The sequence below is a fragment of the Variovorax sp. V35 genome (assembly GCF_041154465.1).
Lineage (GTDB): Bacteria > Pseudomonadota > Gammaproteobacteria > Burkholderiales > Burkholderiaceae_C > Variovorax > Variovorax boronicumulans.
In genome coordinates, this window is sequence record NZ_AP028666.1 from 2326866 (window position 1) to 2383907 (window position 57042).

Here is a 57042-nt window from a genome sequence, read left to right on the forward strand (position 1 = left end):
TTCAGTCAGGCCGGCGGCGCGCTGTTGTTCCACCTGCTGTCCAAGCTGTACGAGCACACCAGCGTGGTGATCACAACCAACCTGGACTTCGCCGAATGGTCGACGGTGTTCGGCGACGCCAAGATGACGACCGCGTTGCTCGACCGCCTCACGCACCACTGTCACATCGTGGAGACGGGCAACGAGAGCCATCGATTCCTGCACAGCAGCGCCACGGCGAAGAAGCGCATCAAGGCCAGGGAGCAGACCCGCAAGACAGGCGCCAAGGCCGATCCAACAGACGCCGCTGATTGACCGCCGCCGCGCGTGGCAAGGCGCTACGGGCTACGCCCTTCGCGCCTTATGAGTTCGATCACAGAAGCGAAAGGAGGTCACAGAACAAGGCAAGACATACACTTATCCACAGCCGACCATTGCTGCGTCGGCTTCCACCCCTGGCTCACGATTCAAGCGGCGCGGTGGCTCAGTTCTACTTCGGCGCGGACACACCCGCTCGAAGTGCGCCATCAGGAAGTCGATGAAGGTGCGCACCTTGGCAGAAATATGGCGTCGACTCTGAAAAGCGATGTTGATCGTGAGCCGCGGAAGATCCCAGTCGTCCAGCACCGAGATGAGCTGGCCGGCCACCAGGTCGTCGTTTGATTCCAGCAGGCCTTTCACGTGGAGGGTCTGTACTTCGTCGTTTCGGCGGAACGTGAGCTCGTTCGGGGTGTTGCTGTAGGTGTAGAGCAGGACTGGGCGGCTCGCCAACTCCTCGACGCTACGGGGTGCGCCGTGGGTGTCCAGGTAGCCGGGTGATGCCGCCAGGATGCGCCACGTGGATGCGAGCCGACGTATGGTGATGCTGGAGTCGTTCTCGAACTTGCGGGTGCGGATGGCCACGTCGATGTTGTTGTCGATCAGGTCGTAGTACCGGTTGGACACCTCGACTTGCACGTTCACGTTTGGGTAGCGGGTTGTGTACTCCTTCAGCAGCGGTGCGAAGTGATGCCGAGCCCACGAACCCGGCGTCGGGTGTCGGGCTCAATGCAGACATCCGTAGCTCTGAGCCCGACGACGGCAATCGGCCAGAACCAGTCCTTCGTCACCGAGCTCTGATTCACCGCACAGCGGACGTTCGCAGCGCCGTCGCAAGACGCTGGATGGTATTTGGCCCGCTCCTGCAGGCGCGTTCTTCAGTAGGAGCCCGGAGGCGGAATGTGCTTCAAGCGTCGGGTCGTGGTCAGGCTGATGAATCGGGCGCGCGCGACACCGAGCCGCGCGCGCCCGGCGCCGACCACGCCGCCAACGGTCGATTTGACTGCGTCCGCGGTCGGCGACTCTCCCGGGTACGAGGGTGACAGGCCGCACTTTCGCATCAGCCGGTTCACCTGATGAATGCGGGCCACCTCGCGCGTGACTGCGGTGTAGAAGGTCACCCCGATCGAGATCGACAGGCGATTGCCAGCGGTGGTTCGGTCAACCAAGGATCTCGTCATGTGGGGCGAGGTGCTCGGGAAGTACACGGCATCCCCCGGGTGTGCATCGAACTCCTGTCCGCGCGGCAGGAAGGATTCATCGAAGCGCACTTTCTTGAGCGACTGCGTGACGATGAAGTCCTCCACGGCATCGGCCGGCACGATGCTGCGATCACGGTGATCCCATACGTTGAGGAGCTTGTGCCCATGCAACTGCAGCCAGAAGTTGTTCTCGCGATCGATGTGAAAGGGCGTGACGGAAGGCGGGGCAGAGAAGAAGACGAATCCATTCACCCTGAAGATGTTCGGTTGCTCGCGCTCCACGAGGGAGCGCATGGAGTTCACCACCAGCATCAGGAGCGCTTGATAGCGGGGGATGACCTCGATGTTGTAGAAGGCAACCGACGAACCCGGCTCTTCCATGCGTTGGAAGAATTCCTCGATGCTGCGCCCGTCGGGATGCCGGTTGTCGTGCGCGAGCGAGGACGAGACCGTTCTGTCCGGACTCATGAACCTGCATTGGTCCGTCTTCGAGAGTTCAATCCCGAGCTTCACAAGTTCGGGCACTTGAAACAACGGGTGCTCGTGAAAGTTGTGGTGCATCGGCGTGATCCTCTGGGTAGAGAAGTTCCCGGGATCGTCCATCCACACACGGTATGTCGTTTCCGAGGTCCCGACAGAACTCATGCTGGTTGCGTGCATCGCACCCTCCAGATCGCTTTCGGACTCCCGCCCCCTTGAATGGGGTCGGGGTGAAGTCCGGGGGCAAAAGCAGTACTTTCAGGATCGATATTGGGGTGAAATTCTGAATACTTCCTGACTACAAAGCGACGTCTCCTTGAGACCAGCCTCAACGAAGGACGTTGGGGTCTTTGTGCTGGAGGATCAGTGAGTGCAGTCGAGCGGTTCGATCTCCATCTTGGGCACCTGAGCGAAGGTCTTGGGGGCGCACGGACCGGTGCGCGGGCCTTCGTGGTTACTGCACGGGTCCGATGCTCCCCCTGTCGAGCAGGACCGTGGCGCCCATGTCCTGCGAGTGCCGCACACCTGACCGCGGACGTTGCGCCTACTGCATTTCGCCGTCTGAACGACCTGGCTCAGAACCTTCTCCAAAACAGCGAGCGTGATGCAGCCGTGGAGGTGAGACCATCTTCGTATTGACTGCCCAGGGGAGGGTAAGGCAAGCTCAACCGAGGGGGCGTTCGCGGAGAAGACGAAGGGGAAAAATGTTGTCTGCTATTCGCTCATTGGGTGTGCGCGTCTCTTTGTGGTCGCGCGAGACTTTCGACATGCTGGTGGCACTCGCCTTTGTCGGCGCGTGGCTCGTGCTCTGGTTCGGCGAGTAGGCGAGGCGTCCTGTGACATGCCAACGTCACAGCCCCTTGACCGATGGTTCCACGATCAGCCCCGAATCTCTGCCTAGTAATCGCACCCCGGCTGGATCGCCAGGGCTGGTGTTGCCGTCAAACCGCTTTGGGGCCCATTTCGGCCGCTCCGTTTAAGTGACCGCTTTTGGGAAGGCTTGGTGTCTGCCATGGGCCCCAAGCCGTCGTCCGCGAACGTCGGCTTCGCAGAGTGGATCTGAAATTTCCAGTGCGATCTCAACAAGTTCGTGCAATTGAATCTATAGAATTTTTGGACTACGCTGGTCGCATGTTCGACGTCGTCCGTGGCGGAAACGCCTTGTATTTCCCGACATCCCGGCAACGAAAATCGGGTGGCGCATGGGAGGGGATCGTCCAAATCGTCTCGGCGGACGGGACCGAAATCCATGTGTGCGCTGCCTGTCGCGACAATGCCGACGAAGCCGCGAGGGACGCAGTTTTGGACGCGATTCTTTTGGCTTGCGACAAGCCTGCCTTCGACGACTAAGCGCCGCTTCGAGGACGTCTATCCAGAGGATCGCGCCACAATTTTTCGCTCAGCCTCACTTCGGAAGCGTTCGAGATGTGTCGCGACGCGCACCTTCATCTCACTCAAGCGCTCAGCACTCGCGGGGCCGCCATTCACCGAGGCCATGCGTGTTAGCTCGAGGATGCGATCCATGCGTGCAGTGAACTCGGGCAGCCGATCCGAGTAAATGTCCGCGAACAGATCTTCAAGCAAGAAGCGCAGCGAGGTGATGCGAGCCGATTGCTCGAAGTGCTCCTCGAAGAGGGGTTGCAAACTCGCGTCCAACAAGACCAGCACGTCTTCTCTGTCCATTTTTTCGCTCCTTGCGGGGGACGTGTTGGGGTGACCAAACTCTAGCGGTCTACCGTCGAGCTTGCACGCGGTTGAACCGTAGAAGCAACCGGGGCCAGCTCAACCAAGAGCAAAAGATAGCGCCGGCACGTCACAGCAACCAGATCTCTACGCCGTAGCAGGCCACCATGACGCCGACTGTAGTGTCAGAAATCTCGACAGGTACGCCCATGTGCATGGTGGGGTCGACGTCCTTCTCCAGGGATTGACTGAGCAATGCGACATCACGCAGATAGTCAGCGTGCAGGAGAGGACTCAGAACGAATTTTTCGGGATACGCACGCTTCGCGCGAAGGTGATCTGAAAGTTTTTCGGTCATGTCGTAGTACAGGACCAGTGGCTGTCCGGCCATGTCGAATCACCCCCTGTCGGCGCACTGAAGCTCCCAAGAAAGCGCCACGTCAGCTTCGCTGTAAATCTGCCGTGATGTTGTTGGCCTTCACGACGGCGCCCCACATCTTGTACTGGTCGCGGGTCATCGCACCGAGCTGATCGGGCGAACCGCCACCGGGCTCGTCTCCCCGATCGACGATGGTCGGAGTCATCTCAATTGCGAGCATCGACTCTTAGGAGAATGAATGCAAGGCAGACCTATCCCTACGAAGGCTTCTGCCCTGTGGCTAGGTCGCCGGCTCGCGCGGTGCGAGCCGGAAGACCCAGCGGTTCCCTTCAGGGTGCCAGCGTGAGCTTGAAGATCTGGTTGCCGTTGGAGGCGCCCACGTAGACGCTGCCGTCGCTGGCCACCGCCACGCCGATCGGGAAATTGAACGCGATCGCCGCGCCGGTGCTGTCGCGCAGCGTGCTGATCTCGCCCGCGGGCGTGACCACGCGCGCCACGCCGTCCCAGGCATGGGTCAGGAACACGTTGTCGTGCGCATCCACCGTCACGCCGTAGGAGAAGCCGAGCCGGGCCGGCGTGGCGGCCGTTCCGTCGACCACGCCGCCGTTGGCGCAATCGCCCAGCGGCGTGCTCACCGTGGCGCTGGCCACGTCGATCTTGCGCAGGCACAGGCTGTCGGTGTCCGTGTCGTACAGCGTGCGGCCGTCGCGGCTGATCGCCAGGCCCTGCGGGCGAGCGAACTGGGCGGCGGTGCCGACCCCGTCCAGGTTGGCCTGCGTGCCGTCGCCCGCGAGCGTGCTCGTGGTGCCATCGGGTGCGACCTTGCGCACGCGCTTGTTGCCCAGGTCCGCCACGAACAGGTTGCCTGCACCGTCGAGCGCGATGCTGGCAGGGTTGTCGAACATCGGCGTGGCCGGGTTGTCGGCATAGCCGGGCGTGCCACCGCCGACCCAGGTGCTGTAGGTGGTGGCGTTGGGGGCGATCTTGTTGATGCGGTGCTGGTCGCTCACGTACAGGGTGCCGTCGGCGGCCAGTGCCAGGCCATACGGCGTATTCATGGTCGACCCCGGTGTGACTTCGGCGCCGGTGCCGCTGGCCGTGTCGATGCGGTAGACCGAGCCGTTGCCGCCCATGGCCACGTAGAGGTTCGCGCCGCTGGCGTCCAGGACGAGCTGGTAGGGGCGGTTGTAGGTCACGCCGGTGGTCGCCAGCACGGTGGCGACCCAGGGCTTCACGGTCAACGTGGCGGCATGGCTGGTCACGCTGCCGTTGCCGCCCGTCACCTGCACGCGCAGCTGCTGGCCGCTGTCGGCCAACTGGCCGGCGGCGGTGGTGAAGCTGTTGCCGGTGGCGCCGGCGACATCGCTCCAGCTGGCGCCGCCATCGACGCTGCGCTGCCACTGGTAGGCGGTGGCGCGCACGGCCTGCACCTTCAGCGTGGCGGCCACGCCCTGGCCCACGGTGGTGTCCGATGGCTGCGTGGTGATGGCGGGCGTGGTGTCTTCCGGCGCGGGGGGGGGCGGCGGTGTGTCCTGGGCTGCAGGGGCCGGTGCAGGGGCGACGGCGAAGCCGGGGAAGCCACCGCCTCCGCCGCCGCCCCCACCGCAAGCCGCGAGCACGAGGTTCATCACCATCAGCGCGGCAGGTGCGCGCCATGCACGAAGAACGGGACGAGGAGTAGTCATGAGGGGCCTTCCTTTTTTCAAGTGGAGTGAGAGAGAAGGCCTCCACGGTAGGGTCGGCACTACCCGCAATCCAGTGTCGAAGGTCATCGACACCCCGCAAAAAAAAAGTGCTCAGGCGCGCATGCCGGCGTGCGTTGCATCGTGCCGGGTCAGCGATGCCAGGGCCTGCAGCAGCCTGTCGGCGGCCACGGGCTTGAGCAGCACCTGCAGCCCCGATTCGCGCATCTGCTGCTGCCGCAGCGGCGCGGTTTCGCCGGTGATCAACAGCGCCTGCAGGCCGGGGCCGAAGCGCGCGCACAGCCGCTGCGCGGCGGCCAGCCCGTCGCCGCCGTCGGCCAGTCGCACGTCGCACAGCAGCACCTCGACAGGGGCGCTTCCGTGCGCGGCCTGCGCGAGCACGGCCTCGGCTTCGGCCTCGCTGGCCACGGCGTCGATGCGCACGCCGTGGGCCTGCAGCAGCCCGGTGACGGCCTGGCGGATCGCGGCTTCGTCGTCGATGAGCAGCACGCGCTGCGGCAACGGCAAGGCAGCGTCCGGGCGCACGGCGAGCGGCGCGACGCCCGAAGCCGAGACCGCCGGCAGCACCAGGCGAAAGCGGCTGCCGTGGTCCAGGCGCGAGCGCACCTGCAGCGGGTGCGCCATCAGGCGCGAGAGCCGGTGCACGATGGACAGGCCGATGCCCAGCCCCTGCGCACGGTCGCGCCCCGGATTCCCGACCTGGTAGAACTCGTCGAAGATGCGGCCCAGGTGCTCATGCGGGATGCCGATGCCGGTGTCGCAGACGTCGATCCACACCAACGGCCCGCGTGCACGGGCGGCCACCACCACGCCGCCGCGCACCGTGTACTTGAGCGCGTTGTCCACGAGGTTGGACAGCAGCCGCTGCAGCAGCTGCGGGTCGCTGAGCACCCAGCACGGCGTGGCGCGCAATCGCAATTGCAGGTCGCGGTCGGCCGCCTGCGCCGCGAACACATTGTTGAGCGCAAGGAACAGCGGGTTGAGTTCAACAGGGCGGATCTGCGGCGACACCTCGCCGGCGTCCAGCCGCGAGATGTCGAGCAGGGTGTCCAGCGAATCGCCAAGCGTTCCGACCGCATCCATCAGCCGCGCCGCGTGGTTCCATTCGTCGCTGCCCTGGAGCTTCTTCTCGATGACGGCGCCGAACAGCGCGATGGCGTGCAGGGGCTGGCGCAGGTCGTGGCTGGCCGCGGCAAGGAAGCGCGTCTTCTCCTCGCTGGCGCGCTGGGTCGCGGCAATCTGGTGGCTCAGTTGCTCGGCCAGCGCCTCCTTCTCGAAACGCATGGTCAGCGCGGCGGTCAGCAGCCGGTGGTGCTGCAGCGCGAAGATGATCATGACGCCCATGTACAGCAGGCAGCCGGTGGCCAGGAACAGGTGCACGGTGTCGCCGCGCCAGGCCAGCGCCAGGGTCAGGCTCGCCATGCTGGGCACGATGAAGCGGGGGATGTTGCGCTTGAGAACGGCCAGCGACAGCGCACCGCCGGCGCAGCCGCCCATCATCATGACGATCACCATCACCCACAGCCCGAGGTTGCGCCCCGGCGGCACGCACAACCAGGGTGCCAGGCCCCAGACGCAGGAGCGCATGAGCACGTTGCGCGCATTGAAGCGGGCCCAGTACTCGGGGTGGGCCGCCGCATCGGGGCTGCGCTGGTAGCGCCGGTACGCGCGTCGCAGGGTCAGTGCCAGGTGCAGCGCCATCCACAGCAGCACCTGCCAGCGCCGCGTGGCCACGAACAGGCCGATGCCCAGCGTCTGCGCCGTGAGGAAGTCCGCGAGGTAGGCGGCCGGCGCGTTGGCATGCACCGTGGCCACCTGCTCGCGCAGCACGCGCTGGGCCAGCGCGGGCGGGTGCAGCTCGGTCATCGCAGGCATGCGGGCATCGCCATGTCGAAGGCCGCACCGTGCGCGGGCGTCACCTCAGGCTGCTGATGAGCTGGGCCCGCGAGCGCATGCCGAACAGCAGCAACAGGGTGGACACGTGGTTCTTGACCGTGCCCTCGGTCAGGCGCGACAACTGGGCGATCTCCTTGTTCGACTTGCCGGCCAGCAGCCAGTCGAGGATCTCGACCTGGCGCGCATTGAGCTGCGGCTGCAACTCGGCCACGGCCGCCTTCGCGTGCACGGGGGCGGGGGCGTCCGCCAGGGGCCGGGCCGGCAGGCCGACCAGGTCGTTGTCGCGCACGTAGCGCAGCACCTCGCCCAGGTGCCCGGTCTTGGGCAGGAAGGCCTGCGCGCCGAGCGCCATCGCGCCCTGCATCAGCGCATGGCTGTCCTTGCCCGAGAGCACGACCACGCGCGATGCGGGAAAGGCGCGCTTGAAGCGCACGAGGGTGTCCAGCCCCTGGGCGTCGGGCAGGTCGAGGTCGAGCAGCACCAGGAAGTGCGACGCCAGATGGAGTTCGTACAGGTGCAGTGCGTCGGCCAGCGAGCGCGCCTCGTACACCGGCACGCTGCCGGTCTCGGCCAGCAGCAGCGCCCGCAGGCCCAGGCGCACCAGCTCGTGGTCGTCGACCACCAGGATGCCCCGCGCGGGGATGGCAATGCCGGCCTCGCTGCGCAACGGCGCGGCATGCGACGGCTGTGGTGTGGCAGTGGCCATGGTCCGGGCATGGTAGTGCGGACGACTGCGAACCTGAAATGACCAAAGTCATGACGCACGTCGCATTGGCGAAGGGAAAAGACATACGCAGAAAGGCATATGCCCTCGGAGCGTCCCGTTGCGGGACGTATGAAGCAGTCGGACTGCAGCACGGCATCACTCCAGGCGGGGCCTTGAAATACCTTGTTGTCGATTCCCGGCCTGTCTGAGTCGCGGTGGTCGTATTCAATGGCTTGCTTGCCATCGCAGAGCTCTTCACATTGGTGGCGTTTTCTTCTGAGCAATGCCTTGTTCTTGTGCCTTTGAGCAGGAGCCGTTTTTTGCGGTCGGTATCTTTTCTTCTTGCCATCGGGGACTCAGGAAGCAAGTGGTGTGGAGAGCATTCCCGCTGATCAAGGTGGCCTGGTCGTATTCGCCACTTGGACCATGCGGCTTGCCTGCTGGAGGCGTTTTTCGAAGTCACGCCACCAAGCTACAGTCGGCCACAACCGGGCGGTCAACAACGTGCCTGTCACGATCAAAAGCAGAAGCCAATTCGTGATAGGGGAGCGACATCCAATGACGACTCGAAAGCCCCTCGCGAGTGCGTCAGCACGATTTCGACTCACGTTGCTACTTTGGGTGCTGGCAGCTTGTGCGCGTAGCGAAAAGCTAGGAAAGGCCTCGGAGTGTGCGGCGCTTCTGCCGAGCTCCAAGTATTACCCTGGTGGCCATGCCGGGCACTGCATGTCAGGTGCGCAAAGCAAAACGCCCCGCGTGGGGCGGGGCGTTTCGTCAGCAGGCGGGCCGTGTCAGTTGGTGGCCGGCGCCGGCTTGTTCAGGCTCAGGTTGAGGAAGCCGTTGGCGTTGGTCGCGCCCAGGCGCGACACCACGGTCAGGCCGCCGCCCAGGGGCAACTGGATCACCGGCGAGATGTCGGTGGCGCCATCGCGCTTGCGGTAGCCCGGCAGCGGCGCGTTGTAGTGCACCGTCTGCACGAGGCTGCTGTTCGTGCCCGCGTAGCGCGTCACGGTGCTGGTGCCACTGTCGACCGAGACGATGGTGTTGTAGTCCGCCGTGATGTCGGTCTCGGATTCGCCCAGGGTGTCGGCCGAGAACTGCCAGTAATGGCTGACCTGGCCCACCGTCGGCAAGCTGGAGCTGCGCTGGTTGGTGAAGAACTGGACGCTGCCGCTGTCCTTGTTGTACGCGACCAGCGTCACCACGTCGCCGAACTTGAAGGCGTAGGCGTGGTCGTTGGCCAGCCCGCCTGTGCCCGAGAAGCCACCGGCCGCGCTGTCGGCCACGAAGCCGGTGTTGGCGGGAATGTCGTTGGGCACCACCAGGGACGTGCAGCCGCCGGCGATGCTGGAGGTGATGGGACAGGCCAGGCCATCCGCGACCACGCCGCCGTTGAAGCTGACGGCGCCGTAGGCCAGCGCGAAGTAGTCCGCGTCGGTCTCGCGCTCCCAGCCCAGGCGGTTGAACACGCCGTTCAGATCGGACGCCTTCACCGCGCCGTCGCCCGTCTGCTCGGGGAAGAACAGCGTGACGGCGAAGCCTGGCGTGCCGGCGTACGTGACCGGGTCGGTGGCCAGCCCCAGGCCGTTGGGGCCGATCACCAGCTTGCTCCCGTTGAACGTGAACTCGCAGGCGCTGCCGTTCACGGGCGTCAATGTGGCGGTGGCGCCGCTGGCGTCGGTGATCTGCGCCGTGCGCGTGGTGCCGTCCGAGCCCAGCAGGCCGGCCTTGACCTGGAGCAGGCCGGTCGCGTCGGTCTTGTCGCTGGAGGTGAGGTAGCGATAGGTGCCGCTGGTCAGACTGGCGCAGGTGGCCGCCACGCCCGAATCGTCCTGGGCGGCCGGTGCGGGTGCCGGCGCGGGGGGCGCCGGGGCCGGTGCGGGTGCCGGCGCGGGGGCCGCTGTCGGGAGCGGGAAGGCGAGGCCGCCGCCTCCGCCGCCACCACCACCACAGGCAGCCAGGGTGAGCATCAGGGCCGCCGCACTGGCCAGGCGAGTCTTTTTCGGAATGTGCATTTGGGTGTCTCTTTGCTGGAATGTGTCAAAAAGGGCTACTAACCCGGCGCCGAGTTTCTCGGGGAGTGCTGCCCAGGGGCATCGCATGAAAAGGGGATAGCTCGACCACAAGGACGTGATCAGAGACATTCCTCCAACCGTTCCGCACTGGAAGATCCGGCACTAAGGTCAGCCAATGCCTGAGAGCAGAAATCGCTCTTCAGCGGCCAGTAGTTCGACGGGCTTCAGTGACCTGGACTCTTGCAATGAATGACGGGGCTGGGTTGCACCTGGTCTTCTGACGATGCGAAGCAAACTCCCGAACTAGCAGACGCTTCGCCGTCTCGAAGCACCGAGCTCGGCCATGGCGCCCCACATCTCCGTGACGACCCCAATCACCACGGCGCCGAACAACAGGTGCGGCGAGTGCAGAGGATGTCCCCCGGAATTCCGTGGTTGCCCCCACGACACGGGCTCTCTAGCATCGCGGACAATTTCTTCATTTCGGTGCGCTGCTCGACGGCCCCGTCCCCCATCCTCACCATGACCCGAATCCTCATCGTCGACGACGACTTTCAGTTGCAGCAGCGCCTGGAATGCATCGCCGAGCGGGTCTATGGACACGGTGCATGCACGATGGTGGGCTCGCTGGCGCAGGCGCGTGCAATGCTGGAGCGTCAGGACTTCGGCCTCGTGCTGCTGGACGTGGGCCTTCCCGATGGGAGTGGCATCTCCCTCGTGCCATGGATCCGGGAGCATGCGCCGCAGGCCGACGTTGTGATCGTCTCCAGCCTGGGCGACGATGCGATCGTGCTGCAGGCGATCCGTGCGGGTGCGGTCGGCTATCTGTTGAAGAACGGTGAGGACATGGAGCTGGAGCTGTCCCTTGGCAGCATGCAGCGAGGCGGTGCGCCCATCGATCCGGTCATTGCACGGCGCATTCTTCTGCAGATCAACGCAACTGGTGACGCTGCTGCACCTGCGCAACGCGCCGGCGCAGCGGCCGTAGCTGCCGCGGGCGCGAAGGAACAGAAGGAGAAGCTCACCGAGCGGGAGCTGGAGGTGCTGCGCCTGGTGGCGCAGGGGCTGGGAAACCGCGAGATTTCCGAGAGCCTCGAGGTGTCGATCAACACCATCGAGTTTCACGCCAAGAACATCTTTCGCAAGCTGGAGGTTCGCACGCGCGGCGGCGCGGTGCACAGCGCAACGCAGCAGGGATGGCTGGGCTGAACCTTTCCGTGCCGGGCGCCGGTTCCGCGCGCGGGCCGGGCGCACTGATTTTTTCCCTGCTGTTCATTCTGCTGTTCGCCGGTATCGGTCCCACGTGGGCCCAGCCGGCGGACCGTGTGTTCGACCGCATCGAGGCGGTACGTGCCGACTGGAACGCCGCCACGCCGCCGGAAGCGGGCTGGACGCCCGTGACCCTTCCCGACCTGTGGGTCAAGCGATGGCCTGACCACGAGGGTGTCGTGTGGTATCGGCTGCAGTGGCGGGAGTCCCAGGCCGTGCAGCCCGTCACGCTGATGCTGGACTCCGTAACCATGGCCGGTGCGGTGTATGTCAACGGCACTCTGATTGCGCAGGACAGGCATCTGGTGGAGCCCCTGTCGCGTTCCTGGAACCGGGCGCGGCATTGGACCCTCGCACCTCCCATCCTGCATGCAGGCCACAACGAACTGCTGGTGCGGGTGTCGGGCATGTCGGTCTACCACGGAGGGCTTGGGCAGGTGGTGGTCGGAGCCCCGGCATCGGTGCTGCCCCAATTCGAGCGTGCCGAATTCACCCGTCGCACGCTGCTGCAAGGTGGCGTGGGCGTGACGCTCGCTGCCGTGGCGGTATTCGGCATGGTCTGGCTGTTGCGCCGCTCCGAGCACCTGTACGGCTGGTTTGCGCTGTTCTCGCTGCTGCGTGTGCCCTATGGCTACAACTACATCGCGACCGAGACCTGGCCCTATCCCGACACGGCAACCTTCCAGTTCGCCAACCTGTCCTTCCTGCTGGCCAGCGCGACCTGCTTCGTGATCTTCTCGCTGCATTTCTGCCAATTGCGCTTGCCGCGCTTGGGGCGGGCGTCATGGGCGGTCAGCGCGCTGGGCGTGGCTGCGCTGGCAATCACGCCGACGCCCTGGCTCGCGCAGGTGCGCAACGGGGTTGTCATCAGCGCGGCCGCGCTGTTTCTGCTCGGCGCGACGCTGGTGCTCTGGCACGCATGGACTTCGCGCCGCACCGGTGCCGTGGCGCTGGCCGTCTGGCTGCTGCTGCCCATGGCCGTGGCCACGCACGATTGCTTGGTCTACCTGCGGGTGATTTCGACCAACACCTACTACTTTCCGGCCGTTTCCAGTTTCATGCTGCTGGGCATGGCCTTGGTGCTGGCGCTGCATCTCGTCGGCGGCATCCGTCTGGTCGAGCAGTTCAACGTGCAGTTGCATGAGCGCGTGAAGGCGGCCACGGCGCGCCTGGCCGAGGCGTTGCGCAGCCAGCATGAGGCCGAACTGGAACGCACGCGCCTGAACGAGCGCATGAGCCTGGTGCGCGATCTGCACGATGGCCTGGGCATGACCCTGAGTGGACACATCCACGCCTTGCGTGGGCGGGAGGGCGAAGCGGACAACCGCACGTTGTCGACGCTGCGGGACATCAACAACGACCTGCGCCTGCTGATCGAGGGGGCGTCCATGGACGACACGGATCGGCTCGCCGAGCGCCTGGCGCCGCTTCGGCATCGCAGCACGCGGTTGCTGGAGGCGGCTGGCATCACCTGTCGCTGGCAACTGGTCGGCATCGAGCACAGCCGGCTCGACGCGCGGCGCAGCCTCGACCTGCTGCGCTTGCTGCAGGAGGCGTTGACCAACGTGCTCCGGCACAGCCACGCCAGCGAGGTGACCGTGCGGCTTGAAGCCGTGTACGGACAGCTATCGGTGAGCGTGGCCGACAACGGCCGGGGCTTCGAGGTGCAGGCGCCGTGTGCGGGCCGCGCGCCGCCTGCCGGGCTGGGGCTGGGCAGCATGCGTGCGCGTGCCCAGCGTCTGGGCGGCACGTTGGCGATTGACGCCGGCGCGCAGGGCACCACGTTGGCGCTGCAACTCTCACTCGAACCCGCGCCTTCTTCTTCCGTCTGATCTGGCCTCGCCATCCGGGTGCTCACGGCATGGCGTCACTCCGCGGTGCGGGTTGCGCCGTGGCGCCACACAACGTGGCCGTACCGACGGAGTTCCGTAGTTCACAAACAGACACGATCTTTTTAGCCTCGTTGCCACGTGCTCGTGCGAGGGAAAAGGAGCGAGAAGACCGCGAGAAGGTCTTCGCGCAGCGACCGGTCGGGACAGCCCGTCGCCGGGCCCGGGTTTTCCGCATGGCCATCAAAAAGCACCCAGTGATCCGGTGGCAGGCCGGTCGTGGGCGGTGAACTGGCAAAAGCGTACGGCCGACCGGCAGGGACGGCATCCGCAAATCAAGTCTGACGAAGGCAACAATGAACAAGATCTACCGCGTGGTGTTCAACCAGGCCACCGGCCTGTGGCAGGTGGTGAGCGAATGCGCGCGTGCGCGCGGCAAGCGCCGCTCGCAACGCGATGCGGCAGGCACTCGCGCCGAGTCCGTGTGCGCGATGTCCCTGGCTGCGGCACTGATGGCGATGGGCGGCGCGACCGTCAGCGCGCAACCCATCGAAGCGCAGGGCGCGGTGTGGACCGGATCGAAGGGGGACGGGCCCACGACCCAGGTCCTGGCTCCGCCTGCATCGCCATGGGACCTGAGCGGCGGTGGGCTGTTTGTCGGCGTGGGCAATGCGCAGACGGGGCGCCTGTTCATTCGCGCGGGTGCGAAGGTGACGAGCGAAATCGCCCACGTGGGCTACGACGCGGGATCTACTGGCGTGGTCGAGGTCGGCGGCGCCGGCGCGCAGTGGGACACAGCCGTGGACCTGGTTGTCGGGCGCGAAGGCACCGGAACCGTGGACATCAGCAATGGCGCTGGCGTGACCAGCCTGGGCGGCCTGATCGGCCTGGGCAGTAGCGGCCATGGCACGGTCAACGTCACGGGCGATGGCTCCACGTGGACCACCACGGGGGGCACCGTCGTGGGAGGCGAGGGGAGCGGCACGCTCAACATCCGAAGTGGCGGCCATGTGTCGAGTCAGCAGGGCATCGTGGGCAACGCAAGCGGTGGCACCGGCTCGGCGACCGTCACCGGCGCGAAGTCCGTCTGGAACATCGACAACGCCATCAGTGTGGGCGATTGGGGCACCGGGACGCTGCGAGTCGAGGATGGTGCGGCCGTGTCCAGCGATGCGGCCTACCTGGGCTCGGTCGAACGAAGCTCGGGCACGGTGGTCGTCACGGACAAGGGCTCTACCTTCACCGCGAACACTGCGGTGGAGGTCGGCATCTACGGCACGGGCGAGCTGCGGATCGAGAACGGCGCCAAGGTGCTGAGTGGCGGTCCTGCCCTTGTGGGGTACGGGGCCGAAGGCGTCGGCACCGTGACGGCGATGGGTGCCGGCTCGACGTGGACGCATGGGGGCGAGCTCACGGTCGGTATCGAAGGCCAGGGAACGCTCGGCATCACGGGCGGAGCGAGCGTCTCCAACGCGGTCGGGAGCATCGGCAGCAATGCCGGAGGCAAAGGCACAGTCAACGTGGCGGGCGGGGGATCCACCTGGACCAACACCGGTGTGCTCTACGTGGGCGGTGAAGGCACGGGCACGCTTGACATCTCGGCGGGTGCGACGGTTTCCAGCGATGGCACGCAGGTCGGGCAGGCCGCGAACAGCAGCGGCACGGTGACGGTGCGCGGGCCAGGCTCCACGTGGGACATCCAGGGCATGCCCTACATCGGTGTTTCAGGCACGGGCACGGTCGAGGTCATCGAAGGCGCGTTGCTGCGCACCGAATGGGGCTATATCGGTCACAAGGCCGAAGGTGTGGGCACGGTCACCGTGAGGGGGCGGAACTCGGAATGGAGCAATGGCGGCTCCAACATCTACGTGGGCAACGCGGGCAAGGGCACGCTCAATGTTGAACAGGGGGGGCGCGTTCGGGTCGCCAATGTGAGCATCGCGGAACAGGCCAACAGCGTTGGCAATGTGCGCGTGCATGGCACCGATGCCGATGGCAACGCCTCGGAGCTGAGGCTCTACGATTTCTATGTCGGCAACTCCGGCAAGGGCACGCTGCGCATCGAAGGCGGCGGCAGCGTGCGCAGCAGCAACGGCACGGCGGGCGTAAACGCCGGCAGCGAAGGCCGGGTCACCGTGAGCGGGGCTGCGGCCAATGGACAAGTCTCCACCTGGACCACCGACAAGGGGTCGTCGCTGAGGATCGGCGACCGTGGCGTGGGGGATCTGCGCATCGAAGCGGGCGGCCAGGTCGCGAGTGATTCGGGCGTCGTGGGCCGTTCGAGCGGCGGCGTCGGCACCGTGACCGTGACGGGGGTGGGAAGCGGTGCGGCGGCGGGAACGCCTTCCGCATGGACCAGCACTGGCAAGCTGATGGTGGGGCAGGCCGGCCAGGGGACGTTGAACGTCGCGGCGGGCGGCAAGCTGAGCAGCGGCGGCGGCTCCATCGGGGAGGGCGCCACGGGCGTTGGCAGCGCGACGCTGGCCGGGAAGAACACCCTGTGGAGCAGCACCGGCGACTTCCACGTCGGCGAGAACGGACAGGGCACGCTGCGGGTGGAGAACGGGGCGGCGCTGTCCAGTGACTGGACGCGCCTGGGAGTCCAGTCCGCCAGTCAGGGGACGGCCACGGTCACGGGCGCCGGTTCATCCTGGACCAGCGCCAGTGACTTCACAGTCGGCGTGGCCGGCAAGGGCACGCTCGCCGTGCTCGACGGTGCGGCGTTGGCGGCCAACGGCTCCACCACGGCGATCGGTAGCAACCAGGGAGGCGAGGGCGTGGTTCGCGTGGCCGATGCGAAGCTGGACGCCCGGCTCCTGTATGTGGGGCAAGAGGGGACCGGCCGGCTGGACGTCGAGCACGGCGGCAAGGTCACAGCCACCATCCGTCTCGCCGCGGGGCTGAATGCGGGCTCGACCGGGGAGATTCGGGTGCAGGGTGCCGGGGCCGAGCTGGTCAGTGCAAACAACATCCTGGTCGGGTCTTCCGGCGCAGGCACGCTCATCGTCGATGCGGGTGGCACGGCCCATGCGACCTCGGAGGTGGGAATCGCCCAGGAAGCCGGCAGTGCGGGCACGGTGCACGTGCGCGGCGACGAAATCCAGGGCCGAGGCGTGCTCATCGCGGACCGGCTGGTTCGAGGCGCGGGCAGCGCCACGCTGGACCTGGACGGCGGCATCCTGCGTGCATCGGCCGATTCGACCGATTTCCTCTCGGGTTTTGACGATGTGGCCCTGGGCAGCCGGGGCGCGTACATCGACACCGCCGGCCACACGGTTGGCGTGGGTTCTGCGTTCTCGTCCCAGGCCGGCGACAGCAGCGGCCTGGTGAAGGAAGGGGCCGGCCTATTGGCGCTGCGCGGCGCGAGCACCTACGTGGGCGACACCACGATCAATGGCGGCACGCTGGGCCTGGCCGGTGGTGGCCAGCTCGCAGCCACCACCGATGTGAGACTGGCCAATGCCGGGACGCGCTTTGACATCGCAAGCGCCAATGGCAACCGCACCATCGGCGCCTTGCTCGGCGTCGCAGGCACCGAAGTCGTGCTGGGCGACAACACACTGAGCTTTGGCGATGCGGGCGACACGACGTTCGCAGGCGCCATCACCGGTCTGGGCGGCGTGGTCCGGCAGGGCAGCGGCTCGACCACGCTCACGGGCACGAACACCTACACCGGGGGGACCACGATCGACGGTGGCACGCTGCGCATCAACGGCTCGGTGGCGGGTGATGTACAGGTCAACAACGGCGGCACGCTCGCGGGTGCGGGCAGCACGCCGGGCACCGGGCACATCGGCGGCAACGTGACGGTGGGCAATGCCGATACCTCGGGCGCACGCGCCACGCTGTCGCCGGGCAACAGCCCGGGCACGCTCACCATCGGTGGCAGCCTCAGGCTCAACCCCAGCGCGACGACCGTGTTCGAGCTGGGCCAACCCGGGGTGGCCGGCGGTGCCAGCAACGACTTGCTCAACGTCGGTGGCAACCTCGCGCTGGGTGGCACCTTGCAGGCAGGCGTGGCCGCGGCAGGCTGGTATCGGCTCATCAACTACGCAGGCAGCCTGTCGGGCAGCTTTGCGCAGCAGCAGGTGAGCTCTTCGCAATCCGGCTTCAACATCGCCGCCTACAGCCTGGACACCGGCACCGCCGGCCAGGTCAACCTCGCAGTGCGGGGCGTGGGCCAGACCATCCAGTTCTGGAACGGCCCGAATCACACCGCCAACGGTACGGTGAGCGGCGGCCCGGGCATCTGGAGCGGCCTGGGCACCAACTGGGCCAACGCCACGCCGCAGGGCGGCCCGGACGGCAACAGCGCGGTGGGCTGGGGCGGCTCGGTCGGCGTGTTCGGGGGCACCGGCGGCAACGTCGCTGTTCAGGGGACACTGCTCTTCGACACCCTGCAGTTCAGTGCCAACGGCTATCACCTCCAGGCACCGGGGGGCAGTGGCTCCATGGCTATCAGTCCGGCCTCGGGCACGGCAGCAACGCTGCACACGGACGCCGGGGTCAGCGCCCGCATCAGTGCGCCCATCGTGGATGGCGCGACAGGCAACCGGCTGGTCTTGGGTGGCGCTGGCGTGCTGGCGCTGACGGGCGCCAGCACCTACACCGGCGGCACCACGCTCAACAGCGGCGCGCTGGAGGCCACAGGCAACGGTCTGGGCACGGGCACGCTCACCATCAACGGCGGCATCCTTGCGCGCACCGATGTGGGCAACCAGGTGCGGGTGAACGGGAGTTTCGGCGTGACCGGCAGCACCACGCTGTCAGGCCCCGTGGAGTTGGGCGCCGACACCCGGGTCACCGCCACGGCTGCGGCCGGGTCCACTTCGGCGACGGGCATGTTCGCTGGTCCCATCTCCGGCGCGGGCGGCCTGACCTTCGACAGTGATCTCTCAACCTCAACCCCCGGCTTGTTCTATCTCTTTGGCGCCAGCGACAACAGCTACACAGGCGTGACCACCGCACGCTCCAACGTGCGGCTGATCTTGGCGCGCCAGCCCGGGCACATCGCCGTGCCGGGCGATTTCACGATCGAGGGCACGGCCTCGGTGTCCGAGTCATATTCCGAACAGATCGCCGATTCCGCGCGGGTCACAGTCAACAGTCCCGGGGTGCTCGCGGCACCTGGTGAATTCGGCGGAACGACGCCCGTGCTGTTCGAAGGCCTGATGGTGCACCCCACGCTGGGCCTGGACGTCCTCACCGAAACCATCGGCTCGCTGCATGGCACGGGCACGGTCGGCCTTGGGTCGGGCACTTTGCGTGTCGGGTCGGGCGAGTTCGGCGGCCAGATCTCGAACGGTGGCTATGCCACGTGGTTTGCCACGGTCGGCGGTCCCGCCGCCAACGGCAAGCTGGTCAAGTACGGTCCGGGCACGCTCACACTGAGTGGGGACAACAGCTACACGGGCGGCACCACCATCGAAGGCGGCACGCTGCAGGTGGGCAATGGCGGCACCAGTGGCTCGCTCACGGGTGATGTGGCGAACAGCGGCATCCTCGCCTTCAACCGCAGCAACGCCAGCACCTTTGCCGGTGCGATCAGCGGCAGCGGCTCGGTGCAGCAATTGGGCGCTGGCCGCACAACCTTCACGGGCGCCCACACCTACACCGGCGGCACCACAGTGCAGGCGGGCACGCTGGCGCTGAGCGGCGCGGGCAGGCTCGCCGATGCCGGGACGCTGCGCCTGACGGGCAGCGGCGCGACGTTCGACCTCAGCGCTGCCGATGGTGACCGCCAGATTGGCGCACTCAGTGGCGTGGCAGGCAGCGTCGTGGCACTGGGCGCGCGCCGACTCACCGTCGACCAGAGTGGCGGCAGCAGCTTTGCAGGCAGCATCCACGGCAGCGGAGGGCTCACCAAGACCGGCGCCGGGACCTTGACCCTGGCGGGCGCCAGCGACTACAGCGGTGGCACGGCGCTCAAGCAAGGCCGCCTCAATCTCGGCCACAGCAGTGCGTTGGGCACGGGTGAACTTGCCATGGACGACGGCACCACGCTGGGCTTCAGCGCCGATGGCCTGACCCTCGCCAACGCGATCCGCATGACCGGCAACAACGACCCCGTCATCGACACCGGCAGCTTCAGCCAGACGATCTCGGGCGCCATCAGCGGCGGTGGCTTCCTGACCAAGGAGGGCACGGGCACGCTGACGCTCAGCGGCGCCAACACCTACACGGGCGCCACCGACGTGGCCCGGGGCACCCTGCGCGCGGGGGCGAGCCACACGCTCAGCGCGGCCTCGACGCACACTGTCGCCGACGGCGCCACGCTGGACCTCGCGGGCTTCAGCCAGCGCGTGGCGGGCCTGACCAACGCCGGGACCGTGAGCCTGCACGGCAGCACGCCTGGCACGGTGCTGACCGTCACTGGCCCTTGGGTCGGGCAGGGCGGCACGCTGGCCCTGGGCACGGTGCTGGGCGGCAATGGCAGCCCGAGCGACAAGGTGCTTCTCAGTGGCGCCAGCGCGGTGGCCAGCGGCACGACCAAGGTACGGATCTCCAACCTCGGCGGCCTGGGCGCACGGACCACAGGCAACGGCATCGAGGTGGTGGGCACCGAAGGTGGCGCGCGTATCGAGGGCCAGGCTTTCGCGCTGGCGGCTCCGGTGGCTGCCGGAGCCTACGAGTACCAGTTGAAGACCACGTCAAGCGGTGCCTACCTCAGCAACAGTCTTCCGGCTCCCGAACCAGTACCCCCTTCGACTGTGCCGACCGTGCCCACCTACCGCAGCGAAGTACCGCTGTACGCGGCCCTGCCCGAGCAGCTGCGCCAGGCCAATCTGGCCATGCTGGGCAGCATGCACCAGCGCATGGGCGACGACGGCGCGGGTAGTGTGCGCGGTGCCGATGCAGAACAGGGCCGGCGTCAGGCGTGGGGCCGCATCCTGACGGTGGACCGCGAAATCCAGCAGGGCGGCACGGTCAGCCCCTCCAGCAAAGGGCGTCTGACCGGCTTCCAGGCCGGCACTGACCTGTGGGCCGATCCGAACTGGCGCGCGGGCCTGTACGTGGGCCAGTTGGAGGGGGACATGCGAGTCAACGGCTTCGTGCGCGGCATTCCGGGCCTCGCGGTCGGGCGCAACGACCTGAGGAGCGAATACCTGGGTGGCTACCTCACTTACCGGACCGACAACGGTCTGTACGTGGACGGCGTGCTGCAGGCCGGCCGCCACCGCACCACGCTGGACACCCTGGAGCCATCGCTGGGCGGTGGAAGCAAGGGCAACAATCTGTTGGCTTCGATCGAAGTTGGCCAGTCCTTTGCGCTGGGCGCGGGCTGGTCGGTGGAGCCGCAACTCCAACTGGTGCACCAGCGCCTGAGCCTGAACAACAGCGCCATCGTGGGCTCGCAGGTGCAGCAGGACACGCCCGGGGGATGGGCCGTGCGCGCGGGCTTGCGTGTGAAGGGCGAGTTCGCGGTCAGCACCGGTACGTTGCAAGCCTATGCGAGGTTGAATATCTGGCACAGGGACAGCGGCACGGACCGCACGCGTTTCATCGGGCCGGCGGCTTTCGCGGACATCGTCACGCCCACGGGCGGCAGTAGCACCGAAGCCGCGGTGGGGGCCACCTGGCAGATCAGCCCGATGGTGGGGGTGTACGGCGAACTGGGTCAGATGTGGTCTTCGGACGGCAACGCCAGGGCCGAGGGCGGGCCCAATGCCAGCCTCGGAATGAAAGTTCGCTGGTAAGTCTGGAACGATTAAATGGATGAGCGCGGCCTTGCTCTACGCATGGCAAGGTGCTGAGCTCAATAGCGGGATTGAATGATCGCCGTCGGGCGAACTGAGGGCCGTGCGGGAATGACAGGTTGTGGCCATGTCCGACCTCACGGTTCGGTTGCTTGTGCTGCGGTATCGGGCCCCCCAAGAAGATGTTGGGAGCAATCGCTATTGACGTGCTGCCGTACACGTCACCAACAGTGCGGAGCCAACAAGGAGTTCTCTCTTCTCATGAAACAGCTTCGCCTTCTTTGGCGAGAAGACGTCGTCCACCACGAAGACGATGAGCACTTCGATTGCGGGATGTGGGTTCCCGCAACGCCCTGCGCCCAGAGAAAGGCCAAAATCATCTGCGAGGTTCAGAACGCGGTTTACGGCCCCGGCTCACATTGGATCGAGGAGCGAGAGCACGCCGATCAGTTTTTTGATGGTGTCGTCTTGCGAGGACACTGCGATCTGTGAGAGATGCCCTGTGAGTCGAGGGCGGCTTTGTGCCTCGGTGGCGTTCACTGAGCTATCGACAAGGTAATTAACAGTGTTGAACTGAAAGCTCTCCATTATAACTGTATATAACGCCAGGCTGTGTTTATGTCCTGCGCTACATATGGTGTTTAGACGCTCGACCAAACACCATATATAGTTGGATTTAGCACTCTATGCGGCTGAGTGCTAAATCTTGCAAGCGCCGCCACCACGAAGAAAGTCAAAAATGGCGGTCCTCGGCAGCCCAAGCTTCTACTCCCGGATTCCCGGCCCACGGGCCTCCTCTCGCTCTTCAGCCAGACTTTTCTACCTGGTTGATGCGATCGGGCGTCTTCATGAGCCGACTAGTACGCAGCTGGACGCGCTGGAGTCGTCGTACCGAAGCACCGGGGAATTTTTGGCCGAGTGCACAGAGTTCAGGGGCGAACTCCATGAAATCCACGCACATGGTTCGCGGCAACTCGGCACGCTCATCAGGCCCATGGACGAGTCCCGTGAGGGCTTCGACATTGATCTGATCGCCCGGCTTCGGAAAACGGCCATGCTCAAGTACGAAGGGCCTAACGGGCCGGTACGGCTGCTTGATGATTTGTTTGCTGCGTTGGGTCGGTATGCGACGGCACACGGCCTGCGAATACACCGTTGGGAGCGGTGCGTGACGCTGGAGTATGCCGGCGGCATGTTTGCCGACATAGCACCTGTCATCGACTCCCCGTCACTGTTCGGCATCTACGGTGACACGCTAGGCCGCATTCCGGATCGTCAGAAGCATCTCTACGACCTGACTAATCCGCGCGGGTACGCCAGAGGATTCGACAAGGCGGCGGCGATCTCGCCGACGTTCACGTCGACGCTCGATTTCGCCGAAGCCAGCATGGAGCGCCGGGCAGACGTGGCGCCCCTACCTGACTCCCAAGAAGTCTTTAACCGCCTGCTCTGTCGCCTGGTGCAATTGCTCAAACTCCACCGAAACGTGTCCTTTGGCTTGGCTGCTAGCGGCGCCAGCGATGTGGCTCCATCGTCTATCTTCATCACGACACTGGCCGCAGCTGCCTATACGGCCTTGGCACCGCGACCGCATGACAGTCCCCTGGATCTGCTGCTGGAAATCGTTGAGACCCTGCCGGACTATTTCGAACGCATGCCGCTACTGAATGGAGGCGAGCACTGGTCACTGTCCAATCCCTCGGCCCCTGGCGAGAACCTCGCCTCAGCCATGAACACCCCGGCGCGGCAGGCCGCCTTCAACTCGTGGCACTCACGCATGAAGGAGCAACTGACCGAGATCGTCGAAGCAATCGAAGCGCGTGCCGGCCTGGATGTCCTGCTGGTCAAGCTCGAGGCTGCATTTGGTAAGCGGGCTGCCCGAGCGATTCGCGACGAGGAGGCGCGTCAGCGGCAAAGCAGCATCAATATCGGCAAGGTCGCGTTGGTCTCGGCAGGGGCATCTGTTGCAACCACCGCACGCGCACATACCTTCTTCGGCGATTGATGCGCGTAGTCATACCAGCAGCAGTGCCCACGCTAGCCCAGCGCGCCCTCGAGCTTCGCGGGCTGGGGCTGCCCGGGTCTTCGGTGCGCCTGATGAGCGGAAGGGAGCTCCAGTTTCGCTTCTCCGTGACCCCAGGTCGGTTCGGGCGGGACTATGAGTGCCTACTGCGTGTGCGGCCAGACTCACGTACGCCTGACATGTTCGTCATAGCACCCAATCTCCGCAGTCTTGCTGGCAGCGACTCCATCCCGCACATTTATCGTCACGATGGCCCGGGGGTCTTGTTGTGCCTATGGTGGCCCAAGCGACGCGAGTGGGCGCCTCAGCTGAAGCTGACCGAGACCTTCATTCCTTGGACCGAGGAGTGGCTCTGGTACTTCGAAGACTGGTTGAGGACACGCAAATGGGCCGGCGGCGGCATGCATCCGGAGCCGTCGCGCAAGCGCCGGCTTTCGTGGCGGCCCCGTGTCCCGGCGACACCAGCACTAGGAGAGCGAATTGCCACGATCTATTGAAGAAGGGTTCGACGACTTCCTCGTCAAGCTGAAGGCAAAGGCCCCGGAGACCGATGCCGCAAAGCGGCACCGAGCCTCCATCGAGGCGTGCCTCATTAGTAACTTCGGGCTCCAGCGGTTCGTGCGCATGGGGTCGTTCGGCAACGGGACCAGCGTCTCTGGATTTAGCGATATCGACTACCTTGCATCGATCCCCACGGCCAAGTTGACGCAATCATCGACGTACTCGCTCTCCAAGATCCGCGATGCCCTTGATGCGAGGTTCCCGCGGACTGGCGTCAACGTGAACACGCCTGCGGTCGCAGTGCCGTTCGGAACCTACAGGTCGGAAACGACGGAGGTCGTTCCGGCCGACTATGTCGGAGAGACCAACGGGTACAAGGTCTACGAGATCGCCGATGGCGGCGGCGGCTGGATGCGCATCAGCCCTGATTCGCACAATGACTACGTCGCTCGTGTCGATCAGCGACTGGGCGGCCGCGTCAAGCCGTTGATCCGCTTTATCAAGGCCTGGAAGTTCTACCGCAAGGTCCCAATCTCGTCCTTCTACTTGGAGATGCGAGTTGCGAAGTATGCCGAGGGAGAGACGGCAATTGTCAGCGACATCGACGTGTCGCGCGTCCTGCGCAGCCTATGGGACCAGCAGTTGGCGAAGCTGCAGGACCCCACCGGCTTTTCTGGTTATGTCCCGGCCTGCAAGACTGACGTGCAACGCGAGGACGCGCTATCGAAGCTCAGTACGGCAGTCGTGCGGGCCCAAAAGGCGCGTCAGGCGTCCCGCGACGGCGACATCTCGACTGCGTTCTCTTGGTGGCGCCTTCTCTACGACGACGCCTTCCCAACCTACTATCGTTGACGGCGCCCAAGATGTCCAAATCAGACCCGATCCGTGCGAGCTACTACGACGCGGTTGAACGCGCCGACCAAGCCTCCGATGTGTTGTTCTACCTGTCAGCCATTCTGTCGATCGTTTCGCTGTTCGTCGAGAAGGCGACGCATCCGTTGGTGTACGACGTTGTCTTGACCGGCTTTGCACTTTCCGTCGTAGCGCTATTTATCATTGGCCTTGTGAGCCGCCTGTACTGGACGCCGCGCGCCGAAGACAAGCGTCGGCAGGACTTCTTCGCCAGCGCCTGTGGTGTGAGTCTCAGTCACCAGAAAACCGATGGCTATTACAACAACGATTTCACTAAGCCCATCGAGCGCATGGCGGCGCAGGTACTGGAGAATAGTCACTTCAGCAAGGCCATTGCCTTGCGGATGGCCCGCACGGAGCGCATCAAGGTGGTTGTCTATGTCGGCGTCTGGCTGATTTGCGTGCTCAATCGGCATGCAGATTTGGGCCTGGTCGTTGCAGCATCTCAAGCTGTCTTCAGCGAGCAGATCGTGTCGAAATACCTGAGGCTGGAATGGTTACGCATCCGCTTCGAGAAAACCTATGGTGAGGTCTATCGGATGTTCCAGTCCAAGCCAGCGACCCTGCGACTCAATGCGATGACGCTGGAATCGCTCGGCATGTATGAGACTGCGAAGGCCACCGCCGCGATCACGCTGTCGTCGAAGCTGTTCCACAGGCTAAATGACGAACTATCGGCGGAGTGGGAGCAGATCAAAGCCGACCTTCGTATCTAGCGGTACGTCAGGCCGGATTTGGCAACCGTTGCCAAGATTCCATTGCGCTGAAGCATTCGCTTCACCTGATCGACCGGAGTCACATGTTTCGGGCCCAATGTCACGCTCACGATCGCTGGGCCTGGCTGAGCATCCAACCGTAGCTCCCTGAAAGCCACGATCTTGTCGTCGACGGCGCGGTAACTGCAGGCGTCTTGCTCCTCGCTAGAGAGAAGCGCGAGCATCCGCCATTCACGCTCCTCATCGAATCCGTCATTTTTGAACGTGTAGATCTTTCGCGTCCATGGTCGAAGCTTATGGTTCAGCGCGGCCTTGAGTTTTTCGCTGATCGACACGTGGCCGTACTGCAGGTATCCCTGTGCTTCTTCTATTGCATTGACTAGCGTCCTGAACGTCGGCCCATATTCGTGCAACTGCTGTCCCTCGCCGTACTCGACTCGCTCCAGAGTGGCGAAGTGCGCATCTGCTTCATCTGCAACAGAAATGCGTTTAAGAAAGTCGGTCGAAAAGCCGATGGAAACCCCTCGGCTTTGAGTCGCATAACCTCGCCACTGGCTCAGGAGATCGTACGCAACCGGCAAACTCATCTTGTGTGAGTCTCTCGGGGGCCGGGCTTGGTGCCGATGAGGGGTACGTCACAAGGGTCCACCTCCTCACATCGCAGGCGAGCGACTTCAACTGCGGCCATCAATTCGCACGTCACTGCAGGGTTTGACTGCCCGCCCTTTGCAATTCGATTGATGTCTTGCAGGACGGCTTCAACAGCAGTCTCCCAAGCCGCCCAGGCCTGCTGAATCGGCTTGCTCGTCGTAACGGGGATCGTTGCCATGCAGCGATGGTGGCACTTCCTGGTCTCACGTTCTGTGCGCTACCCCACATAAGGACCGGACGCGCAGCCGCAGATCACCGTCGGCGAATGCAGTGAATCAACGCGCTGTTGCCGCAGGTCGCCAGTGATGTGGCAGGAGCTCGGCGATCTGACTATCGCGCTGCATCGGCAGTCGAGTCAGGACGTCCTTGAGATAGGCATAGGGGTCGTGTCCGCTGAGCTTGGCCGACTGGATCAAGCTCATGACTGCTGCGGCGCGTTGGCCGGCGCGCAGGCTCCCGGCGAACAGCCAGTTGCCTCTGCCCACGGCGATGGGCCGGATCTGGTTCTCTGCCCAGTTGTTGTCCGCAGGCAAGCTCCCGTCGTCCAGGTAGCGCGTCAGCGCAGCCCAGCGCTTCAGGCTGTAGTTCAGCGCTTTGGCTGTTCCTGAGCCTTCCGGAACCTTCTGCCGCTGGGCGATCATCCAGGCATGCAGCGCCTGCGCGATCGGTCGTCCCCGCGCTTGGCGGATCCGTCGCCGTTCATCAGCATGGAGGTCCCTCACCTCGCGCTCGATCTCGTAGAGCCGGGCGAAGTACTGGATGCCAGCCTCTGCGATCTGGCTCTTGTTGGCCGTGTGCAGCTCGACGAACTTGCGCCGGGCATGGGCCAGGCAGCCAGCTTCGACGACGCCCTCGGCCAGCAGGGTCTTGTAGCCCGAGTAGTCATCACACACGAGTGCACCGCGCCATTCGCCCAGGAAGTCCCGCGCATGCTGGCCAGCCCGACTGTCGGCGAAGTCGTAGACCACCGCCTTCATGCCTTCGAAGGCGCCTGGCGTGTAGGCCCACAGGTAGGCACGGTGCGTCTTGCCTGTCCCTGGCTTGAGCATGGCCACGGGGGTCTCGTCGGCGTGCAGCACGCGGTGGGTAAGGATGGCTTGCTTGAGCGCATCGACCAGCGGTTGCAGACGTACGCCACAGGCGCCGACCCACGCGCCGAGCGTCGAACGCGGGATGGCGAGGCCGGCGCGCCCGAAGATGGCTTCCTGCCGGTAAAGCGGAAGGTGGTCGGCGTACTTGGCCACCATCACCTGCGCCAGGAGGCCGGCCGTGGGGATGCCCTTGTCGATCACCTGGGCCGGCACCGGCGCCTGCATCAGCGTCTGGCACTTCGCGCAGGCCCACTTACCGCGGACATGCCGCTCAACGGTGAACACGCCGGGAACGTAGTCGAGCTTCTCGGCCACGTCTTCGCCGATGCGTTTGAGCTCGCAGCCGCACGCACAGGTGGTCGACGCGGGCTCGTGGCGGACATCGACGCGCGGCAGGTGGGCGGGCAGCGGCATGCGGCGCGGCTGCTGCTTGTCCTCCGGCTTGGCTGGTGGGGAGCGAAGCTGCTTCAGCTCTTCTTCGATGGCCGCCAGGTCAGCGTCAAGCGTCTCCTCCAGAAGACTGGCCTGCGCCGCATCGAGCTTCTCGCTGCTCTTGCCAAAGCGCAGACGCTTGTACTGTGCGAGCTCGTGGGTGAGTTGGTCGACCTTGGTGGACTTGAAGGCGATCTCGCGCGTGAGCGTCTCGATCGATTGGTCCTTGGCCTCGAGCTGGCGCTGTTGCTCGGCGAAGCCATCGATGAGCCGGAGGGTCACCTCGTACAGTTGCTCTGCACGCAGGCCCTTCAGTTGTTCGGCATCCACCATGAATACGTAGAGTGCCGCGCGATCGTGCGACTGTCATCGGCGTTTGCCGCAATTGCACGGCTGCCGCGCGATCACACCACGGTGATGATGCCTGCTGAACCTACGCGCTGCCAGGGCAGCCCAAGCACGAGCGCATCAAGCTGCTCACGCGTCATCGCCATCTGCGTGCCCAGGCTCGCGTTGGCCCATAGGAATCGACCCTGGTTCAATCGACGTGCGCACAGCCAGAGACCAATGCCATCGTGCACGAGGACCTTCATGCGGTTGGCCCGCCGGTTGGCGAACAGGTAGGCGTGGTGCGGGTGCGCGGCCCCGAAGACCTTCACGACACGCGCCAGCGCCGTCTCCGTCCCGGCTCGCATGTCGATCGGCTCGGTGGCCAGCCACACGGCGTCAATGCGGATCAACGCAGCCATTCGCGCAGCCAGGCTGCGCACGACGAAGCCGACTCCACCGGCCAGTACACGACTGCGGTGGCGCTGCCTCTCTTCAGTTCAACGCGGATGTCGCGCATGGGCACCTCGGCTTCGGGCTGCACATCGAGTGCGATGAAACCGGGCATCGGCAAGGTCGGAGCTTCGGCCGCCTTCGACGCGGCCGCCTTCCGATCGTCGGCACGCCACCGGTGCACCACGTTCGCGTTCAGGTTGTACAACCTCGCGATCGCTGCGGCAGAGGCATCCGGTTGCCGGCACGCCTCCAGGACCTCGGCCTTGAGTTGCACGCTGTGCTTGCGACGGGTGGCCCGCTTAACCACACCATCTATCGTGTCCACATCATTCATCGCGGACACGATGCCTGTCGGCTCTCACGCGATCAAGATGACTTCACTGCGCGCTTACAGGAGATCGCCCCGCTCGGATAGACAAAAGCCCAGCCCCTCGTTGGCCGCCATTACCTCATTCCAATGAGCGGTGAGGGACGCTATGACTGCTGGGGCCGTGCCGTTGGTCTGTCCTAACTTCTCCGTAAGCCGGAGTACCAATCGGCCCTCCTCGCTGTCGTTAGACATGGATAGGGCCGACAGCCTGATGCTCTTACCGGCCACGATGGCCATGAAGGTTTCGGTGCTGCAGTAATGATGCAAGGTCGCAGGTACGTGATCGGGTGCGAACTTGTCAAAAACTAGGTCTGCAGGACCGTTTGCCATCAGTTTCTCCATCCCTGGGCATCGTGATTCGGGCTGTGTTCGATCATGATAGCGGGAGCGCTGGCCCTGGATATGGGGCACGACCCCAAGCACTACTAGTACCTTGATAGGGATTTCAACCCCTGTCGCGTGTGCGGCGCCGGACCGAAAGTTAAACAGGCTGATGTCGAAGGATCAGCCAGCGACCTACAACGCGGTTGCGCGCTGGCGCGCCGCGTCAATCATGGCGGGGTAGTCCGCGCGTGAGTAGATCGGCGTTGCCCCCCGCTGTCCGACCAAGACCCGAGGTAGATCGCTCAACGTAGATACATTCGACCTTGGCTCGGGAAGCACAGCAAAGAGTACACGTCGATTCTGAATGCAGTACTCTGCCTGGGCGCGCGAGCCGCTTTTTTCCTCACCTTCGACGATCACGGACGCAGAGGCTAGACCCACCTGAATGCGGTTGCGCAGAACGAAGTACTCCGGCTTTGTCGGAGTCCCCACTGGATGCTCCGACACCCACAATCCACCGGCATCGAGAATCCGATGCGCGAGTGGGCGATTTGTCGCGGGTGAGGCCTTCTCTAGTCCATGTGCGAGCACTGCAATAGTCGGTGTTGGTCCCTTCATTGCTCCTTCGTGAGCGGCCGCGTCAATCCCCATCGCCAAGCCGCTCACGACAGACAGCCCTTCGGAAGATACATACTGCGCAATCCGCTCAGCGATGAGGATGCCGTGGGCAGTGGCTTTGCGTGTGCCAACCACAGCAATGCCAGGGGTGGCGTTCAGCGCTGCCGCGTGGCCTCTTAAGTAGATGATGAGTGGAGCATCGTTGATGCCCCGCAGCGCGGCCGGGTACACCGGCGAGCAGATGGGCACGGGCGAGATGTTCAGCTGCAACCCTTTCTCAAGAGTCCCCATCGCCTCTGACACTGAGCCGTTTACCTCCGCGCGCTCAACGCCGGCCAAATTCAAAAATGCGTCAAGATCATCAAGCCTAGTACCCTCCGTCCATGCTGCCAGAAGCAGCGTGCGAAGGTTCGATACGGTGCGCCTGCCCGAACGCAGAAGAGCGATCGTGGCTGCGCTGATTGCGATGTCAGCGTCAGTCATGCGATGTCTTGCCCAGGACGAGAGGAGTAATCTGCACAGGTTGCCGAAAGTGACTTTGAATCACGGTCATGCACCCGGCGAAAGAATTTCCGCTGGTCGTCACATCATCGATCAAGAACTTTGGCATCGGGCTTGCAAGGTCCCAGTCATATTCGAGCGAATCGAGATGCACAGCCAGCGAGCGATCGCCACCTGAGGCGAGTTTGTCGATGTTTCGCGTACGAATGAGTGCCCTGGCGACAAAGCTGAATCGCTTGTCCTTCTTTGCCACCGTCTGGGCGACGAGTTCCAGCCCCGGCGACCATTGTCCTTTCGTACTGGACGGGACCACGAGAATTTCCGCTTGCCCTTGAGCTGGCAGGCCCTTCAGGTGGGCGACGATCAGATCGGCAAAATGTGTGACTGCAGCCTGTCGCTTTTGTGTTGCGTTCTTTTCTTTGATGTCGAGGATGAAGCCCGAGTACTTGTCGAACTTGGGGTTTCGAACGCCTTGAATTCGATATGGGCGATAGACGCCCATCGACCAGCCGATGCTCGGCGGGTGCGTCGCAGTGATGGTGAATCGCTGTGCAGTAGTAGCCATGTCCTAGCTTAGCGACGCCTTCACCGGCGCCTACTTGCGTTCATTCATGAAAATTGCATGCTACCATTTTGATAGCGATATTCTAAAAAATCCGCGCGGGTTAGGAATGGCTCGAACACTCGATCGACGGGTTAATAGTCCGCCGGCACCAGGTGCCCTAAACCTCGCGTGTACCCCGGCATCCCGCAGCAAAGTCCGAGCATCCCCAGAAGGCCTTGCCAGCCGTGACACCCCGTTTCGCCACCCGCCGCACCATCGGCTTGTCACACTTTGGGCAATGGGGATTGGCGGACCCAGCCGGCGCCATCACTTGAGCGATGCCTGCCGATTCATTAGACCTTGGGGACGCAGCCATCGCGTGCAGCACAGGCGTATCGGAAAGTGATGAAATTGCTTCAGTCTTGCCACGCGCTTCGCGCAGGAGCTGCATGAGTGCCGGCCCATCGATGAGTCGGATGTTGCGGCCGCTGGCGAACGCGGTGGCCTCCTGCGTGAAGCGTCCGGAGGTCACGACGAAGCCGCCCGCTGCGCCCTGTGCGGCCATCACGCCATAGAGCTCCCGTACTGTGGAGACGCTGACTTTGAAGGCTTTCCATTGCTTGCATTGAACGAAGGACTTCTCCCCGGCCTTGGTGAGAACCAGATCCACGCCACCATCGGCGCCGCCACCACCGACCTCCTTGACCGCATACCCGCGTCGCCGGAAACCTTCACCGACCAGCAGTTCGAACTGCTGCCAGGACATGTCCTGCAGCGCGTCGGCACTGCTGCTCGCGGAGGTCGTGTCGAACAAGGCGCGCCGCCGCTGCCGACGTACCGCTGACATGACCGCGCCGAAGAGACAGATCATCGGCAGCAGATACTGACCTCCCGTGGCTAGGCCCTGCCAGATGGCCGTCGTGGCCAACTGCCCGATTTGCTGGGCGGACTGAGCCGCGGGCAGGGGACGCGTGGCCATGGCATGCAACACCCAGTAGCTGGCGAGTGCCAACACCACGCCTGCCCACCAAGGTAGCAAGGCCACCAGATCCATGAGGTCGTCGGCTATGCTGGATTTACGCCGTCTCGCCATTGATTCCCCTCCGAAACCTTCGAACATGGGTTTGAGGAACATTTTGCAACAATGTTGACGACGTTCGCCGAGCAAGGCCTTCGCTGATGCCATCGCGGAGCGCTTGGGGGCTAAGGACGGGCAAGTAACCTGACGTGGGTCGTAGCCTATTGCCAGACGAAGACCGGGGAACAAAGCGGGGAACAAACTAACAAGTGGAATCCGTCCTCCCAATAGACGCGGGCGTTCTGGTCTATCGTTCAGTAGACCCCAGCACAACGACCTAGGGCGTTCACTGAAATTCAGTGAACGCCCTTTTTCATTGGCCAGGCGGCTGTTGACTGTGCTTCGCCGTCTCACTCGGGATGTCTGCGTCTGGATGACGACCCCTGCAGTCCCGTCGATGGGGTTCACTCCACACGCTAGCTAGTCGATCGCGATCTTGTTCTTCTTCACGAGGTCTGCCCAGCGCCGCATGTCGGTGTGGATGTAGTCGGCGGTCTGCTTTGCGCTGTGGACTTCAGGAAACATGCCGACGTTCTCGAAGCCTTTCATCACCTCCGGGTCCTTCAGGGCTTGTGCCACCGCTTCGTTGAGGCGATCGCTTCGGTCTGCCGGGAGGCCCGTGCGCGCAGCCAGGACGAACCACTGACTGGCCTCGAAGTTGGCGATGCCGGCTTCCCTGAGGGTCGGCACCTCGGGCAAGGAGGCGGAGCGGGTCGCCGTGGAAACCCCGTACGCCTTGAGCTTGCCGGACTTGATGTGCGGGAGCACGGGCGTGATGCCCAGTACCGCCAGCGGGATCTGTCCACCGATCACGTCGGTCACCGCCTGGTTGCCGCCCTTGTAGGGTACATGCGTCATCGTCACGCCCGTCAGTGCCTGGATGAGTTCTCCGGTCAGGTGCTGGCCGGTGCCGTTGCCGGAGGAGCCGTAGCTGTACTTGTCCGGGTGGGCGGATGCGTCTGCGAGCAGGGCCTTGAGGTCCTTGGGCGCATCGGGCCGTGCCGGTCCTACAAGGACCGTGGAGCCTTTGGCGAGCATGGCGATGGCGCTCATCTCCTTGCCGATCTGCGGCATCGGGATGCTCGTGAGCACCGGGCCGGGAACCGTCACCAGGGTGTAGCCGTCGGCAGGCTGGGTTGCCACATACCGCAGCGCGAGCGAGCCCGTGGCACCGGGCTTGTTGTCGACCACGATGGGCTGGCCGAGCGTCGCCTCCAACTTGCGGGCGACAAGGCGCGTGACGACATCGACGCTGCCCCCCGGTGGGTAGCCGACGACCCAGGTGATCGCTCGAGAGGGGTACTTCTCTTGTGCGAGCGCCGGAGAAGACGCCAGCGCCGTGAGTGCGCAGAAGATCAGAAAGAGGCCTCGGCGGCTGCCTGGATGCTTGGACATGGGGTGAGCCTTCTGGGACGGTGGAGAGATGCGCGAGCGCGTCGGGGATTCCGCGGCCTCAGTCCGGCGCGCCCGGCGCCGTGTGAGGATGTGCTGTCGCACTCTGATGGAAGGCACGGACCATCCGCTGGATCGGCCCCAGGACCCACGTGTTGTAGACGAGCACATCCGACTCCTCCTTGGGGTCGCGCGTGATGTTGAAGAGATAGGGCGACTCGAGCTTGCCCTTGCCTTCGTTCACCTCGGGCTCCCAATAGAAATGCAGCTTCCAGTCGCGCCACTTCACCGCGCGCAACTCGTTCTTGATATGGAAGAGAAAGCCCTCGCGCAAGGACTTCTGTTCGCCGAGGAAGAAGGGCATCTGATCGATGCCATCGATCGGCCTGTCCTCGGGAATGCGGGCGCCGCCCGCGCGTGCCAGCGTGGAGAAGAGGTCGGTGACGTGCATGATCTCGTTGCTCACCCGGCCCGCGGCGATCTTGCCCGGCCAGCGCACGATGCACGGCACGCGCAGGCTGCCTTCCATGGCCGTGTGATAGGTGCCACGCCAGGGGCCGGCCGTGCCGCGGTAAGGGGCGCGGAACTCGGGGCCGTTGTCGCTCGCGAAGATGAAGAGGGTGTCTTCTGAGATGCCGAGGCGCTCGATTTCGTCGATGACCTGGCCCACGCGGTGGTCCATCTCGACCATGGAATCGGCGAAGTCGCCATGGCCGGTGCGGCCCGCGAAATCGCGGTGAGGCAGGGTGGGAAAGTGCAGGTGCGTGAGCGGTAGGTACAGAAAGAAAGGCTTCTGTGCCGCGTGGTTGCGCTGGATGAATTCCAAGGACCGGTTCGTCAGCGTCTCATCGATGCGTCGGCGCGAATCCAGGTTGTATTCCTCGACGTTCTGCGAAGGCGCACCGGCACGGCCCTGCATGATGTACGGGATGTCCACCACGCTCGGGTCGTAGCCGACACTGGCCGTGAACTGGCTCTCGTCCGTGGTGCGCGGGATGCCGTACCACTCGTCGAATCCACGGTCGCTCGGGAAGCGGCCTTGAACATCGCCCAGGTGCCATTTGCCGTAGTGCGCAGTCGCATAACCCTGTGCCGAGAGCAGCTGCGCCAGCGTGATCTCGCGGCGTGCCAGGCCCTGAGGCAGGCCGGGCGGCACCGACTGCAGGCAGCCCGTACGGATCGGATGCCGCCCGCTCATCAGCGCGGAGCGCGTCGGCACGCAGTCGCTCTCGACATTGAAGTTCTGCAGCAGAAGGCCTTGGCTGGCGAGCGCGTCGATGCGTGGCGTGGGCGCGCCCCGCAGCGCCCCGCCGCCGTAGCAGCCGAGCTCGCCCCAGCCGAGGTTGTCGGCCAGGATGAGAACGATGTTGGGTGGGTTCATGGAGGGACTCATTGCGACTGCAGTCTAGGAACGGCTAGGATTCGGGTGTTTCCATTTGGGAAGTTTTCGTTAACTTTTATTCATGTCCTTCTCGGCACGTGACCTCGACTACTTCCTGGAAGTGGCGCGCCATGGGCAACTGGCCCGTGCAGCAACCAGCCTGACGGTGACGGCCGCGGCGCTTTCCAAGGCGATCCGCCGGCTGGAGGACGAGATGGGGCTCGGTCTCTTCGAGCGCTCGGGCCATGGCATGACACTCACGCCGTTCGGCGTCGCGTTCCGCGAACGTGCGCAACGCATGAAGTCAGAGCACGACGAGGCGCTTCGTCATGCGGGCGACGTCCGCGCAGGACGTGCCGGGCTCATCCGTGTGGGCGCGACGCTGGCGGTTCTGGATGCCGTGCTTTCACCGGCGCTTGCGGCGCTGCAGCCCCGTCGCCCGGGCATGCATGTGCGCCTGGAAGTGGCGTCCTCGGACGAGTTGATCGACTGGACGCGCCAGGGCCTGCTCGATGTCGCCGTGATTCCGACCTATGAATCCATGCCGCACGGCCTGGTGCATGAGGACCTCCTGACCGATGCGCTCGTCGCCGTGGCGCGCGTGGGGCATCCGGTCTTCGCGCGTCGCCGTCTCACGATGGGCGATCTGTCGAAGTTTTCCTGGGTGCTGCCGTCCGTTCATTCGGCTGCACGCGCGAAGCTGGACGAGGTATTTCGTTCCGCCGGCGCGACGCCGCCGCAAGGCGCGATCGAGGTGCACTTCAATGCGTCCTGGTCGTTGCCGGTGCTTGCAGCGACCGATCTGATGGGCATCGTCCCGGTCTCCGTGCTCGCACTGCCCCAGGCGCGTGGCGTCAAGGTGATTCCTGTCGAGGCGCTGTCGATTCCGAGGCGCATCTCGCTTTTCTCACGTCCGAATACCTACCGCTCCCCACTCCTCGAGGAGTTCGTGCAGGCGCTCAAGGCACTGGCGCCGGCGCAGCGAAGCAGCGCGGCGCGCAAGGGCTGACGGGCGCTCGCTGAGGCCGTTTTCAGGCCGCGGTCGTCGCCTTCACCGGCCAGTCGCGCAGCTTGCCCGGGTTCAGCAAGCCCATCGGATCGAAGCGCTGCTTCACCTCGATGACTTCCGGCGGGAGCGGCCCGCCGGCCTTGCCGTCTTCCACGATGTTCACGTGCGGGTTGTTGATGTGCACCTGGTGCGCGCGGTGGATGTCGATGATCTCGTTCAGGCGATCCTCGGTGCTGAAGCGCACCAGCTGCAGCCCGCTGCAGGTCAGGAGCCCCGCCGCGTTGCGCAGGAACTCGACGTGCATCATGACCTCGCCGCCCAGCAGTTTCTCCATCTCGATGACCTGCTCGACATGCCGGCCGGGGATGAACCCGCTTTGCAGGTAGGTCAGCGTCGGGTCGATCTTCAGCGCGTGCAGCGTCGTGTGGTTCCAGGTGAACTCCATCAGCGTGCGGTTGCTCTTCTGTACTTCGGCGGCCGTCTTGCGGTAGCTCACGGTGCCACCGTGCGCCTGCACCAGCAGCATCATGGCCGGCTCGCTCTGCTCGGCCACCAGCGACAGCACGGTGTGGCAGCCCTTGGGCAGGTGCGTCGCCAGCTGCGCGAGGTGGTCGGCGATGGGCGCCGCGAAGAAGGTGACGCCGCGCTTCACGATGCCCGGCGCATGCGCGAGCTTGTCCGCGAAGTTCAGCGCGTTCTCGAAGTCGTCGAAGGTCACCAGCGTCTCGAGCCACGGATGCGCCGGCGCCAGTGCGATCTCCAGCTCCAGCACGAGGCCGTTGGTGCCCCACAGGTGGTGCATGCGCATCGCTTCGGCGCCGCGCAGTTCGACCACCTGCGGCTCGGCCTCGATGGTCATCGCGCGAATGCCCAGCACATTGCCAGGCGCGCTCAGCGGCCCGTAGTTGATCGAGCCCACGCCGCCGAAGCCGCCACCGAACAGGCCGCCCAGCGTCGCGCTGCGGTAGGTCGAGGGCACGCAGCGCATCTCCTGGCCGGTGGGTTTTGTCTGCTTCTCGAGTTCGCCCAGGCGGATGCCGGCCTGCGCGCGCGCCACGCCGGGCTGCACCCACAGGCAGGCGTTGTAGCCTGTCATGTCGAGCACCACGCCGCCGGCGAGCGGCGTGGTCTGGCCGTAGTTGCCGGTGCCGCTGCCGCGGATCGTGATGGGCACGCCGCGGCGCGCGCAGGCGCCGACCACCGCGCGGATGTCTTCTTCGGTGCGCGGGCGCACCACCACGTCGGCGCGCTTGTCCTTCAGCTGGCGCGTGAGCACCGGGCTGAACCAGGAGAAGTCCTGCGAGAGGCGCGTGACGCGGCCTTCGTCGGTGATCCAGTCGAGGTCGGGGAGTTCGAGCAGCAGTTGTTCGATGGCGGAAGCGGGAGCGTTCATGGTCGATTTCAATCCTGGGAAAGTTCGCTCGCATGCCACGAGCCCAGCGCCACCTTGGTGAGCCAGGCCATCAGCACGAAGAGCGCCACACCGGTGAGGGAGATGAGCAGCAGGGCCGCGAACATGCGCGGAATGTTCAGCTGGAAGCCCGCCTGCAGGATCTGGTAGGCCAGCCCTGCGCCCGAGCCGCCGGTGCCGGCCACGAACTCCGCCACCACCGCGCCGATCAGCGCCAGGCCGCTGGAGATGCGCAGCCCGCCGAAGAAGTACGGCAGCGCGCTCGGAATGCGCAGGCGCACCAGCTGCTGCCAGCGCGTGGCGCGGTTCAGCTTGAAGTAGCTCTGCAGGTCGGGGTCGATGCTGCGCAGGCCCAGCGTGGTGTTGCTGATGATGGGAAACAGCGCCACCAGCGCCGCGCACACCGTCATGGCCGCCACCGGGTTCTTCACCCAGATGATGATCAGCGGCGCCACGGCCACGATGGGCGTGACCTGCAGCAGCACCGCGTACGGAAAGAGGGCGGTCTCGATGCGCTTGCTCTGCACGAACAGGAACGAGATCAGCACACCCGCCACCGTGGCCAGCGCGAACGACAGCACCGTGATCTTCAGCGTGACCAGGAGCGCACTGCCCAGCGGCGCCCAGTCGGTCACCAGCGTCTGCATCATCAGCCAGGGCGAGGGCACGAGGTAGGGCGGCAGTTCCATGGCCACCACCATCCATTGCCACAGCGCGACCAGCACCACGCCGATGAGCACCGGGTAGAGCACGCGCTGCACGCGCGGCTGGCTCAGCAGGGGCGCCGCGGGTTTCGTCGCCGTCTTCATGGCGCGGCCTCCTCTTCTTCTGTGGTGCTGGCGCGCAGCAGGCTGTCCTGCAACTGCTTCGCGTGGCGCGCGAACGCGGGCGTGACCATGAAGTCGGCCTGGCGCGGGTAGGGCTCGTCGATCTGGAACTGCTCGACCACGCGACCCGGCCGCGCGGCCATCATCACCACGCGGCTGGACAGGAACACCGCCTCGTGGATCGAGTGCGTCACGAAGATCACCGTGAGCTTCTTCTTGCGCCACAGCTCGAGCAGGTCGGCGTCGAGCTTGTGGCGCGTGATCTCGTCGAGTGCGCCGAAGGGCTCGTCCATCAGCAGCAGGTCGGGCTGCGTGACCAGCCCGCGCGCGATCGATACGCGCATCTGCATGCCGCCCGACAGCGCGCGCGGCAGCGCATTGGCGAACTTCTCCAGCCCCACGAGCGCGAGCGATTCCGTCACCCGCGCATCGGCCTCCTTGCGGGGCACGCCCGCCAGGTCCAGCGGCAGCCGCACATTGGTCTGCACGCTGGCCCACGGCATCAGCGTGGGCGACTGGAACACGAACGACATCTTGTGCGGGCAGTCGTGCAACTGCGCCACGGGCTTGCGCCACACCAGCAGGCGCCCGTCGCTGGGCTCCAGCATGCCCGCCACCATCTTCAGCAGCGTGCTCTTGCCGCAGCCCGAGGGGCCGAGCAGCGTGACGAACTCGCCTTCGGCGATCGACAGGTCCACCGGCAGCAGCGCCTGCGTGCCGTTGGGGTAGGTCTTCTCGGCCGAGAGGATTTCGACGGCGGGCACGGCGGGCGCCACCGGCGGCGCGAGGGTGTGGGGTTCGATGCGGTTCATGGCGCGGCGAGGTTCAGGGCAAGACCTTGGCGTCCTTCACGAACTCGGTCGTGTAGGTCTTGGCGAGATCCACCTTGGCGGGGTCGAGCAGCTTCGCGTTCACCAGGAAGTCGTAGCTCGCCTTGGCGCGCGCGTCGGTCATCACGCCGATGCCCAGCTTGGCCGCGTCGCCGCCGGTGACCATGCCCATCTCCTTGAGCTTGGCCACGCTGTAGGCGAGCTGGTCGTCGGTCATGTTGGGGTTGTCCTTCTTGATCAGCGCGTTGGCCGGTGCCGGGTCGGCCAGGTAGCTCTTCCAGCCTTCGGCCGAGGCCTTCACGAAGGCGGCGACCTGCTTGCTGCGCTCCTTCACCGTCTTGTCCATGCACGACACGGTGACCGCGTAGGAGGGGTAGCCGTGGTCGCTGAACATCAGCACCGTGCTCTTCACGCCGGCCTTCTGGATGGCGTAGGGCTCGGAGGTCAGGTAGCCCTGCTGCGCGGTGTTCGGGTCGGCCACGAAGGGCTGGATGTTGAAGGTGTAGGGACGCGTCTGTTCGTCCTTCAGGCCGAAGCGGGCCTTGAGCCAGGGCCAGTAGCCGCGGTTGGCCTGCGCGCCGATCAGGAGCGTCTTGCCCTTGAGGTCCTCGAACTTCTTGACGTCGTCGTGCGCGATCAGCACCTGCGGGTCCTTCTGGAAGAAGGCCGCCACGTTGACCACGGGCACGCCGCCTTCGCGCACCTGCATCATCTGGATGTCGCTCGATCCCATGATGCAGTCGGCCTGTCCCGCGGCCATCATCTGCGTGATGTTGACCTGCGGGCCGCCCATGCGGATCGTCACGTCCAGGCCGTGCTTCTTGTAGATGCCCTGCGCCACCGCCTGGTAGAAGCCGCCGTGCTCGGCCTGCGCGTACCAGTTGGTCATGTAGGTGAACTTGTCCTGGGCCTGTGCGGGTGCAACGGCCGTGAGGAGCGAGAGCGCGGCGGCGCCGGCCAGGGAAAGAGCGAAGGAACGCATGGTGGGGACCTCTCGAAGGCGGGATGAAAAAGAAGAACGAAGCCGTTGCAAGGAGCGCGCCTCAGGCCGGCACGAACGACTGCTGGATGAAGCCCTGCTGGTGGCCGCGCTCCCAGGTGGCTTCCTCGCGCACGACCCAGCGCAGCGCATGAAGCTCCGTCAGCGCCTGGGCCCAGCTGTCCGAGAGCGTGTCCAGGATTTCGAGGCCCTGTTCGCGCGTGGCGCTGGTTGGGTCGCCGATCACGCCGCTGGGGCCGAAGTCGCGCGCGGTCCAGGCGCAGGCCGGGCGGCCGTCGGCCGACAGCAGCTTGATCGGGAAGGGCGGCGGAAAGTTGGCCGCCGCGCGTTCCATGTGCACGGTGTCGGGCGCCAGCGCGAGCATCAGCGCGGTCTCGGAATGGCCCGCGTGCATCGCGAGCTTCTTTTCCTGCTCGCTCACCTGCCGGCTCGCCGCGCTGGGCAGGCGCGACACGCCGTGCGGCACGATCACGAAGTCGCCGTGGCGCAGGCGCAGTTCGCGCGCCGCCATCTCCAGCACCTGCGGCTGGCCGCCGTGCCCGTTGGCGAACAGCAGCTTGCGAAAGCCCGAGCGGTACACCGATTCGCCGATCTCGATCACGGTCGACAGCAGCGTGGTGCCCGTGAGCGTCACCGTGCCGGGAAAGTGCAGGTGCTCTTCCGACTTGCCGTAGGTGATCGGCGGCAGGGCAAAGGCGCGCACCTCGGCCGGCAGTTTCTCCAGCGCCTTGCCCATCACGCCCGAGGCGATCACGCTGTCGACCGAGCACGGCAGGTGCGGGCCGTGCTGCTCGATGGCGCCGCACGGCAGCACGATGACGGTGTTCTCGCGGTCGGGCAGGGCGGCGATTTCGGTCCAGCTCAGGTAGGGCAGGAAGCGGTGGGGCGGGATGTAGCCGTGGAGCATGGGGGTCCTTGTTTGTTCTTTATTCAGGGAAGAAAGGCGATGCGTCGCCGTGCGTCACGCGGCCGTCGCGCAGCACCACGCGGGCGGCGCTGCGCGAGGGCCAGCCGTGGCGGTCGGCCTGCGTGAACAGCACCAGGTCGGCTTTCGCTCCGACCAGCGTGGGCGCCGTCGTGGCGGGCGTGCGTTCCAGCCAGTCGCTGCGGCACAGCGCCTGCGACCAGGTGTCGAAGGGCTCGTCGAGCTGCGCCACCAGCGCGGCCGTGCCCAGTGCCTCGACGGGGTCGAAGCTGCCGAGGCGGCAGAACGGGTCCTGCACGTTGTCGCTGGCGAACAGCAGCGGAATGCCGCGCGCATGCGCTTCCTTGACCAGCGTGATGCCGCGCTGGCGCGGCGTGCGCCCGGTGACGGCGTCCTGCAGCAGCAGGTTGGTGGCGGGCAGCGACACCACGGTGATCGGCGCGCGCGCCACGGCGTCCAGCGTGGCGAAGGCCTGCGCCTCGGGCTGGGCCGCCAGCGCGCAGAGGTGGCCGCAGACCACGCGGCCTTCGTAGCCGATCTCGCGCAGGAGGCGTGCGGTGGTCTGCAGGCCCACGGCCGAGGCGTCGAGTTCCTCGTCCACGTGCAGGTCGATGTCGAGCTCGCAGGCCTGCGCCGCCACCAGCAGGTTGCGCAGCGCGTTCTCGCTCCAGTTGGTGGAGTGCACGAAGCCGCCGAGCAATGCGTGCGCTCCGGTGGCCTTCACCTGCCGCGCCAGGCGCAGCGCCTGCGACGCGTCTTCGAACAGGGGCAGCTTGATGAGGGCGACCTGCTCCAGCCGCACCCGGCCGGCCCATTCCTGCGCCAGCTCGGCCATGACGGGCCAGGCCGTGGGCAGCGCGTCGGGCTCCCACCAGTCGACGTGCGTGCGCACATGGGCAGTGCCGCATGCCCAGGCCCATTGCAGGCCGCGCGATGCGCGCTCGCGCACGTCGGCGGGCGTCCAGTGCACGCGGTCGGCCAGCATCGCGTCGATCGCGCCGAGCAGGCCGGGCCGCACCTTTTGCATGCGCGCCAGCGTGAACGCCTTGTCCAGGTGCGTGTGCGCGTCGACGAAGGCGGGGAGGGCGAGCGTGCCGGCGAGGTCCCAGCCGGCGCCCGGCGTGATGTCCCTCGCGGGCTGCACCGACCGCACGCGGCCGGCCTCGATGCCGATGCGTGCGAGTTCGGGCACTCCGTGGCGCTGCGGCCAGTCGGCGGGCAGCAGCCAGCGCGGCAGCCGTGCGTTGTCCAGCAGCGCGGGCGCGTTCATGCGAAACGCGCCTCCACCGGGCCTGCGGGGGCGCTGGTTTCCATCGACAGACAGCAGGCAACGCGGACGTGCATGAATTTGACCAATCAATCAGAGCAACTGGTCAGGTTATGCAAGCGACGTGCCAGTCCAGGTGCACCGGACTGGGGAGGCGGGCGCGGCCCGCGACTGATGCGACTACGTTGCCTGGCGCGGCCAGAGCCGCACCGCCAGCGCGGCGGCGGCCGCGGCGGTCGCCAGCGCCGTCACGCCGGCCCAGCCCCACGCAGCGAGCACCAGCGCGCCCAGCGCCGAGCCGGTCGCCATGCCGATGAACATGCTGGTGAACAGCACGGCGTTGAGCCGGCTGCGCGCACCGGGCTCGATGCCGTAGACGATCGTCTGGTGGGCGATCAGCGCCGCCTGCATGCCCAGGTCGAAGCCGATCGCGGCGAGTGCCAGCAGCCACAGCTGCGCATGCGGCGTCATCAGCGGTGCCAGCCCCATGGCCGCGAACGACACCAGCGCCAGCCCTGCGCCCAGGCGCGTCACCAGCTCCGGTCCGCGCCGGTCGGCCAGCCGCCCCGCCAGCGGCGCTGCCAGCGCGCCCGCCGCGCCGGCCAGGCCGAAGGCACCTGCCGCCGCGCTGCCCAGGTGGAAGGGCGCGCCGTGCAGCATCACAGCCAGCGTCGACCAGAAGGCGCTGAACCCCACGGCCAGCAGCGCCTGGGCCAGCGCCGCGCGGCGCAGCGTGCCGTGGCGCGACCACAGCGTGCCCAGCGAGCCGAGCAGGGCGCCGTAGGCCAGGTGCGTGGTCGGCCGAAAGCGCGGCAGCCCGCGCCAGGCCGCGGCGCCGATGAGCGCGATGCTGGCCGCGGCCGCGATGAACATCGCGCGCCAGCCGAAGTGCTCGGCCACGAAGCCGCTCACCACGCGCGACAGCAGGATGCCCAGCAGCAGCCCCGTCATCACCGTGCCGACCGTCTTGCCGCGCGTGGCGTCGGGCGCCAGCGTGGCGGCGGCGGGCACGAGGTCCTGCGCCATCGTGGCCGCCAGCCCGATCGCGAGGCTGGCCGCGAGCAGCACGCCGATCGACGGTGCGGCGCCGGCCACCAGCAGCGCGGCGCACAGCGCCGCCGCCTTGATCAGCACGATGCGGCGCCGGTCGAAGCGGTCGCCCAGCGGCGCCAGCAGCAGGATGCCCAGCGCATAGCCCAGCAGCGTGAGCGTGGGAATGAAGCCCACCGCGCGGGTGGAGGCACCGATGTCGGCGCCCAGCACCCCGAGCATCGGCTGCACGTAGTAGAGCGAGGCCACCGACAGGCCCGCGCCGGCGGCCAGCAGCAGGATCAGCGAGGCCGGCAGGCCGTGCCCCGGCGCGGCGGCCGATGCATGCGTAGTTTGAATGGAAGACATGGTGTTAACCCTCGATTATCGAAGCAAGGGTTGGAATGTGCTCCTTAGGGGCTTGGCTTGGTAGTCCCGCGGATCGCACAATGCCCATACGCCAAACGCATAAATGAGGCCATGTCCACGTCCCCTGCTGTCGACCGCATCGAGCTGATGCAGACCTTTCTTCACATCGTCGAGGCCGGCAGCCTGTCGGCCGCCGCGCTCCAGATGGGCGCCACCCAGCCCACCGTGAGCCGTCGCCTGCAGGCGCTGGAGCGCTCGCTGGGTGTGCGGCTGCTGCGCCGCTCCACGCACGCCATGAAGCTCACGGAAGACGGCGAGCGTTGCTACGAGCGCGCCAGGGAGCTGATCGCCGACTGGCACGCCTTCGAGGCCGACCTGCGCGGCGTGGGCGACGAGCCGGAGGGCACGTTGCGCGTGGTGGCGCCGCATGCGCTGGGCCAGCTGCTGCTGGTCGGTCCGCTGGCCGAGTACCTGCGCGCCTATCCGCGCGTGTCCGTCGAATGGCTGCTGAACGACCGCCGCCCCGACTTCATCGCCGAAGGCGTCGACTGCGCGATCCAGGTCGGCGAGATGACCGATGCGATGGCCGTGGCGGTCAAGGTCTCGGAAGTTCCGCGCGTGGTGGTCGCCGCGCCCTCGCTGCTGGAGGGACGCTCACCGCCCGCGCACGCAGCAGAGCTGGCCGAGCTGCCGTGGCTCGCGCTGCGCACCTTCTATCGCAACGAGGTGCTGCTCACGCACCGGCCGACCGGCGAGATCGCGCGCGTGCCGATCCGTCCGCGCATGAGCACCGACAGCCTCTATGCGCTGCAAAGCGCGGCGCGCATGGGCCTGGGCGCCTGCCTGGGCTCGGCCTGGCTGCTGAACGAGGACATCGCTGCCGGACGGCTGGTGCAGCTCGTGCCGCAATGGCATGTGGCGCCGTTGCCCGTCTACCTGACCTACCCGCACGCGCGCTTCCAGCCGGCGCGCCTGCGCCGCTTCATCGAGATGATGCGGCTTGCGCTGGCCGACCCGACGGGCCAGGTCTGGGAGGCGCGCGTGGCCTGAGCGAGGCCGGCGCGGAGTTCAGGCCTTGATGCCGCAGCCGCCCAGGACGAACGCCACCAGTTCCCGCGCGATCGGTTCGCGGTCGATCGGGGCTTCGGGCGGCAGGCCGAGCATCACGCGCGTCTGGATCGCGTAGTCGGCGTAGCTCTGGGTCATGGCCCAGATGTGCATCAGCAGCAGGCGCGCATCGAGCGGGCGCATCTGCCCGCGCGCGATCCAGCCGTTGATGATGTCGACCTTCTTCTGCGTCCACGCCTGCGCGTTGGGCCAGTACCGGTCGAGGTTGCGTCCGCCGTCGAGCACCTCGCGCGTGAAGATGCGCGAGATCTCCGGGTTGTCGAAGGCATGGTCGAGCTTCTTGCGGATGTAGTCGCCCAGCACCGTGGCCGGGTCGCTGGCGTCCTCGAACGAGAACACCACCTTCCAGGCATGCAGCACCTGCATCAGCAGCTCTTCGTAGAGCTCTTCCTTGCCGGCGATGTAGTAGTGCAGCTGGGGCTTGGTGAGGCCGGCGCGCGCGGCGATGGCCTGGGTGGAGGTGCCCTTCAGCCCGTGCAGGCTGAACTCGGTCACCGCCGCCGTGCGGATGGCCGCCATGATGCGTTCGCGCCCCGGCCTCGCGCGCGACAGCGGGCCGTCGGGTGCGGGCATTTCTTGGGCGATGGCGGGAGGCACAGGGGCGGTGGCGACGGTCATGGGCGTGGGAGGCGCGGCGTGCGCCCGGCCGATGGTAATCCTTGGCCCGTGGCCCTTTCTTGCGATGAGTGCGCCTGCGCCTTTCTCGCTGGGCGATGAAAGGTGACAGCGGTCGGCATCGAGGCGTTTCCCTGAGCTACTTTTTTCTTCCCCTTGCCTCTACCAGCGCCGAACCGCTGTCGAAACGCAGTGTGCGCAACGCAGGTGAAGTCAGAGTGAAGTCTGTGCAGGCCTTGCGTGAACGGATCAGAGGCCGTCCAGTTCACCCTTGACGTGCGTGCGCGTGTCGCCGCCGACCCAGACCTGGCCGGCGTCGTCGCGGGTCAGGTGGATGCGGCCCTGCCGGCCCAGGCGCGTGCCCTGCGCGGCGACGTAGTCGTCTTGTGCCACGCCTGTGGCGAAGAGCCACTGCGCGAGCGAGGCATTGAGGCTTCCCGTGACGGGGTCTTCGACGATGGCGCCCAGATGGTCGGTGAAGAAGGCGCGCACTTCGAAGGCCGCGCCACCGCCCTCGGCATGAGGGCCGACCACGCCGACGTCGATGCGCGTGGGCCAGCGGCGGGGCGGCTCCAGAGACAGCACCTTCTCGGCCGAGGCCAGCCGGATCCCCAGCCAGCCGGGGCCGTTGTCGATCCAGGCCGCGTCCTGGATGTCGTCCGCTTCGATGCCCAGCAGCCGCCGTGCGTCCTCGAGTTCGGCCGGGGTCGGCGTGCCCGAGCGGATCAGCGGCGGCGCGGCGAACGCGAGCCGTCCCTGGTCGCGCCGGATCTGGACCAGCCCCGCGCCGCACTCCTGCGTGATCACCGTGGCTTGTTGTCTGGGCGCGCCCTGGCCCGACAGCCAGGCGTGGCAGCTGCCGAGCGTGGGGTGGCCTGCAAAGGGCATCTCCCGGTCCAGGGTGAAGATCCTCACGCGGTAGTCCGCCTCCGGGTGCGTGGGGGCGAAGACAAACGCGGTTTCCGAGAGGTTGAACCAGCGCGTCAGCTGCTGCATGTCATGCGTGGCGAGGGCGTCGGCGCCGGTGACGACCGCCAGCGGATTGCCCGAGAGCGGGCCGGCGCCGAAGACGTCGATCATGTGGACGGTGATGCTCATAAGTGCGGTCTTTCGCTGGGATCCATTGGAGTCAATTCTGCGAGACCAGCAGCTTCAGCCCCGCGGCCGCGAACACAGCCGAGAGCACGCCTTCGATCCAGCGTCGCAGCCTCGCATACAGCGCAATCATCGACGCGGTCGAAAAGACGATCGCGTAGCCGCCGAACACCATGATGCCGAGAAGCACGCAACCGCCCACGATGGCCGGCAACCCGCCGGCGGGTGTGTCCTGGCGCACGCCGAGCGAGATGATCGCGATCCACGACATGATCGCCTTCGGGTTGCCGATGTGCATGAGCACGCCCTGGCGGTAGAGGGTGCGGTTGCGCAATGCGCCGCGTTCCGCGCTGTTCTTCACCGCGTCGGTGCCAGGTCGCATGGCGGACCGGCCCGCGCGAAAAGCCAGGTACAGCAGGTAGAGGCCGCCGGCGATCTTGAGCACGACAAGGGCCTGCGCATACGCGGTCAGGACTGCGGAAACACCGGTCGCCGCCAGGATCGCCCAGAAGAGCGAGCCCGTGACAACGCCGGCCGCGAGCGCGAGCGCGGGGCGGCGGCCGTCACGCATCGCGGTGCCCATGATGGCCATGTTGCTCGGCCCCGGACTGGCGGTGGCGATGAGGTACGTCCCGTAGACGAGTGCGATCTGGCTGACGGCCATGCGGGTGCTCCAAAACCAAGGGTGTCTTCGGCGGCCTTCAGCGCGATGGAGGCCGAGGAGTGAAAGTTACACTATTGGAATATTCAAAAAGTGTCACGTGACACTTTTATTTGCGAGGCCACGCACGTGCTCCTTCGATCCTCCTGGACGCCCCGTCTGGCAAGCAACGGCACGAATGCCACCGAGCGGGTGGTGCTGGCCCTGGCCGACGACATCGTCGAGGGGCGGCTCGCGGGCGGCGATCGTCTGCCTGCGCATCGGGACCTGGCGAAGACGCTGCAGATCGGCCTGGGCACCGTGACGAAGGCCTATGCCATCCTGGAGCGCAGGGGCCTCACGCGCAGCGTCAAGGGCCGGGGAACCTTCGTGGCGATTCACCAGGCGCACGGCGACCGGGAGATCGATCTGTCGTCGAATGCGCCACCGGCCGCGCTCGGTGCGCGCGTGCTGGCGCGAACGTTGACGGGCATCGCGCGCAAGATCGACGCGGATCACTTCAACCTGTACGCGCCACCCGGCGGGCACCTGGAACATCGCCGCGTTCTCGCCCGCTGGCTCGAAACGATCGGCCTGGCCGTCGATCCGTCGCAGCTGGTGCTGACCAGCAGCGCACGCCAGGCGCTGTCGCTGGCCTTCGACCTGGTGTGCGGGCGGCAAGGCGTGCTGCTCACCGAACGGATCACCTACCCCGGCGCCCTCGCGCTGGCCCGGCGCAAGGGGTGTCGCATCCAGGGTGTCGAGATGGACGCGGAAGGGATGGTGCCGCAGGCGCTCGCACAGGCGCTCGACGGCGCGGCGCCCGCCGGTGGCACGGCGGTCTATCTCACCCCGACGCTGCACAACCCGACGACGGCCACGATGAGCGCGAAGCGACGGCGGGCCATCGTGGCGGTGTGTCGCCGCGCGGGCGCCTGGATCATCGAAGACGGCGTGTACGCGGCGGCCTCCGACGGCTTGCCCCAGCTGGCCACATTGGCGCCCGACATCACGTTGCATGTGAACGGGCTCTCCAAGTCGCTCGGCCCGGGATTGCAGGTCGGCGTGCTGGCACTGCCGCCCGAGCTGTGCGGCCCGGCGCAGGCGCTTCTGCAGGACGTGCCCATGGCGCCGTCGGCGTTCTCCTGCGCGGTGGTCGACGAATGGCTGGTCACCGGCGTCGTCGCCTCGGTCCAGCGCGATCTGCGCCACGAGGCCCGGCGGCGTTCTCGGCTGGCCGTCTCGCTGCTCGGTGCCGGCGAACTGGTCTGGCATCCCGATGCCTACAACGTCTGGCTGCCGATGCGGCGCGATGTTGCCGAGGGCGTCGTGGCCGCGGCGGCGCAAGCCGGCGTGAAGCTCACCCCGCCGCAGACCCTGATGGCGAACCCGAAGGACAAGGCGAGCGGCCTGCGGATCTGCCTGGGCGGCCCCGGCTTCGACGAGCTGACCGGGGCCCTGGCCCTCCTGGCCACCTTGCTGAAGCCAGGCGCCTGACGCGGCGCGGACCTCAGACCACCGGTGCCGGGGCGCCGTCGGTGGGCGCGCTGGCGTGCCGGTCGTCGGGCGGCGCGGTCACGATCGAGTCGAGGGCCGGCTCGGCCTTGCGAAGGCGTGTGAGATCGGGCCGCGGCCGGCGCAGCCGCGGATCGGGCGCGAAGGCCTGTTCCATCGCCTGCGCGGCCGACAGCAGCGCGAGGTCGCCGCGAAAGCGACCCACCACCTGCAGGCCGAAGGGCAGGCCGCGCTCGTCGGTGCCGCACGGCAGGCTGATCGCAGGGTGGGTGGTCAGCGTCACCACGTAGGTCAGTGCGAGCCAGCGGTAGTAGTTCTCCTGCGGGCGGCCGTCGATCTGCAGCGCATGCGACTGCGTCCAGGCAAAGGGCGAGACCGGTGTCGTGGGCGAGAGCACGAGGTCGTAGTTCTCGAACACTTTCTGAAAGCGCTGGAGGATGCGTGTCTGTTCCGTCTGCGCCCAGGCCGCGTCGGGCAGGCTCATGCGCGCGCCCATCTCGTAGTTGCTGCGCGGGTTCGGGCCCAGGCTCTCGGGGGCGCGTTCGTAGGTTTCGCGCATGCCGGCGACGAAGGCCTCCGCGCGCAGCACGTCGAAGCAGCGGTGCACCTCGCCCAGGTCGAAGCGCACCTCGTCGCAGGCCGCAAAGAGCCCGCGCATGGCGGCCATGCGATCGTGCATCGTCCGGCGGATCGACGGGTCGACATCGCACAGGCCGAAGTCGGTGGTCCAGGCCACGCGCAGGCGCGACAGGTCCAGCGGCGCCGGCCGCGCGAAGGCCGCCGCATCCAGCGGATAGCTCAAGGGATCGCCCGGATGCGGGCCCGCTGTGGCCGCGAGCTGGAGGCAGGCGTCGGCCACATCGCGACCCATCGGACCGACCACCGAGATCGGCGACCAGCCCAGGCTCTTGCGCACGCTGGGCACGATGCCCGGCGACGGCCGCAGGCCCACCACGCCGCACTTGGCGGCCGGGATGCGCAGCGAGCCGCCGGTGTCGGAGCCGGTGCACACCGGCAGCATGTCCAGCGCCAGCGCCGCGGCCGAACCGCCCGACGAACCGCCGGCGTTGAGGTTGGGGTCGAAGGGATTGCCCGTGGCCCCCCAGACCGGATTGCGGCTGTTGGCGCCGGCGCCCATCTCGGGCACGTTGGTCTTGCCCACCACGATCGCGCCGGCGGCGCGCAGGCGGCGCACCAGCTCGATGTCGTTCGACGGCACGTGGTTGCGCAAGGCGGGCGTACCCATGGTGGACAGCAGGCCCGCCGTCGGCTCGAGGTCCTTCACGCCCAGCGGCAGGCCGTGCAGCAGGCCCAGCGGCTCGCCGCTCTTCACGGCCCGCTCCGCGGCGCGGGCTTCGGCGCGGGCGCGCTCGTAGCAGGTGGCGGTCACGGCGTTGACGAAGGGGTTGAGCTGTTCGATGCGCGCGATGCAGGCCTCGAGCAGCTCGACCGGCGAGAGGGCGCGCGTGCCGATCAGCCGTCGCAGTTCCACTGCGGAGAGTTCGACGAGCTCGGAGGAGGAGGAAGAGAAAGGTTGGGTCATGGCTTTCGGAATGTGCCGCACTCAGTCGGCCTGGATGTTGGCGCGCCGGGCGACGGCGCGCATGAGCGGCAGTTCGCGTTCGATCTGCGCGAGCGAGGCGGCGGCGCCGGCGAAGGCCGGCTCCGCGCCCTGGGCCTGCAGGGCCGCCTGGGCCTGGGGCGTGGCGACGATCTTGGCGAGTGTCTTCTCCAGCCGCTCGCGCACCGGCGCGGGGGTGCCCTTCGGCGCGACGACCATGATCCAGGTGTCGGCATCGACCTCGGGGTAGCCCGCCTCGGCGAAGGTCGGAACCTGCGGCAGCTGCGAGGAGCGCTGACGGGTGGTCACGGCGATCGCCTTGACCTTGCCGCCCTTGAGCTGCGGAATCGCGGCGGTGACGGTGTCCACCGAGAACGGCACCTGGCCGCCGATCAGGTCCGTCATGGCCGGTGCGCTGCCCCGGTAGGGCACGTGCATGATCTTCGCGCCCACCGCCTGCAGGATGATCTCGCCGGTGAAGTGCGAGGACGTGCCCGTGCCGAAGGACGCGTACGAGTACTTGTCGGGCGCCGCGCGCACCGCGCTGGCGAACTCCTTGACGTTGCCGATGGGCACGTTCTTGTTGGCCAGCAGGATCAGCGGAATGCGCGCGACGATCGCGACCGGCTCGAAGCTGCCGAGGGCGTCGTAGGGCAGGTTCGGGCGGATGGCCGGGTTCATGGTGAGGGTCGAGCCCGAGCCGAGCAGCAGCGTGTAGCCGTCGGGCGATGCCTTGGCCACGAACGCGGCGCCGACCGCCGTGCCGGCACCGGGGCGGTTGTCGATGAGCACCGGCTGCCCCAGTTCCTCCGACAGGCGCTGGCCGACCAGGCGCCCCACCGTGTCCGCGCTGCCGCCGGGCGGGTACGGCACCACCAGCGTGACGGGGCGCGTCGGGTAGGCCGGTTGTGCCATCGCGGGCAGGGCCGTGCCGAGGCATGCGGCCACGCCCGCGAGGACGGCACAGCACCAGCGCCGATGCGGCGCTTGCGAACGGGGAGCGTTCATTGACAGGGTCCTTCCGTAGAGCGAAGAGAAGAGGGGGAGGGGAAATGCTGGGGCACGCCCTGCGGTGTAGCAAGCACAATGATTGGAAGGTTGCGTTGCTGCTGGCGCAACGCAGACCACGCCGATGAAATCTCCCACTTCCAAGTCTCCCGCCCCGGCTCGCACCGGGGCGCGCACCGAACGCCCGATCAACCAGCGCGTGCTCCAGGAGGAGTCGATGCGCTACTTCCTGGAGGTGGCACGCGTCGGCTCGGTCACCGAGGCGGCCGTGCGGCTGAACGTGGCGCCGTCGGCCGTGAGCCGCCAGATCGGCCGGATCGAGCGCGAGCTCGACACCCTCCTGTTCGAGCGCCGCGCCCGCGGCATGGCGCTCAACTCAGCCGGCGAATTGCTGGCGGCGCACGCGCGCCGGGCCTGGCTCGACATCGAGCGCGTGACCGACGACATCCTCGCGCTGCGTGGCCTGCGCAAGGGCGAGGTGCGCGTGGCCGCGACCGAGGGCTTTGCCTACGAGTTCCTGCCGGCCCTGGTGGCTGCGTTCCAGGCGCGCTGTCCCGGCATCCGCTTCTCGCTCGACATGTGCGTGCAGCGCGAGGTGGCGCGCCGCGTGCGCGAAGGCCTGGTCGACCTCGGCGTGACAGTGAGCCTGGGCTCGGAGCACGGCCTGGACGTCGAGATCCGGCATCCCTCGCCCGTGTGCGCCGTGATGGCGCCTTCGCATCCGCTGGCCGAGCGGCGGCAGGTGTCGCTGGCGCAGGTGGTCCATTACCCGCTCGCGCTGCCGGCGCCCACGTCGACGCTGCGCCAGCTGCTCAACATCAGCTGCGCCCGCCAGCGCCTGCCGCTCGAGGCGGCATTGACCAGCGACCACCTCTACCCGCTGGTGCACTACGCGGCGCACGGCCAGGCCGTGACCTTCTGCGGCGAGCTCGCGCTGCGCCAGCAGCTCGAGAACGGCACGATCGTGGCGCGTGCCTTGCGCGACCGCGAGATGAACGAGCGGCATTTCGAGGTGCAGAGCATGGCCGGCCGGCGCCTGCCCGATGCGGCGCGCGCTTTCGTCGAGCACTTGCGCGAAGTGCTCAGCGCCTGATGCGCGGCGCGGGGCCGAAGCTCAGTCGGCCGTGATGTTGTTCGCTTTCACGACGGCGCCCCACATCTTGTACTGGTCGCGGGTCATCGCGCCGAGCTGCTCGGGCGAGCCGCCGCCGGGCTCGTCCCCGCGATCGACGATGCTCTTGACCACGGTCGGCTCCTTCAGTGCCGCGTTCATCGCGCTGTTGGCCTTCTTCACGACCTCGGGACTCAACCCGGGCGGTCCGTACAGGCCGATGAAGGAGATGATGCTGAAGTCCTTGATGCCGCTTTCCGCGGCGGTGGGCACGTTCGGCAGCATCGGCGAACGCTTGTCGCTGGTCACCAGCAAGGGCCGCAGCTGACCCGACTTCACGAACGGTGCGACGACGGAGGTGGCGTCGAACATGGCGTCGAGGCGGCCGGCCATCAGGTCGACCATCGCCGGGCTGCTGCCCTTGTAGGGCACATGGTTCATCGCCGGGTTGCCCAGGCGCTCGCGCAGCAGTTCCATGGTGACGTGGATCAGCGAGCCTGCGCCCCCCGTTCCGTAGTCGATGCCCTTGCCGCTCTTGGCACGCGACTTCACCTCTTCGGCGAACTGCGCGTAGGTCTTGATCGGCGACGTGGCGGGCACCACCAGCACCAGCGGCGACTGCAGCATGATGCCGATGGGGGTCATCTTTTGCGGATCGACGATGCCGAGCTTGGTGTACACGTGCGGCATGATCGTCATCGAGCCGTTGCCCACCAGCAGCTTGTGGCCGTCCGGCGGCGCCTTCATCAGTTCAACCGACGCGATGTTGCCGTTCACGCCGGCCTTGTTGTCGATGACCACGGGCTGGCCGAGTGCGCCCTGCATGCCGTTCGTCAGCACGCGGCCGGCGAAGTCGGTCTGCCCACCGGGCGGGAAGCCGATCAGCAGCGTGACCGATTTGCTGGGCCAGGCCGTCTGTGCCCACGCGGGGCTTGCCCCGAAGGCGCCCAGGCCGAGTGCCGCGGCACCCAGGCAAAGAAGCAGGCGCCGCGGCGCTGCACGAAGGGGCTGGGTGGCTTGGATCATGAAGTCCTCCGATGGGTCGTCTGTGGCACATCGCAGCGCGCCCGCCCGTGGATCGACGCACGGGCCGGGGCGCCGCCCTGCGGGTTCAGTTCACGGCGAAGCAGTACATCAGGCCGGCACTGCCGCTTTGCTTGAGCTGGTCGACGCTGCAGCCCCGCGTGCCGTGCGACGCGTTCCACGAGGCGTTGGCGACCGGGTCGGGGTTGGTGCCCTTCTTGTCGTGGTGGCCGACGATGGCCGAGCCGTCGACGCTGCGCGTCCAGTTGCCGCAGGTGGTGTCCTTGCCGGCGGCGGCCGGTGCGAGCGTGCCGTCGGGGCGCGAGCCGGTGAGGATGTCGTGCCGGTTGACCGGGTCGCCGAAGCCCGAGACCACCTCGCCCTTTTCGGTCAGCGAGGTGTCCTTGCCGAGCTTGGCGTTCGCGCTGTGCAGGTCGGCCACGCTGGTGGCCACGACCACGCCCTTGGCGTTGCGCCACGGCCCGGTGCCGATGCGGTCGCGTGCGTTGACGGCCGGCTGGCCGCCCGCTTCGGTGGCGCTCAGGTAGGCGCGCCAGGTCTTGCCGCCCGCACCGGCGCTCGCGGCCAGCGCCTGGCACTGGCGGTCCGCGCCGGCCAGGCCGCCGAGGTCGCCGCCCTTGCCGGGATTGGCACTCGTGATGAAGAAGCTCATCGGGTTGGCGTCCTTGCCCGAAGACATGGCGCCGCATGCAGCGAGGAGCGCGACCGCCGAGGCCGCGGCACCCCATGACAGAACGGAACGATGGCGCATGCGAGGTCTCCTTGGAGTGGTTGGAGTTGGCGAGGCTACCCGCTTCGCACACGCAGCGTTCCCCTCGACAACCCGCACACACGCCGGCCGTGGGCGAGGTGGTCGAGGGGGGCGCGGCGCCTGCTCAGGGCGTCAGCGCCGCAGAGCCCGCGATCGCATTCGCCTCGGCCGCGCAGTCGGCCGCGGGCGGGGCGTTGTCCGGGCGGCTGCGTGCCTGCGCGATCTCGTTCTTCGCCGCGCTCACCTGCGCCGTGAACACCGGGTTGGCATGCAGCCGACCCACGGTCGCCGCGCCGATCAGGCGCCCCGCCTCGATGTCGCTGCGCCAGTGCACGCCGCAGATGCCGCGGCTTTGCGCGAAGGCGCGGCCGCGCTGCAGCAGCGCGTCCGCGCGCTCCGGCGCGAGCTCCGTCAGCACCAGGGCCCAGGCCCAGCCCAGCGCCGAGTGCCCGGAAGGGTAGGAGCCGTCCTTGGCCAGGTGCGCTTCTTCCTTCGGCGTGCAGCTGGCGGCCTTCAGCGCCACGAAGGGCCGCGTGCGCTGGTACTTCTCCTTGGCCTTGTAGGTGGCGCCGCCGGCATCGGCCAGCGTGCGCCGCAGCAGCATGTTCAGGTGCGGCGTCTGCTGCTCGGAGATGCGCACGCCCAGCGCGCAGGAGAAGGTGGAGGCCGCCTCCGGAAAGCGCAGGTTGGCATCGCGCACCGCGAGCGCGCCGCGCGGCGAACCCTGCAGCGCGGTGAGGCTGCGGAACGCAGCGACGTCGGCCGCCAGCGCGGCCGAGTTCGCCTCGGGCGGCGGTGGCAGCAGCGCCAGGCTGTCGGGCATCTCGGCCGAGGCCAGGTAGCCCTTGAGATAGCCAGACCCCGGGCGTGTTTCGCCGACGTCGGCGGCCGAGGTGGTCGGCGCGGGCGATGTTGCGCATCCGCCCGCGAGCAGGGCCGCCACGAGCAGCGGCGACAGGTGTTTCAAAGCCATGGGTACCTCTTTTCGCATGCGCTCAGAACGCGTGGCGGATGCCGAAGTCGTAGCCCATCGACGAGCGCGGCGCCCAGCCCGCGGCCTGCGCGGTGCCGCCCGTGAGGTAGGCGGCCGAGCCGCCGGTGATGGCGCCCATCACGCCGGGGTTGTTCCAGCCGTCCTTGATGCGGATGCGCGACACCGAGGCATACAGCGCGGTGCGCTTGGACAGGTTGTGCACGTAGCCCAGCGAGATCTGGTTGGCCGTGGTGTCGCGGTTGCCGTTCAGGCCCCACAGCAGGCTGTTCAGGTCGGTCGCGGCCGGCGCGCCGTTCTTGTACTTCACCGACGCGTACGACGCGCGGATGAGGCCCGGGCCCACGGGCACGGTCACGCCCAGCATGTAGCCGTTGTACTTGTCCTTGCGCGTGGCGGTGTTCATGAACGGAACCGCCAGGCCCGGCAGGTTCTGCAGCGTGCCCGTCTCGTTCTTGTCCTGCACGCGCGAGACCTCGGCGAACAGCTTGGCGGGGCCGAAGTTGTACGACGCGCCCAGGTTCAGCGCGTTGATCTTGCGCTCCTGCGTGGCGGTCGCGATGCCCAGCGCGTTGAGCGTGGTGCTGTCGGCGGCCGTGCTCTGCCCGTAGGCCAGGGCCAGGTCGAGCGGCCCGCTGGCATAGCCCAGGCGACCGCCCACGTAACGGCCCTTGGCCGACGGCGTGCCGGGCTGGTCGCTGCGCTTGGTGTTCTCGTGCAGTGTGTACTGCAGCTGGCCGTAGACGCCGCCCAGGTTCGGCGGCAGGAAGTAGCCGATCGAGTTGCCGGTACGGATGTAGTTGTCGGTCGCGGCCACCACGGAGCCGGGGCCGGCGATGGCGGCGATGCGGCTGTTGATGTTGGCGATGAGGTTGGTGCCCACGCCGTTGGTGCCGAAGGGATCGAAGACGGTGTCGTTCCAGAAGGTCGCGGCGTAGTCGCGGCCCAGGCGCAGTTCGCCGAACGGACCCGACAGGCTCATCGTCGAGCGGCGGTTGAAGTTGGTGATGCCCTTGGCGCCGTCGTCGTTGGTGATGCCCGACTCCAGCCAGAAGCTCGCCGCCAGGCCGCCCCCCAGGTCCTCCGTGCCGCGAAAGCCGACGCGGCTGCCCGCATAGCCCGAGTTCGACAGCGCGGTCTGGCTCGTCTTGGCGCTGCCGCCCGCGGCGTTCGCGGGCGGCAGCGCGAAGGGGTTGGGGCTGTGGTACGTGCTCTTGGACGTGTAGCGGCTGATGCCGACGTCGACGATGCCGAACACCGTGACGGAGGATTGCGCCGATGCAGTGCCGGCAGTAGCGAGAAGGGCCAGTGCGGCGAGGGAGTGATGTTTCATGGCAGGTCTTGCTTTGCTTGCTTCTTCAGGGATGAACGAGTCCGCTGGTGCGCATCGCTGCGTTCCAGGGCTCGGGTGTTCCGAAGGGCGGATGCCCTTCGGGGACTTCGGGAAAAAGGGGGCGGCCTCTAGCCGCGCGCGCGGGCCGTGTGGTCGCGCATCACGGCATTCGCATCGCGTCGCGCGAGCCGCGCATGCTGCGCAGGGGTCTCGTCGTTCGCGCATCGCGTCGCATGGGCGACGCAAGAAGCCGGATCAACGAACGCGCCGCGGTGCTGCGAAACAGCGTCGGGCGTGCAGGCAGGGAACGTGCATGTCTCACTTAGGGAGTTCCTCGTTGTTCTTTGATTGGCCAGTCCTATGATAGGAATCGCTGCTCTTCGAATCCGTCAACCAGGCAACAGTTTTTGCTGAGTCATCCCATGGAATACCCGCAACCCGTATCGCAGAGCACAAGGGAAGAGATCGAGCACGGGCTGAGCACGTGCGCGGTGTTTCTCGATTGGCCGAAAGACCGGCTGCGCGAGTTGGCGAACGCCGCGCGCGCCAGGCACTACCGGCGCCGCACGCCGCTCGTGAGCCGCGGCAACCACCAGCGAGAGGTGTTCGTGATCGTGTCGGGCTCGATCGAGATCGCGGCCACCAACGCGGCCGGCGACAAGTACATCCTCTCGGTGCTCGGGGCCGGCCAGATCACGCGCATGGTGCATCTCATCGACGACATGCAGCCCATCTTCGCCTTCGATGCGCGCGCCGATTCGCACATCATCCACATCCCCGGTGCTGCCATGCGGCGCATCCTCGATGCGGAGCCGGTGCTGTGGCGCAGCATCGCCCAGACCATGCTGCGGCGCTATCGCATGAGCGCCGAGATCCTGCAGGACCAGGTGCTGGGCTCGGTGCGCCGGCGCACGGCGATCACGCTGCTCAACATGGTGTATCGCTACGGGGACGCGAGCGGCGCGCCGTGCGACACCGAGCTGCGCGTGTCGCAGACCGACCTGGCGAACATGCTGGGCGTGTCGCGCCAGACCGTCGGCAAGGAACTGGCGCAGTTCAAGGACGAGGGCGTGCTCGGCTGCAACGAGGGCTACCGCCTGGTCACCGTGG

Annotated in this window: 48 protein-coding genes, 1 tRNA gene and 1 pseudogene (2 of these 50 running past the window's edge); 15 read left to right on the forward strand and 35 right to left on the reverse strand. The window is 66.6% G+C overall.

The window, feature by feature from the left end; genetic code table 11:
* Nucleotides 1-294 carry the final stretch of an IS21-like element helper ATPase IstB gene (gene istB, locus ACAM42_RS10775; RefSeq protein ID WP_119558754.1) on the forward strand. 516 nt of this gene lie to the left of the window's left edge, so the window shows 294 of its 810 coding nt (coding positions 517-810); its start codon lies off the left edge, out of view; its stop codon occupies nucleotides 292-294.
* A 102-nt stretch (nucleotides 295-396) separates the two neighbouring features.
* On the opposite strand, the gene ACAM42_RS10780 is transcribed toward istB, so the two are convergent.
* Nucleotides 397-975, reverse strand: a complete 579-nt coding sequence (locus ACAM42_RS10780; RefSeq protein WP_369632753.1) for a substrate binding domain-containing protein — start codon at nucleotides 973-975, stop codon at nucleotides 397-399.
* 200 nt (nucleotides 976-1175) lie between these two features.
* Nucleotides 1176-2060, reverse strand: a complete 885-nt coding sequence (locus ACAM42_RS10785; RefSeq protein WP_255221068.1) for a cupin domain-containing protein — start codon at nucleotides 2058-2060, stop codon at nucleotides 1176-1178.
* A 285-nt stretch (nucleotides 2061-2345) separates the two neighbouring features.
* Between ACAM42_RS10785 and ACAM42_RS10790 the strand changes: the two are divergent.
* Nucleotides 2346-2488 (forward strand): annotated as a pseudogene (locus ACAM42_RS10790) (IS701 family transposase); the annotation flags it as partial.
* A 622-nt stretch (nucleotides 2489-3110) separates the two neighbouring features.
* Entirely contained in the window at nucleotides 3111-3329 is a 219-nt protein-coding gene (locus ACAM42_RS10795) for a hypothetical protein (RefSeq protein ID WP_369631993.1), read from the forward strand.
* 18 nt (nucleotides 3330-3347) lie between these two features.
* Here ACAM42_RS10795 and ACAM42_RS10800 read toward each other — a convergent pair whose 3' ends face one another.
* From ACAM42_RS10800 to ACAM42_RS10830, 7 genes are all read right to left on the reverse strand, one after another.
* Nucleotides 3348-3662 carry a hypothetical protein gene (locus tag ACAM42_RS10800; RefSeq protein ID WP_369631994.1) on the reverse strand — a complete coding sequence of 105 codons (315 nt, stop codon included), beginning with the start codon at nucleotides 3660-3662 and terminating at the stop codon, nucleotides 3348-3350.
* 130 nt (nucleotides 3663-3792) lie between these two features.
* Nucleotides 3793-4053: a hypothetical protein gene (locus ACAM42_RS10805; protein ID WP_369631995.1), complete on the reverse strand. Its 261-nt coding sequence runs from the start codon at nucleotides 4051-4053 to the stop codon at nucleotides 3793-3795.
* A gap of 49 nt (nucleotides 4054-4102) precedes the next feature.
* On the reverse strand, nucleotides 4103-4246 hold the full coding sequence (locus tag ACAM42_RS10810) for a hypothetical protein (protein ID WP_369631996.1): 144 nt from the start codon (nucleotides 4244-4246) through the stop codon (nucleotides 4103-4105).
* 124 nt (nucleotides 4247-4370) lie between these two features.
* Complete coding sequence (locus ACAM42_RS10815) at nucleotides 4371-5726, reverse strand: hypothetical protein (RefSeq protein WP_369631997.1); 1356 nt, start codon at nucleotides 5724-5726, stop codon at nucleotides 4371-4373.
* 111 nt (nucleotides 5727-5837) lie between these two features.
* Nucleotides 5838-7619 carry an ATP-binding protein gene (locus ACAM42_RS10820; RefSeq protein ID WP_369631998.1) on the reverse strand — a complete coding sequence of 594 codons (1782 nt, stop codon included), beginning with the start codon at nucleotides 7617-7619 and terminating at the stop codon, nucleotides 5838-5840.
* A gap of 40 nt (nucleotides 7620-7659) precedes the next feature.
* Complete coding sequence (locus tag ACAM42_RS10825; protein ID WP_070061758.1) at nucleotides 7660-8346, reverse strand: response regulator transcription factor; 687 nt, start codon at nucleotides 8344-8346, stop codon at nucleotides 7660-7662.
* A gap of 791 nt (nucleotides 8347-9137) precedes the next feature.
* A complete protein-coding gene (locus tag ACAM42_RS10830) occupies nucleotides 9138-10361 on the reverse strand; it encodes a hypothetical protein (RefSeq protein ID WP_369631999.1) in 1224 nt (407 codons plus the stop codon).
* Nucleotides 10362-10883: 522 nt separating this feature from the next.
* Here ACAM42_RS10830 and ACAM42_RS10835 point away from each other — a divergent pair.
* From ACAM42_RS10835 to ACAM42_RS10865, 7 genes are all read left to right on the forward strand, one after another.
* Nucleotides 10884-11570 (forward strand): response regulator, encoded by a 687-nt coding sequence (locus ACAM42_RS10835; protein WP_369632000.1) that lies wholly within the window; start codon nucleotides 10884-10886, stop codon nucleotides 11568-11570.
* Nucleotides 11558-13462: an ATP-binding protein gene (locus tag ACAM42_RS10840; protein WP_369632001.1), complete on the forward strand. Its 1905-nt coding sequence runs from the start codon at nucleotides 11558-11560 to the stop codon at nucleotides 13460-13462. The genes ACAM42_RS10835 and ACAM42_RS10840 overlap by 13 nt, the downstream gene beginning before the upstream one ends.
* 353 nt (nucleotides 13463-13815) lie before the next feature.
* On the forward strand, nucleotides 13816-21156 hold the full coding sequence (locus ACAM42_RS10845; protein WP_369632002.1) for an autotransporter outer membrane beta-barrel domain-containing protein: 7341 nt from the start codon (nucleotides 13816-13818) through the stop codon (nucleotides 21154-21156).
* Nucleotides 21157-21417: 261 nt separating this feature from the next.
* On the forward strand, nucleotides 21418-21648 hold the full coding sequence (locus ACAM42_RS10850) for a hypothetical protein (RefSeq protein ID WP_095744396.1): 231 nt from the start codon (nucleotides 21418-21420) through the stop codon (nucleotides 21646-21648).
* Between the two features lie 247 nt (nucleotides 21649-21895).
* Nucleotides 21896-23161, forward strand: coding sequence for a nucleotidyltransferase (locus ACAM42_RS10855; protein WP_369632003.1), 1266 nt, complete (start codon nucleotides 21896-21898; stop codon nucleotides 23159-23161).
* 498 nt (nucleotides 23162-23659) lie between these two features.
* A complete protein-coding gene (locus tag ACAM42_RS10860) occupies nucleotides 23660-24532 on the forward strand; it encodes a nucleotidyltransferase (RefSeq protein ID WP_369632004.1) in 873 nt (290 codons plus the stop codon).
* Between the two features lie 11 nt (nucleotides 24533-24543).
* Nucleotides 24544-25308: a hypothetical protein gene (locus ACAM42_RS10865; protein WP_369632005.1), complete on the forward strand. Its 765-nt coding sequence runs from the start codon at nucleotides 24544-24546 to the stop codon at nucleotides 25306-25308.
* Here ACAM42_RS10865 and ACAM42_RS10870 read toward each other — a convergent pair.
* The 10 genes from ACAM42_RS10870 to ACAM42_RS10915 form a co-directional block, all read right to left on the reverse strand.
* A complete protein-coding gene (locus ACAM42_RS10870) occupies nucleotides 25305-25895 on the reverse strand; it encodes a DUF2971 domain-containing protein (RefSeq protein ID WP_369632006.1) in 591 nt (196 codons plus the stop codon). The genes ACAM42_RS10865 and ACAM42_RS10870 overlap by 4 nt on opposite strands.
* 339 nt (nucleotides 25896-26234) lie before the next feature.
* Nucleotides 26235-27815: an IS66 family transposase gene (locus tag ACAM42_RS10875; RefSeq protein WP_369629536.1), complete on the reverse strand. Its 1581-nt coding sequence runs from the start codon at nucleotides 27813-27815 to the stop codon at nucleotides 26235-26237.
* 71 nt (nucleotides 27816-27886) lie between these two features.
* Nucleotides 27887-28231 carry an IS66 family insertion sequence element accessory protein TnpB gene (tnpB, locus tag ACAM42_RS10880; RefSeq protein ID WP_369629537.1) on the reverse strand — a complete coding sequence of 115 codons (345 nt, stop codon included), beginning with the start codon at nucleotides 28229-28231 and terminating at the stop codon, nucleotides 27887-27889.
* Nucleotides 28219-28599: a transposase gene (locus tag ACAM42_RS10885; protein WP_369629538.1), complete on the reverse strand. Its 381-nt coding sequence runs from the start codon at nucleotides 28597-28599 to the stop codon at nucleotides 28219-28221. The genes tnpB and ACAM42_RS10885 overlap by 13 nt, the downstream gene beginning before the upstream one ends.
* 552 nt (nucleotides 28600-29151) lie before the next feature.
* The gene (locus ACAM42_RS10890) at nucleotides 29152-30060 is read right to left on the reverse strand and encodes a DNA-processing protein DprA (protein WP_369632007.1); all 909 of its coding nucleotides are present in this window, start codon (nucleotides 30058-30060) and stop codon (nucleotides 29152-29154) included.
* Entirely contained in the window at nucleotides 30053-30643 is a 591-nt protein-coding gene (locus ACAM42_RS10895) for a hypothetical protein (RefSeq protein ID WP_369632008.1), read from the reverse strand. Before ACAM42_RS10895 ends, ACAM42_RS10890 begins: the two co-directional genes overlap by 8 nt.
* Before the next feature lie 94 nt (nucleotides 30644-30737).
* Nucleotides 30738-30811, reverse strand: a tRNA-Asn gene (locus ACAM42_RS10900).
* On the reverse strand, nucleotides 30801-31715 hold the full coding sequence (locus ACAM42_RS10905) for a restriction endonuclease (RefSeq protein ID WP_369632754.1): 915 nt from the start codon (nucleotides 31713-31715) through the stop codon (nucleotides 30801-30803). Before ACAM42_RS10905 ends, ACAM42_RS10900 begins: the two co-directional genes overlap by 11 nt.
* A 405-nt stretch (nucleotides 31716-32120) precedes the next feature.
* A complete protein-coding gene (locus tag ACAM42_RS10910; RefSeq protein WP_369632009.1) occupies nucleotides 32121-33095 on the reverse strand; it encodes a Bug family tripartite tricarboxylate transporter substrate binding protein in 975 nt (324 codons plus the stop codon).
* Between the two features lie 58 nt (nucleotides 33096-33153).
* Complete coding sequence (locus ACAM42_RS10915; RefSeq protein ID WP_369632010.1) at nucleotides 33154-34473, reverse strand: arylsulfatase; 1320 nt, start codon at nucleotides 34471-34473, stop codon at nucleotides 33154-33156.
* An 82-nt stretch (nucleotides 34474-34555) separates the two neighbouring features.
* On the opposite strand from ACAM42_RS10915, the gene ACAM42_RS10920 reads away from it, so the two are divergent.
* Nucleotides 34556-35482: a LysR family transcriptional regulator gene (locus tag ACAM42_RS10920; protein ID WP_369632011.1), complete on the forward strand. Its 927-nt coding sequence runs from the start codon at nucleotides 34556-34558 to the stop codon at nucleotides 35480-35482.
* Between the two features lie 22 nt (nucleotides 35483-35504).
* Here the strand turns inward: ACAM42_RS10920 and ACAM42_RS10925 are convergent, their stop codons facing one another.
* The 7 genes from ACAM42_RS10925 to ACAM42_RS10955 all read right to left on the reverse strand — a co-directional run bounded on the left by ACAM42_RS10925 (nucleotide 35505) and on the right by ACAM42_RS10955 (nucleotide 43140).
* Nucleotides 35505-36875: an FAD-binding oxidoreductase gene (locus tag ACAM42_RS10925; RefSeq protein WP_369632012.1), complete on the reverse strand. Its 1371-nt coding sequence runs from the start codon at nucleotides 36873-36875 to the stop codon at nucleotides 35505-35507.
* 8 nt (nucleotides 36876-36883) lie between these two features.
* Nucleotides 36884-37702 (reverse strand): ABC transporter permease, encoded by an 819-nt coding sequence (locus ACAM42_RS10930; RefSeq protein ID WP_159275087.1) that lies wholly within the window; start codon nucleotides 37700-37702, stop codon nucleotides 36884-36886.
* Nucleotides 37699-38532, reverse strand: a complete 834-nt coding sequence (locus ACAM42_RS10935; protein WP_369632013.1) for an ABC transporter ATP-binding protein — start codon at nucleotides 38530-38532, stop codon at nucleotides 37699-37701. The genes ACAM42_RS10930 and ACAM42_RS10935 overlap by 4 nt, the downstream gene beginning before the upstream one ends.
* A gap of 13 nt (nucleotides 38533-38545) precedes the next feature.
* Complete coding sequence (locus tag ACAM42_RS10940; RefSeq protein WP_062468632.1) at nucleotides 38546-39532, reverse strand: ABC transporter substrate-binding protein; 987 nt, start codon at nucleotides 39530-39532, stop codon at nucleotides 38546-38548.
* A gap of 61 nt (nucleotides 39533-39593) precedes the next feature.
* Nucleotides 39594-40457 (reverse strand): creatininase family protein, encoded by an 864-nt coding sequence (locus ACAM42_RS10945; protein ID WP_307584953.1) that lies wholly within the window; start codon nucleotides 40455-40457, stop codon nucleotides 39594-39596.
* Between the two features lie 19 nt (nucleotides 40458-40476).
* A complete protein-coding gene (locus tag ACAM42_RS10950; protein WP_369632014.1) occupies nucleotides 40477-41745 on the reverse strand; it encodes an amidohydrolase family protein in 1269 nt (422 codons plus the stop codon).
* 177 nt (nucleotides 41746-41922) lie between these two features.
* Entirely contained in the window at nucleotides 41923-43140 is a 1218-nt protein-coding gene (locus tag ACAM42_RS10955) for an MFS transporter (protein WP_369632015.1), read from the reverse strand.
* Between the two features lie 111 nt (nucleotides 43141-43251).
* On the opposite strand from ACAM42_RS10955, the gene ACAM42_RS10960 reads away from it, so the two are divergent.
* Nucleotides 43252-44190: a LysR family transcriptional regulator gene (locus tag ACAM42_RS10960; protein WP_070059839.1), complete on the forward strand. Its 939-nt coding sequence runs from the start codon at nucleotides 43252-43254 to the stop codon at nucleotides 44188-44190.
* Between the two features lie 18 nt (nucleotides 44191-44208).
* Here ACAM42_RS10960 and ACAM42_RS10965 read toward each other — a convergent pair whose 3' ends face one another.
* The 3 genes from ACAM42_RS10965 to ACAM42_RS10975 all read right to left on the reverse strand — a co-directional run bounded on the left by ACAM42_RS10965 (nucleotide 44209) and on the right by ACAM42_RS10975 (nucleotide 46642).
* A complete protein-coding gene (locus tag ACAM42_RS10965) occupies nucleotides 44209-44886 on the reverse strand; it encodes a TetR family transcriptional regulator C-terminal domain-containing protein (protein WP_306301667.1) in 678 nt (225 codons plus the stop codon).
* 246 nt (nucleotides 44887-45132) lie between these two features.
* Nucleotides 45133-45981, reverse strand: coding sequence for a PhzF family phenazine biosynthesis protein (locus tag ACAM42_RS10970; RefSeq protein WP_369632016.1), 849 nt, complete (start codon nucleotides 45979-45981; stop codon nucleotides 45133-45135).
* 31 nt (nucleotides 45982-46012) lie between these two features.
* The gene (locus ACAM42_RS10975) at nucleotides 46013-46642 is read right to left on the reverse strand and encodes a LysE family translocator (protein ID WP_369632017.1); all 630 of its coding nucleotides are present in this window, start codon (nucleotides 46640-46642) and stop codon (nucleotides 46013-46015) included.
* Between the two features lie 126 nt (nucleotides 46643-46768).
* Here ACAM42_RS10975 and ACAM42_RS10980 point away from each other — a divergent pair, with 126 nt between their 5' ends.
* A complete protein-coding gene (locus ACAM42_RS10980; protein ID WP_369632018.1) occupies nucleotides 46769-48115 on the forward strand; it encodes a PLP-dependent aminotransferase family protein in 1347 nt (448 codons plus the stop codon).
* Between the two features lie 13 nt (nucleotides 48116-48128).
* Here the strand turns inward: ACAM42_RS10980 and ACAM42_RS10985 are convergent, their stop codons facing one another.
* Together ACAM42_RS10985 and ACAM42_RS10990 are read right to left on the reverse strand one after the other, a co-directional pair.
* Complete coding sequence (locus ACAM42_RS10985; RefSeq protein ID WP_369632019.1) at nucleotides 48129-49676, reverse strand: amidase; 1548 nt, start codon at nucleotides 49674-49676, stop codon at nucleotides 48129-48131.
* 21 nt (nucleotides 49677-49697) lie between these two features.
* Nucleotides 49698-50702 (reverse strand): Bug family tripartite tricarboxylate transporter substrate binding protein, encoded by a 1005-nt coding sequence (locus tag ACAM42_RS10990; RefSeq protein ID WP_369632020.1) that lies wholly within the window; start codon nucleotides 50700-50702, stop codon nucleotides 49698-49700.
* Nucleotides 50703-50889: 187 nt separating this feature from the next.
* Here ACAM42_RS10990 and ACAM42_RS10995 point away from each other — a divergent pair, with 187 nt between their 5' ends.
* Complete coding sequence (locus ACAM42_RS10995; RefSeq protein WP_062470965.1) at nucleotides 50890-51795, forward strand: LysR family transcriptional regulator; 906 nt, start codon at nucleotides 50890-50892, stop codon at nucleotides 51793-51795.
* 21 nt (nucleotides 51796-51816) lie between these two features.
* Here ACAM42_RS10995 and ACAM42_RS11000 read toward each other — a convergent pair whose 3' ends face one another.
* From ACAM42_RS11000 to ACAM42_RS11015, 4 genes are all read right to left on the reverse strand, one after another.
* Nucleotides 51817-52839, reverse strand: coding sequence for a tripartite tricarboxylate transporter substrate binding protein (locus ACAM42_RS11000; protein ID WP_062470813.1), 1023 nt, complete (start codon nucleotides 52837-52839; stop codon nucleotides 51817-51819).
* Between the two features lie 85 nt (nucleotides 52840-52924).
* Nucleotides 52925-53608 carry a hypothetical protein gene (locus tag ACAM42_RS11005; protein WP_070059832.1) on the reverse strand — a complete coding sequence of 228 codons (684 nt, stop codon included), beginning with the start codon at nucleotides 53606-53608 and terminating at the stop codon, nucleotides 52925-52927.
* Nucleotides 53609-53732: 124 nt separating this feature from the next.
* Nucleotides 53733-54581, reverse strand: coding sequence for a phosphatase PAP2 family protein (locus ACAM42_RS11010; protein ID WP_369632021.1), 849 nt, complete (start codon nucleotides 54579-54581; stop codon nucleotides 53733-53735).
* A 22-nt stretch (nucleotides 54582-54603) separates the two neighbouring features.
* Nucleotides 54604-55932, reverse strand: a complete 1329-nt coding sequence (locus ACAM42_RS11015) for a porin (RefSeq protein WP_159275103.1) — start codon at nucleotides 55930-55932, stop codon at nucleotides 54604-54606.
* Between the two features lie 422 nt (nucleotides 55933-56354).
* Between ACAM42_RS11015 and ACAM42_RS11020 the strand changes: the two genes are divergently transcribed.
* Nucleotides 56355-57042, forward strand: the 5' portion of a protein-coding gene (locus ACAM42_RS11020; protein ID WP_082817968.1) for a Crp/Fnr family transcriptional regulator. Its footprint extends 41 nt past the window's final position; the window shows 688 of its 729 coding nt (coding positions 1-688); it begins with the start codon at nucleotides 56355-56357; its stop codon lies beyond the right edge, outside the window.

Excerpts from the sequence above, each read along its gene's own strand:
- ACAM42_RS10785 (WP_255221068.1), bottom strand. The coding sequence starts at position 2,060 with ATGCACCACAACTTTCACGAGCACCCGTTGTTTCAAGTGCCCGAACTT.
- ACAM42_RS10795 (WP_369631993.1), top strand. The coding sequence starts at position 3,111 with ATGTTCGACGTCGTCCGTGGCGGAAACGCCTTGTATTTCCCGACATCC.
- ACAM42_RS10800 (WP_369631994.1), bottom strand. The coding sequence starts at position 3,662 with ATGGACAGAGAAGACGTGCTGGTCTTGTTGGACGCGAGTTTGCAACCC.
- ACAM42_RS10805 (WP_369631995.1), bottom strand. The coding sequence starts at position 4,053 with ATGGCCGGACAGCCACTGGTCCTGTACTACGACATGACCGAAAAACTT.
- ACAM42_RS10810 (WP_369631996.1), bottom strand. The coding sequence starts at position 4,246 with ATGACTCCGACCATCGTCGATCGGGGAGACGAGCCCGGTGGCGGTTCG.
- ACAM42_RS10815 (WP_369631997.1), bottom strand. The coding sequence starts at position 5,726 with ATGACTACTCCTCGTCCCGTTCTTCGTGCATGGCGCGCACCTGCCGCG.
- ACAM42_RS10820 (WP_369631998.1), bottom strand. The coding sequence starts at position 7,619 with ATGCCTGCGATGACCGAGCTGCACCCGCCCGCGCTGGCCCAGCGCGTG.
- ACAM42_RS10825 (WP_070061758.1), bottom strand. The coding sequence starts at position 8,346 with ATGGCCACTGCCACACCACAGCCGTCGCATGCCGCGCCGTTGCGCAGC.
- ACAM42_RS10830 (WP_369631999.1), bottom strand. The coding sequence starts at position 10,361 with ATGCACATTCCGAAAAAGACTCGCCTGGCCAGTGCGGCGGCCCTGATG.
- ACAM42_RS10835 (WP_369632000.1), top strand. The coding sequence starts at position 10,884 with ATGACCCGAATCCTCATCGTCGACGACGACTTTCAGTTGCAGCAGCGC.
- ACAM42_RS10840 (WP_369632001.1), top strand. The coding sequence starts at position 11,558 with ATGGCTGGGCTGAACCTTTCCGTGCCGGGCGCCGGTTCCGCGCGCGGG.
- ACAM42_RS10845 (WP_369632002.1), top strand. The coding sequence starts at position 13,816 with ATGAACAAGATCTACCGCGTGGTGTTCAACCAGGCCACCGGCCTGTGG.
- ACAM42_RS10850 (WP_095744396.1), top strand. The coding sequence starts at position 21,418 with ATGAAACAGCTTCGCCTTCTTTGGCGAGAAGACGTCGTCCACCACGAA.
- ACAM42_RS10855 (WP_369632003.1), top strand. The coding sequence starts at position 21,896 with ATGGCGGTCCTCGGCAGCCCAAGCTTCTACTCCCGGATTCCCGGCCCA.
- ACAM42_RS10865 (WP_369632005.1), top strand. The coding sequence starts at position 24,544 with ATGTCCAAATCAGACCCGATCCGTGCGAGCTACTACGACGCGGTTGAA.
- ACAM42_RS10870 (WP_369632006.1), bottom strand. The coding sequence starts at position 25,895 with ATGAGTTTGCCGGTTGCGTACGATCTCCTGAGCCAGTGGCGAGGTTAT.
- ACAM42_RS10875 (WP_369629536.1), bottom strand. The coding sequence starts at position 27,815 with ATGGTGGATGCCGAACAACTGAAGGGCCTGCGTGCAGAGCAACTGTAC.
- tnpB (WP_369629537.1), bottom strand. The coding sequence starts at position 28,231 with ATGGCTGCGTTGATCCGCATTGACGCCGTGTGGCTGGCCACCGAGCCG.
- ACAM42_RS10885 (WP_369629538.1), bottom strand. The coding sequence starts at position 28,599 with ATGAATGATGTGGACACGATAGATGGTGTGGTTAAGCGGGCCACCCGT.
- ACAM42_RS10890 (WP_369632007.1), bottom strand. The coding sequence starts at position 30,060 with ATGACTGACGCTGACATCGCAATCAGCGCAGCCACGATCGCTCTTCTG.
- ACAM42_RS10895 (WP_369632008.1), bottom strand. The coding sequence starts at position 30,643 with ATGGCTACTACTGCACAGCGATTCACCATCACTGCGACGCACCCGCCG.
- ACAM42_RS10905 (WP_369632754.1), bottom strand. The coding sequence starts at position 31,715 with ATGGCGAGACGGCGTAAATCCAGCATAGCCGACGACCTCATGGATCTG.
- ACAM42_RS10910 (WP_369632009.1), bottom strand. The coding sequence starts at position 33,095 with ATGTCCAAGCATCCAGGCAGCCGCCGAGGCCTCTTTCTGATCTTCTGC.
- ACAM42_RS10915 (WP_369632010.1), bottom strand. The coding sequence starts at position 34,473 with ATGAACCCACCCAACATCGTTCTCATCCTGGCCGACAACCTCGGCTGG.
- ACAM42_RS10920 (WP_369632011.1), top strand. The coding sequence starts at position 34,556 with ATGTCCTTCTCGGCACGTGACCTCGACTACTTCCTGGAAGTGGCGCGC.
- ACAM42_RS10925 (WP_369632012.1), bottom strand. The coding sequence starts at position 36,875 with ATGAACGCTCCCGCTTCCGCCATCGAACAACTGCTGCTCGAACTCCCC.
- ACAM42_RS10930 (WP_159275087.1), bottom strand. The coding sequence starts at position 37,702 with ATGAAGACGGCGACGAAACCCGCGGCGCCCCTGCTGAGCCAGCCGCGC.
- ACAM42_RS10935 (WP_369632013.1), bottom strand. The coding sequence starts at position 38,532 with ATGAACCGCATCGAACCCCACACCCTCGCGCCGCCGGTGGCGCCCGCC.
- ACAM42_RS10940 (WP_062468632.1), bottom strand. The coding sequence starts at position 39,532 with ATGCGTTCCTTCGCTCTTTCCCTGGCCGGCGCCGCCGCGCTCTCGCTC.
- ACAM42_RS10945 (WP_307584953.1), bottom strand. The coding sequence starts at position 40,457 with ATGCTCCACGGCTACATCCCGCCCCACCGCTTCCTGCCCTACCTGAGC.
- ACAM42_RS10950 (WP_369632014.1), bottom strand. The coding sequence starts at position 41,745 with ATGAACGCGCCCGCGCTGCTGGACAACGCACGGCTGCCGCGCTGGCTG.
- ACAM42_RS10955 (WP_369632015.1), bottom strand. The coding sequence starts at position 43,140 with ATGTCTTCCATTCAAACTACGCATGCATCGGCCGCCGCGCCGGGGCAC.
- ACAM42_RS10960 (WP_070059839.1), top strand. The coding sequence starts at position 43,252 with ATGTCCACGTCCCCTGCTGTCGACCGCATCGAGCTGATGCAGACCTTT.
- ACAM42_RS10965 (WP_306301667.1), bottom strand. The coding sequence starts at position 44,886 with ATGACCGTCGCCACCGCCCCTGTGCCTCCCGCCATCGCCCAAGAAATG.
- ACAM42_RS10970 (WP_369632016.1), bottom strand. The coding sequence starts at position 45,981 with ATGAGCATCACCGTCCACATGATCGACGTCTTCGGCGCCGGCCCGCTC.
- ACAM42_RS10975 (WP_369632017.1), bottom strand. The coding sequence starts at position 46,642 with ATGGCCGTCAGCCAGATCGCACTCGTCTACGGGACGTACCTCATCGCC.
- ACAM42_RS10985 (WP_369632019.1), bottom strand. The coding sequence starts at position 49,676 with ATGACCCAACCTTTCTCTTCCTCCTCCTCCGAGCTCGTCGAACTCTCC.
- ACAM42_RS10990 (WP_369632020.1), bottom strand. The coding sequence starts at position 50,702 with ATGAACGCTCCCCGTTCGCAAGCGCCGCATCGGCGCTGGTGCTGTGCC.
- ACAM42_RS11000 (WP_062470813.1), bottom strand. The coding sequence starts at position 52,839 with ATGATCCAAGCCACCCAGCCCCTTCGTGCAGCGCCGCGGCGCCTGCTT.
- ACAM42_RS11005 (WP_070059832.1), bottom strand. The coding sequence starts at position 53,608 with ATGCGCCATCGTTCCGTTCTGTCATGGGGTGCCGCGGCCTCGGCGGTC.
- ACAM42_RS11010 (WP_369632021.1), bottom strand. The coding sequence starts at position 54,581 with ATGGCTTTGAAACACCTGTCGCCGCTGCTCGTGGCGGCCCTGCTCGCG.
- ACAM42_RS11015 (WP_159275103.1), bottom strand. The coding sequence starts at position 55,932 with ATGAAACATCACTCCCTCGCCGCACTGGCCCTTCTCGCTACTGCCGGC.